Genomic DNA, 56,893 nt, shown 5'->3' with positions numbered 1-56,893 from the left:
CCTGATGATCAACGGTCTCGTGCCTGTGCTGCTGCCGCGTCAACTCCCGCTGGACACGGACGATCTACGCGATCCAGGAACTTGCAACCGCCCTGGCCGACCTGCCCGCGAACGTGCCGGGCCCCCTGAAGAGTGAACCCCCATATGGGTGAGATTACTTGCCCCCGCGGCGCGAAGAACCGAAGCATAAAGGTGCACGGAACACTCCGCCCGCCTCAACACCACCGCATCCGAGTGGCACCGCCGCAGGGAGCGAACAAGACTGTCCATGGTTTCGTGATCAGGCGAAAACGCACGGTCCCCGGAGACCGGGCACCGCCGGCCGATGGTTTTCGACCTTTTCTTCAGGGAGCTCGCATGGTGGAGAAGTCTGCCGACATCTTGATGCCCGGTCCGGACGAACCCGTGATCGCGGGGCATGCAGGCATCATCCCGGCGGCCACGGAGACCGAGCGGGAACTCGCCGGAATCCTGGCGGACGTCGTCCAGGCCGAGCACGTCCCGCCCGACAGTCACTTCTTCGACGACCTGGGCGCCAACTCCCTGGTCATGGCACAGTTCTGCGCACGGGTCCGGAAAAGGCCGGATCTGCCGACGGTGTCCATGAAGGACATCTACCGCAACCCCACACTCCGCGGCCTGGCCGAAGCCCTCGCGGTCAACACGCCACCGCCCGTGGACACCCCCGTACCGGCGGCCCCGACGACGCCCGCGGACACCACGCCGGCGCCGGCCCGGACGGCACCGAGCACGGTGCGCTACGTGCTGTGCGGAACGGCCCAACTGCTCATTTTCCTCGGGTATTCCTTCGTCGTCGGATTGACCACCGCCCGGGCCTACGAGTGGATCGGCTCGGCATCGGGCTTCGTCGACATCTATCTCCGGTCGCTGGCGTTCGGGACCGGCGGTTTCATCCTCGTCTGCCTCTTCCCGGTCGCGGCGAAGTGGATTCTCGTCGGCCGCTGGAAGCCCGGCGAGTTCCCGGTGTGGAGTGCGGCCTATCTCCGCTTCTGGATCGTCAAGGTGCTCCTGCACGCGAATCCGATGATTCTCTTCACCGGTAATCCGGTGTACGTCATGTATCTGCGGGCCCTGGGCGCGCGGATCGGCAAGAACGTCACGATCCTCTCCCACTCCGTGCCGGTCTGCACCGACCTGCTCACCATCGGCGCGGACACGGTGATCCGCAAGGACACGTTCTTCCAGTGCTACCGCGCGCACGCCGGACACATCCAGACCGGCCGGGTCGACATCGGCCGGGACGTCTTCGTCGGCGAGAAGTCCGTGATCGACATCGACACCTCGATGGGCGACGGCTCCCAGCTCGGCCACGCCTCCGCCCTGTACCGGGGCCAGCACGTGCCGGCCGGAGAGCACCGGCACGGCTCCCCGGCACAGCCCACGCCGGTCGAGCACATCAGGGTCGAACCGACCCGGTGCGGCACACTGCGGCGGGCCGTCTTCGGGGTGACCTCCCTGCTCCAGCTGTTCCTGCTGTACCTGCCGTTCACCGTCGGCGGCATCTACATCCTGTTCGCGGAGGTGCCGGCCCTGCAGGGCCGGCTGGACGCGGGCACGACCCTGTCCACGGTTCCCGAGTTCCTCACCGACACCCTGGCCCTGTCCGCCGTGGTGTTCTTCGGCGGGGTCGTGGTGGGCCCGGCCCTGCTGTTCACGGTGCCGCGGCTGCTGAGCCTGGCCGTCAAGCCCGACCGGGTCTACCCGCTCTACGGCTTCCACTACGCGATGCACCGGGCGGTGGCGGGCCTGACGAACCTCAAGTTCTTCCCCTGGCTCTTCGGGGACAGCTCCTACATCGTGTTCTACCTGCGCCGACTCGGATACGACCTGTCCCGGGTGGAACAGACCGGCTCGAACTTCGGCACCGAGGTGCAGCACGAGACACCGTTCCTGGTGTCCGTCGGCAGCGGGACGATGGTGGCCGACGGGCTCTCCCTGCTCAACGCCGAGTACTCCAGCACGTCCTTCAAGGTGAGCCGGACGTCGATCGGCGCGCACAACTTCCTCGGCAACAACATCGCCTTTCCGGCGGGGGCCAGGACGGGCGACAACTGCCTGCTCGCGACGAAGGTGATGATCCCCCTCGACGGCGAGCTGCGCGAAGGGGTCGGGCTGCTCGGTTCACCGTGCTTCGAGATCCCCCGTTCGGTGGAGCGGGACACCCGCTTCGACCACCTCAGGACGGGCGACTCCCTGCGCCGAAGCCTCACCGCGAAGAACCGCTACAACCTCCGCTCCATGGCACTGTTCCTGCTGCTGCGCTGGGTGCTGGCCGCCGTGCTCACCGGGCTCGGCCTGGCCTGCGTCGACCTGTACGGCACGCTGGGCCACGTGGTGATCGCCGGCTACCTGGCCCTCACCCTCGCCGTCACGGCCGGCTACTACATCCTGGTGGAGCGGGTCATCACCTCCTTCCGGCCCCTGAGCCCCCGCCTGTGCTCCATCTACGACCCGTACTTCTGGTGGCACGAGCGGCTGTGGAAGGTGCCGGACAAGTGGCTCGAGCTGTTCAACGGGACGCCGTTCAAGAGCCTGGTCTGGCGCCTGATGGGCGTCCGCATCGGCCGCAGGGTCTACGACGACGGCTGCTACATCACGGAGCGGACGCTCGCCGTCATCGGGGACGACTCAACGCTGAACGCGGGCAGCAAGATCCAGTGCCACTCGCAGGAGGACGGCACCTTCAAGTCGGACCACATCACGCTCGGCTCCGGCTGCACGCTCGGGGTCGGCGCGCACGTGCACTACGGCGTGACGCTCGGCGACGGGGCCGTACTGGCGCCCGATTCCTTCCTCATGAAAGGCGAGGAAGTCCCCGCGAAGGCGGAGTGGGGCGGAAACCCCGCCGCGCCGACGGCGAAGTGAGGAGGGGCCATTCCATGGAAGCGCTCGTAGCAGCGGACAGGGAGTTCTGGGGCGAGGTGCTGACCGCCGGCGGCTTCACCGCCGTTCCGCGGTGGACATGCGAGCCGGTGGCCGGCGAGGCCGAGCACGAGCAGACCGTGCCGGCCGCCACGGCGCGGGCGGTGCGCGCCCTGGCGGCGGAGCTGGGAGTGCCGTCCAGCGCGGTGCTGCTGGCCGCGCACGCCAAGGTGCTGGCCGCGCTGTCCGGTGAGCCGGACGTGGTGACGGGCTGGGTCACGGGCCCCGGCGCCGTACCGCTGCCCTGCCGGCTGGCCGTCGCGCCCGCGTCCTGGCGCCGGCTGGTGCTCGACGCCCACCGCGCCGCGGCGGACCTGCTCGCACACCGGGACTTCCCCGTCGACGAGCTGCGCCGGGAACTCGGGCTCCCGGGACCGTCGTTCGAGACGGTCTTCGACCCGGCGGACACCGGGGGCGGCGCCCTGCCCGCCGAGGCGGTGCTGCGGGTGGCCTTCGGCGAGCGGGACGGGCTGCCGACGGCACGGCTGCGGTACCGCAGCGACGCGCTGGACGCCGGGGCCGCGGCCCGGGTCTGCGGCTACCACCTGACCGCGCTGCGGCGCATGACCGCCGACGTGGACGCCGAGCACTCCCGGCAGAGCCTGCTGTCACCGGAGGAGACACGCGACCAGTTGGAGGGCCTGGCCGGGCCCCACCGGGAACTGCCGGCCGCACGGGCGCACGAGCTGTTCGAGGAGCGCGTACGCGCCCACCCCGAGGCGGTGGCGGCGGTGCACGGCGACCGCTCGTGGACGTACGGGGAGCTGAACGCGCGGGCCAACCGGCTGGCCCGGGCGCTGCTGGCGCGTGGGCTGAGCCGTGAGGACGTGGTGGCCGTGGTCACCGAGCGCACGCTCGACTGGCTGGCGGCGGTGCTGGCGGTGTTCAAGGCCGGCGGCGCCTACCTGCCGATCGAGCCGCACTTCCCGGCCGGGCGCATCGAGGCGACGCTCGCGCGGGCCGGCTGCCGGCTGGTGCTGACCGAACCGGGCAGCACCGCCACTTTGGACGCCGCGCTGGCCGCGCTGCCGCCGGGAACCGAGAAGGTGCTGATCGAAACGGCGTACGCGGAGCGGCACGCGGACGACGACCTCGGCGTGGAGGTCGCCCCCGGCCAGTTGGCGTACATCTACTTCACCTCCGGCTCCACCGGCGAGCCCAAGGGTGCGATGTGCGAGCACGCGGGCATGCTCAACCACCTGTACGCCAAGATCGACGATCTGGGGATCGGACCTGGGCGGGTGGTGGCGCAGACGGCTCCGCAGTGCTTCGACATCTCGCTGTGGCAGTTGCTGGCCGCGCTGCTGGTGGGCGGGCGGACCCTGCTGGTCGAGCAGGACGCCGTCGTGGACGTGGAGCGGTTCGTCGACACGCTGGTGCGGGGCCGGGTCGCCGTGGCGCAGGTCGTGCCCTCCTATCTGGAGGTGGTGGCCTCGTACCTGGAGCGGCACCGCCGCGAACTGCCCGACCTCGCCTGCGTGTCGGTGACCGGCGAGGCGCTGAAGCGGGAGCTCGTCCAGCGCTGGTTCGCCCTCCAGCCGGGCATCAAGCTGGTCAACGCCTACGGCCTGACCGAGACGTCGGACGACACCAACCACGAGGTCATGGACGTGGTCCCGGACCGGGTGCTGCTGGGACGGCCGGTCAACAACGTGCGCGTCCACGTCGTCGACGAGAACCTCTCGCCGGTGCCGCTCGGCGCCCCCGGGCTGATCGCGTTCTCCGGCGTGTGCGTGGGACGCGGATACGTCAACGATCCCGAGCGGACCCGCGAGGCCTACCGTGAGGACCCGCACCGGCCGGGCGAGCGGCTGTACCTGGCGGGCGACTGGGGGCGCTGGCACCCCGGCGGGAAGCTGGAGTTCCTCGGCCGCCGGGACAGCCAGGTCAAGATCCGCGGGTTCCGCATCGAGATCGGGGAGATCGAGAACACCCTGCTGCGCGTTCCGGGGGTCCGGGACGGCGCGGTGGTCGTCGCCGAACTCGCGGGCGGCAGCACGCATCTGATCGCCTTCCACACCGGACGGCGGCTCAGACCGGAGGAGTTGCGCGAGGCGCTCGGTGCCGCGCTCCCCGCGTACATGGTCCCGTCGGCCTTCCACTGGCAGGACGGGCTGCCGCTGACCGCCAACGGGAAGATCGACCGCAAGGCGCTGACCGCGCTGGCCGAACGGAGCGCGCCGGCGCCGGAGCAGGCGGGTTCAGGGGAGCCCGACGACGCCCCGCGCACCCCGGCCGAGCAGCGGCTGGCGGATGCCTGGGCGGAACTGCTGGGGGTGTCCCGGCAGGCGATCGGCCGGCGGGACCACTTCTTCGACCTCGGCGGCACCTCCCTGTCGGCCGTGAAGCTCACCATCGCGCTGAACCGCGAGGTGTCCCTCAAGGACATCACCCGGCACCCGGTGCTCGCCGAACTCGCCGCGTGCCTCGACGGTTCGGCCCGGCGGCGGACGGAGTTGCTCCAGCCACTGTCGGAGGCCGGGGCAGAGGCCTCCGCGGAGTACGTGCTGGTGTGCTTCCCCCACGCGGGCGGCAACGCGGTCAACTTCCAGCCGCTGGCGAGCGCCCTGGCCACCAGCGGTGTCGCCGTCCACGCGGTGGACCTGCCCGGCCACGACCTGGCCGCAGGCGAGGAGCCGTTCGCCGCGCTGGAGCAGGTGGTGGAGCGGGTCGCCGCCGAGGTCGCCGGGCGCGGTCCGCGGCGGGTCATGCTGTGGGGCCACTCCTCCGGCACCGCGCCCGCCCTGCTGACCGCCCGCAGGCTCGCCGCGCTCGAGGTGGACGTGACACGGGTGTTCCTCGGCGCGCAACTGCTCGGCACGGCCGCCGAACGACGCGCAGCCATCGCCGAGTTGACGATGCGCAGCGACGCCGAGATCGCCGCCCGGCTCGGTGCGGACGGCGGCTACCTGGAGCTCGGCGAGCTGAACGCGGAGCACGCACGGCGCGTCGGGGCCGCCTACCGGCACGACTGCGTGTCGGCGCACCGCTGCTTCGCCGATGCCCTGGACGGCACCGCTGCGGTGAGAGTGGCCGCTCCGGTCACCGTGGTCGTCGCCGCCGACGACCCGAGCACCGCGGGCTTCCGGGACCACTGGCGAGACTGGGAGTTCCTGGCCGAGCAGGTGGAGCTGTGTGAACTCACCGACGGCGGCCACTACTTCCCCCGCACCCGCCCGGCCGCCGCGGCGGCGGCCGTCCTGGACGCCGCCGAACTGCTGGCCTCCTCCTGAACACCGCTGAGGTCCGCCCTGGCCTCGTTGGTGACGAACGAAAGGAAACCGAGATGTCGTTCCCGTCCCCGGCTTCGGTACTGGAGGTGGAGCTGCGACCGGGCAGACCGCCCGTCCTGAGCGTCGAGCCCTTTGCGGACGCGACCGGATGGGCGGCCGAGCACCGCGAGGCACTGCGGGCGCGGGTCGCGGAGCACGGAGCGCTGCTCGTGCGCGGCCTGAAACTGCGGGAGCCGGAGCAGATCTCCTCCGTCTTCACGGTCCTGGCCGGCCCCCTGATGCCGGAACGGGAGGCCTTCGCCCCTCGCGAGTCCTACGGGGCCGGCCTGTACTCCTCGACCGCCTGGCCCGCCAACCAGCCCATGTGCATGCACCACGAGCTGAGTTATGCGCTGAAGGTGCCCGGGTTGATGCTCTTCGCGTGCCCGACCGCTCCGGCCGAGGGCGGGGCGACCGCGGTGGCCGACGCGGAGGCCGTGCTCGGCGCGCTGCCCGCGGAGCTGACCGAGCGCTTCGAGCGCGAGGGCTGGCTGCTCACCCGCAGCTACAACGACGAGATCGGGGCGTCCCTGGCGGAGTCGTTCGGGACCGAAGACCGCGAGACCGTCGAGAACTACTGCCGCGCCCACGCCATCGACTTCGCCTGGCAGCCCGACGGCGGCCTGCGCACCCGGCAGCGGCGCTGCGCCGTGGTCCGGCACCCGGTCACCGGCCGGCGCTGCTGGTTCAACCAGATCGCCTTCCTCAACGAGTGGACGCTGGCCCCGGAGGTGCGCGAGTACCTGGTGGACGAGTACGGCCCGGACGGGCTCCCGTTCAACACCCGCTTCGGCGACGGGGCACCGATCGGCGAGGACGTCGTCCAGCTGCTCAACGAGACCTACGAGGCGCAGACCCTGCGCGAGCCCTGGCAGTCCGGCGACCTGATGCTGGTCGACAACATCCGCACCGCGCACAGCAGGGAGGCCTTCAGCGGTGACCGGCAGGTGCTGGTCGCCATGGCCGAGCCCCAGCGCCTGGCCGAGTACGGCCCGACTCCGAAGGGAAGCAGGCGATGACCTCCGTCACCTCCCCCGCCACCGACCCGACCGCCTCCCGATCGGCCCCGGTGCCGACCTTCGCCGTGATCTCCGGCGCCCAGGTACGGCAAGCGCTCGAGGGGCGCGAGAAGGAGCTCACGGAGCTGGTCGAGGCGACCTACCGGCTGCACGGCTCCGGCAGCACGGTGAACCCGCCCTCGTACTTCCTGCGCTTCCCCGACAGTCCCACGGCGCGGATCATCGCGCTGCCGGCCTCCGTCGGCGGGCCGGTGGGCGTGGACGGACTGAAGTGGATCTCCAGCTTCCCGGCCAACGTCGGTTCCGGTCTGCCCCGGGCCTCGGCGGTCCTGGTCCTCAACGACCACGACACCGGCTACCCCTTCGCCTGTCTGGAGAGCTCCATCATCAGCGCCACCAGGACCGCCGCGTCCGCGGCGCTGGCCGCCGACTGGCTGACCCGCAACCGGCCCCGCCCCACCCGGGTCGGCTTCTTCGGCACCGGTCTGATCGCGCGTTACATCCACGCCTTCCTGACCGGCACCGGATTCGGCTTCGGCAGCGTCGGCGTGTACGACGTGTCCGCCGACAGCGCCGCCGGGTTCTGCGGCTACCTGCGCCGGACCGGCGCGGCCGGGCATGCCCCGGAGATCACCGTCCACGAGAGCCCCGAGGACCTGATCCGCTCCAGCGACCTGGTGGTCTTCGCGACGATCGCCGGCGAGCCGCACGTCACGGACCCGTCCTGGTTCACCCACCATCCGGTCGTCCTGCACGTGTCGTTGCGCGATCTCGCCCCCCAGGTGCTCCTCTCGGCGGCCAACTTCGTCGACGACGTCGAGCACTGCCTCAAGGCCGGCACTTCGCCGCACCTGACCGAGCAACTCACCGGCGGCCGGGAGTTCCTGAACGGGACCCTCGACGACGTCATGACCGGGCGGGTGGATCCGCCCACCGACCGGCCGGTGATCTTCTCGCCGTTCGGCCTGGGGGTCCTCGACCTCGCCGTCGGCAAGTACGTCTACGAGGAGGTGGCCCGCGCCGGAAACCTGCACGTCATCGACGACTTCTTCCATGAGCTGCACCGGTACGGCTGAAATTTCCTTCCCTCGGCCCAGGCATCAGGAGGCCAGCGTGCCCGTCATCTCAGCCCCCCACGCCTTCAACGAAGGCCAACTCTATGTTGATCTCCGGTCGATCTTCGGGCGCTCGCTCTACCTGAAGTGCGAGGGTTTCAACTTCGCCGGCTCGATCAAGATGAAGGCCGCGACAGAGATGGTGGAGGCCGCGGAACGGGACGGCCTCCTGACGCCCCGCTCGATCCTCATCGAGTCCTCGTCGGGAAACCTCGGTGTGGCGCTCAGCATGATCGCCGCCAGCAAGGGTTACCGGTTCCTGTGCGTGACGGACTCGCGCTGCAACCTGTCGGCCCGGCTGCTGATGGAGGCGCTGGGCAGCGAGGTGCACGTCATCGCCGACCAGGACGCCAACGGAGGGTTCCTCGGCGCACGGCTCGACTACGTCCGCGCGCTGTGTGCCTCCGACGACCGGTACGTCTGGCTGAGCCAGTACACCAACCCGAACAACTGGGGGGCCCACTACCGCAAGACCGCGCCGGAGATCGCGCGTCAGTTCCCCCGTCTCGACGTGCTGTTCGTCGGCTCGGGCACCACCGGCACACTGATGGGCTGCGCCCGCTTCTTCCGCGACTGGCACCGGCCGGTGCGGATCGTCGCGGTGGACACCGTCGGCTCGGTGGCCTTCGGCGGCAAGCCGGGCCGGCGGATGATCCCCGGACTGGGCATGAGCATCCGCCCGCCGCTGCTCGACGAGTCCTTCGTCGACGAGGTGGTCCGGGTCGAGGAGGCGGACACCATTCGCGCCTGCCACCGGCTGGCCCGGCGCGGCTTCCTGTTCGGCGGTTCCACCGGGACGGTGGTCAGCGGCGCGATGGAGTGGCTGTCGCGCAACGACGCACGCGAACTGACCGCCGTGGCCATCGCCCCGGACCTCGGAGAGCGCTACCTCGACACGATCTACCAGTCCTCCTGGCTGAAGGACCTGTACGGCGACGCGGTCCTCGGCGACCTGCACGACCAGGAGGAGCCCGACACGGAGGAGGTGACCGCCGGCTCCCTGGCCGTCGACCCGCGCTCCCGCCGGCAGCGCGGGCCCGGCGACCCGTAGGGCCTCTCGTTCGGATCACGCCGGGCTCGCGGACCCCGGCACCGCTCCCCCAGGCTCTTCGAGCAGCCCGCCACGCGGACGGGACCGCGCGGCGCACGGCCGCCCCGCGGTCCCCTCCGGGAGCCCGGCGCCGGTCAGCTCGCCGCGCCGCGCAGTTCGGACAACGTGGCCGCGGTCAGCGGCCGGGGCTCGCTGCCGGCGTCGACCAGGACCACCGTGCAGGTGGCGGCATGGGTCAGGGCCGCGGTGAAACTGCCGTCGGCGAACTGGGCGAGCGCGCCGCGCGGCGAACGGCCCACCGCCACGGCACGTGCGCCCACCTCGGCGGCGTGCCGGGCCAGGGCGCGGCCGGCCGCCGCGTGGTCGCCGACACTGCCGAGGATCTGGCCCCGTGCGACGACGCCCTGGGCGGCGAGGCGGTCGAGGTGGCCGGTGACGGTGGCGCGCGCCTGCGCGAAGTCCTCGGCGTCGGCCGCCTGTTCCTCGACGACGGCGGTCTGCTGGACGTGCACGACCTCCAGGGGGCTGCCGGTGTCCCGGGCGAGTCGTGCCGCGGCGTCGACGATCACGGCGGCCCCTTCGTGGGCACCGACGGCGACGACCACGGGCGGCGTGCCGGTGGACGGCACGGTGCCGACGGGCGTGAACGTCGGCGTGACGGGTTCCCCTTCGGCGGTGTTCGTCTCGGCCTGTCGCAGCAGCCGGTGGCCGCAGGCCAGCACCGGAATGGCGAGGAGGAAGGTGGCGGCGCCGAGGTAGAACGGGACGCTGAGGTCGGTGGCGTCGGCGAGCTTGCCGGCGACGTAGGGGGCCAGGCCGCCGCCGATGAAGCGCAGGAAGCCGTACGCCGAGGAGGCGACGGGCCGCTCGACCGGGGAGACGAGCATGACGGCCTGGGTGGTCAGGGTGTTATTGATGCCGATGAACGCGCCGCTGACGACGACCGCCACGATGACCACGGTCGGGGTGGCGACGCCGGCGGCTATGACGGCCATCACGATGCTCAGGCCGACCAGGTTGGCGTAGAGCACGGGGGCGGTGCCGTAGCGGGCCTGGAGGCGCGGGGCGAAGAAGACGCTGAAGGCGGCGACGAGCAGGCCCCAGCCGGTGAAGACCAGCCCGAGCTGGTGGGCGTCCAGCTCCATCGGGTACGGCGCGTAGCCGAGCATGGTGAAGAAGCCCCAGTTGTAGAGCAGGGCCATGAGGCCCATGGTCAGCAGGCCGCGGTGGCGCAGCGCCTTGAGGGGGGCCAGCGGCGAGGTGCGGCGTGCGGGCTTCGGCAGGTTCGGGACGAAGGCCAGGGTGGCCACGAGCGCGATGGCCATGAGGACGGCGACGCCGAAGAAGGGGCCGCGCCAGCTGATGGAGCCCAGTTCGCCGCCGAGCAGCGGGCCCACGGCGATGCCGAGGCCGAGCGCGGTCTCGTAGAGGATGATCGCGCCGCCGAAGCCGCCGCTGGCGGAGGCGACGATGACGGCCAGCGAGGTGGCGATGAACAGGGCGTTGCCCAGTCCCCAGCCGGCGCGGAAGCCGACGATGCCGTCGATGGAGCCCGATGTGCCGGCCAGGGCGGAGAAGACGACGATGACGGCCAGGCCGGTGACGAGGGTGCGCTTGGCCCCGAAGCGGCTGGAGAACCAGCCGACGATCAGCATCGCGACCGCGGTGACGATCAGGTAGCTGCTGAACAGCAGGGAGACCTGGCTGGGCGTGGCGTGCAGGTTCTTGGCCAGGGCGGGCAGGATCGGGTCGACCAGGCCGATGCCCATGAACGAGATGACGCAGGCGAACGCGACGGCCCAGACGGCCTTGGGTTGTTTGAAAGGACTGGCGGCCTTTCCGTGGCCGGCGGGCTTTGCGTGCGGTGCACTCATGTGCGCCTCTCCTGTGAGATGGGCTGAGGTGGTCGGCGGTGGCGTGGGCGGGTCAGGAGCGCGCCTGGCGGTCCTCGATGACGCGGGCCAGGGCCGGCAGCGCGACACGCACCGCGCGCTGTTCGGCCTCGGGCAGTTCCTCGACGAGTTGCCGAAGGGCGCGGGCGCGTTCGGCGCGGCGCCGGCGGAAGAGCTCCAGCCCCGCGTCGGTGACCTCCACCAGCACGCCCCGCCCGTCGCTGTGGTCCGCGGTGCGTCGCACCAGGCCCGCACGCTCCAGCCGGGTCACGAGCTGGGTCATGTTGGGCTGGGACACGCTTTCCGCCCGCGCCAGCTCGGTCAGCCGGTACGGGCCCTCGCGGCCCAGCCGGGACAGTGCCGAGGAGGCGGCGGTGCTCAGTCCGCCGGCGGTCGCGCTGCGCCGCACGTAGCGGACCAGCTGCTCGACGGCGATCATCAGGTCCTCGGGCGACGCCTCGGGGTCCACTGGGTCCATAACCCGCTTATGCATAAGTGCATTATGCACTTAGCTGTAGGACGAAACAAGATTCCGCGGTTCCGTGACATCCGTCACGCCCAAACCCGCAACTAGGCGTCCGGCATAGTAGGCGCCCCTCAAGTGACATATGGGATATGTCCGCCTTCGTGCAGGCAGCGCGCCGCAGCGACACTCCGACGCATCACTCCCCCGCCGTCGGCGCTCATTCCGTGCCATTCAGGACTCCTGACCGGGCGTCAGGAGTGCGGATACCGCGAGGAGGCGGGAACAGCACGTTCACGTTCGCTTTCGCAAGGACTTCGCGAAACTACGAGGTGAGGTAGTACCGAGGGCCCTTTGCGCCCTTTGCGGAGCCGTCCCAAGAATGACGACCCCCACCCCGAGCGAGGTCACGCATGGGCACGCACCGCAAGAAGCAGCACTACCGGCGCATAGTCGTCGCCGCCGTCGCCGTGGGCGCCGTCGCCGTCCCTTCCACCGCACTGGCCTGCACCGGCAGTACCGCCGCCCCCGGAGGCAGCAGCCCCTCCTTCGGCGCCGGAAACCAGCCGGGCGGATCCAGTGGATTCCAGCCGGGTGGACCCGGCTGGGCCTGGCACGGCCACCCCTTCTCCCCGATCAGCCCCGCTTCGCCGGCCGAGCCGTCCGCTCCCGCCGAACCGAGCGCACCGGACGCCGGAGCACCCGCCCAACCGAGCGCGCCGGACGCCGGAGCGCCCGCCCAACCGAGCCCGTCCAAGGACACCAGCACGTCGTCCGGGGCCACGGACCGCATCGTGGAACTGGTCAACTCCGAGCGCGCCAAGGTCGGTTGCTCGGCCCTGACCGTGAACGACAAGCTGGCCAAGGCCGCCCAGGCACACAGCGAGGACATGGCGACCCAGCAGAACATGTCGCACACCGGGTCCGACGGGTCCAACCCGGGCGACCGGATCACCCAGGCCGGCTACAGCTGGCAGAGCTACGGCGAGAACGTCGCCTACGGCTATGCCACTCCGGAGCAGGTCATGGCGGGCTGGATGTCCAGCGCCGGCCACAAGGCGAACATCCTCAACTGCTCGTTCAAGGAGATCGGCGTCGGTCTCGCCCAGCCCGGCAACTACTGGACCCAGGACTTCGGAGCCGCCCGCTGACCCGCGGCGGGACAGCGGCTTCCGCCCCTCGGCGGCCACGTCGTTCGGCGCGGACCGGCATTCACGCCGGACCGCGCCGAACGTGGGCCACCCGGTCCCCACAGCGGGCGGCCGCCCGCCACCGGGCTGGCGGGTACGTCCCGCACGGGGGCACCATGGACGGTGACGGGCGATGAGGCTCGCCTTGACCGCACGTCCGTGCCGATGGCCTCTGCGAGCACGGCCGCCGCCCGGCGGCCCGGCTGCGGAGGCGACCATGGCCCTGCCCCACCGCCGCGAGCGAACACCGGCACCACGTACCGGGCCCCCCGCCCCCGCCCGGGGCGCGGCGCTGCGCTTCGTGCTGCTCATCGGCGGCGTTGAGCATGTTCTCGGACTTGACATCTCCCCCAGCTGAAGCAGGGGGATTCAACCCTCACGGGTTGAGGTTTCTGCTTCATCGACAGCAGCCGACCCGAACAAGCGGCGAGGACTGGTGTGCCAGTCATCGGTCTTACGCCAGCTCCACAGACCTGACATCCCGCCAGCCCGGCGGTAGGCCCGGCCAACTTGGTTCTCGCCGCCCGGGCATTTCGGAACCTATCACCCGTCTGGCAGCCATGGCTGCCAGACGACGAATTGCCCTGGCGGCGATTCGTCTTTCCCTGCCCTGCTCCGCAGGAGTCCGATTCATCCCGCCCTGAAGGACGGGGTTCCTCGGAGGAGATCCGATGCGCACCCCGGCCCGCGACGCGATGCTCGCGCACGCCACCGCCGAGCTGGGCCGCGGCCGGGTCTACGGCGTACGGGAGGCCCTCGACGCCGCCGGCGCGACGGCCGGTCCCCTCGTCATGGTCGGGGTTCTGGCCCTGCACGGCGGTTGCCGCCTCGGTTTCGCCGTGCTCGCCGTTCCGGCCGTCCTCACGCTCCTCGTCCTGGCCGGCGCGTGGCGGCGGTACCCCGATCCGGCGGGCCTGGACACCGCCGAAGGCGTGCCCGGCCGGTGGGGCACCCCGAGGGCCTTCTGGATCTACCTGGCGGGCATGGGACTGATCGCCGCCGCCTACGCCGACTACCCGCTCATCGCCTACCACTTCGGCCGGGCCCATGTCGTCGCCACCCCCTGGATTCCCGTGCTGTACGCGGGCGCCATGGCCGCCGAGTCGGTGGCCGCCCTGGTGCTCGGCCCCGCGTTCGACCGGTGGGGCGTACGCACGGTGGTGGGGGCGACCCTGCTGACGGCGTGCTTCCCGCCGCTGGTCTTCCTCGGCGGCGCGGTACCCGCGGTGATCGGTGTGGTGCTGTGGGGACTTGGGGCGGCCGTTCAGGAGTCCGTGGCCAGGGCCGCCGTCACCGGCATGATCGGCCCGGACCGGCGGGCCTCCGCCTTCGGCCTGTTCGACACCGGCTTCGGACTGTGCTGGTTCGCCGGCAGTCTCGCCCTGGGCGCCCTCTACGACCGTTCGGTGACCGATCTGGTGGCCTTTCCGGTCGTGCTGCAACTGGCCGCCGTCCCCCTGCTGCTGGCCGCGCGGCGGCCGACGAACGGCGGTGGGGCGGGCCGGCCGGGAGCTGCACCGGCGACCGGCCGCGGGCGTGCCCGGCACGACGCCGGGTCGCGGACCTGGTCACGGTGTCGACGAGGCCCGTTCGGCGTAGGCTGGATGCTGCTACGGCGGTCCGCCGGGCACATGACGAGCGCGCCCAGCGCGCCGGTGACGGGGCTCACCGCGACCGCGGCACGACGCCGCTGACGGTCCCTGGTCCAACGGATGCGACCGGGAGGAACGATGCCCGCGCCGACCGACCCGCGCTCCCCGTCCGTGGCTCCGCCGCCTCTACCCGCCCGGCAGGTACGGCCGGCGAGACGGCCTCCGCCGTCAGGAGGACACCATGGAGTTCGACGTGATCGTGGAGATCCCCCAGGGATCCCGGAACAAGTACGAGATGGACCACGAACTGCACCGCATCCGGCTGGACCGGTTGCTGTTCACCTCCACCCAGTACCCGGCGGACTACGGCTACATCGACGGCACGCTCGGCCGCGACGGCGACCCGCTGGACGCGCTCGTGCTGACCGGCGAGCCGACGTTTCCGGGCTGCACCATCGAGTGCCGGGCGGTGGGCATGTTCGCCATGAGGGACGAACAAGGCCCCGACGAGAAGGTCCTCTGCGTCCCCGCCCACGACCCGCGGTACGCACACGTGCAGGACATCGACGACATCCCCGTGTTCGACCGGCTGGAGATCACCCACTTCTTCGAGGTGTACAAGGACCTGGAACCCGGCAAGTCCGTCGAGGGCTCGCACTGGGAGGGCCGCGAGCAGGCCTACGCGGAGATCGACGCCTCCCGTGCCCGCGCCGCCGCCGCTGAGCGCAGGCCCGTCCACGGCTGAGGGGCGCTCCGGGGGCGGTCCCGAGGGGCGGAGGAAGGCGCGGAGGAAGGCCATGACGGTGCGGACCCGGCTGGGCGCCAACGCCGTTGTCGGTGGCGGCGGGTGGCTGCCGGTCAGGCGCCGGTGGGGGCCAGGACGATGTCGAAGCGCGCCTTCGACCAGGTGCCCTCGATCGGGCGGCCGTCCGGGGTGGCGGTGCCGGGGGCCTGCTGTTCGAAGTCCTTGACCAGCGACTCCTTGACGCCGAAGACGCTGTCGCGGTCGAGCAGTTCGTCGCCGCGCACGAAAATGTGCGTGACGAGTCGCCGGTGGCCGTCCGCCGTGACCATGAAGTGCAGGTGCGAGGCGCGGTACGGTGAGCGGCCGACGGCCTGGAGCATCCTGCCGACCGGCCCGTCGTGCGGGATCGGGTACGGCGTGGGGGTGATGCCCCAGAAGCTGTAGCGGCCCTGCCGGTCGGTGAAGAGGTGGGCCCGGGCGGCGGTGCGGCCGTCGTCGTACTGCACGTCGTAGAGGCCGTCCTCGTCGGCCTCCCACACCTCGACGCGGGCGCCGGCCAGCGGAGCGCCGTCGGAGCCGGTGACCGTGCCCTCCACCCAGCACGGCTCCCCCGTCGCGCCGAACGCCATGTCGCCGCCGATCGCAATCCTCGGGGAGCCTTCGACGAAGAAGGGTCCGAACACGGTCGCCTCGGTGGCGTCGCCGCAGGCCCGGTTGTTGATCGCGATGGTCTGCATCGAGGCGCCGAGGGTGTCGGAGAGCAGGATGAACTCCTGCCGCCTGTCGTCGGTGATGTGGCCGACCTCGGTGAGGAACGCGATCGCCGCGGCCCACTCCTCCCCGGTCGGGCGGACCTCCCGCAGGAACGCGTGCAGATGCTCGACCAGCGAGACCATCACCTGCTGCAGGCGCGGGTCGCCGCACTGGCCGAAGGAGCGGACGACGCGCTGGAGGAGTTCCTCCTCCCGGGCCTCCTGCTCGGCGGACACGGGCGGCCGGGGCGTCTCGTGCTCGGCCCCGTCGGGCCCGGTGCGGACGTCGGTCATGACGGTTCGCTCCCTTCCCAGGCTGCGTGCAGCAGCGCGGTGATGTCGTCCTCCGTGACGGGGGCGGGGTTGCCGGCGGGGATCGCGGCCAGGATCGGTGCGACGGCCTTGGCGATTCCGTCCTCGGGCATGCCGTAGTCCCTGAGCGCCTTCGGCGCGTCCAGCGTGGCGCGCAGCGCGGCCAGGCCCGCCGAGGCGCTCGCGCTGCCGAAGGCCTGCGCGATGCGCCGCTCGGCCTCGGGGGCGTGGGGTGCGTTGAAGGCGAGTACATGGGGCAGGACGACGGCGTGGGTCTGGGCGTGCGGGAGATGGAACATGCCCCCCAGCACATGGCAGATCTTGTGGTGCAGGCCCGAACCGGCGCCGGCGAAGGAGACCGCGGCGAGGTAGGCGCCGTAGAGGGTCTGCTCGATCCCCTCCGTGCTCGCCGGGTCCGCGGCCACCACGGGCAGGCCGGCCGCCAAGGCGCGGACGCCCTCCCCCGCCAGCACCCGGTCGATCGGGTCGGCGCGCGGCCCCCAGAAGGCGTCGACGCAGTGCGCCATCGCGTTCAGGCCCGACGCCACGGACAACTCGCCCGGGAGGCCGGTCAGCAGGTCGGCGTCGTACACGATCGAGCGGGGCAGCACCGCGTCGTCGGCCCCGGTGGTCTTGGTCTCGCCCTCGGTCAGGCCCCACACGTTGGTCGCCTCGGATCCGGCGTAGGTCGTGGGCACGGCGACGATCGGCAGGCCGGTGGTCAGCGCCACCGCCTTGGCCAGACCCGTGGTCGAGCCACCGCCGACGCTGACCAGTACGTCGGCGCCGGACGCGGCGGCCGCCTCACGGGCACGCCGGGCGACCTCGCCGGCACGTGCATCACGACCTCGTCGTGGCGCACGGCGACCGGGATCTCCCGCGCGATCGGGTCGGCCAGGGCCGCCCCCCGGTCGGAGGCGATCAGCATGGCCTTCCGCGCCCCCAGCGCCGCGACCTCGCCGGCCACCGCGCCCGTCGCCTCGCCCGGAGCGAACACCACGCGCTGCGGCAGCGTCTCGTGAAGGAACTTCATGGCAGGTTCTCGCCTTTCGGAGGGGTCTCACACACAGGGGGCCCGGCACGCGTCACCGCCGGGCGGTGGCCATGTCGTCCCGGCTCCCTGTCCGGGTCGTACTCGTACGAGGTTTTACCCCGCGAGGTTCACCGCCCGTGCCGTGGAACGGGCTCGCCGGCCGCGGTGGGTTCCCGGCGGCGGCCGCGTACGGCGACGGCGGTGAGCAGCGCGAGGACGACGGCGGCGAACCACGTCGTCGCGTCGGACAGGCTCATGGACCGGCTGGCGGCGCCGAGGCCGACGGGCAGCAGCGCGACGCCGAGGTAGGAGGCCAGGAACAGGCCGGCGAGGGCTTCGCCGCGCCGGGCCGGCGCCGCCGCGTCGGCCACCTGTCCGACGGCGGACTTGAACAGCACGCCCGCGCCGGCCCCTGCGATGATCCCGGCGAGCAGGAACACGGGCAGGCTGGCGAGGTGGATACCGGCCGCGAGGACGGCCATGCCCAGGGCCTGGGCGAGCAGCCCGACGTACCAGCGCGCCCGGACGCCGAGCCGGCCGGTGCCTGTCTGGGCTGCCGCCGCGGCCGCGAACACGGTGAACACGACCAGTCCGGCGAGCGCCCGGGACGGGTGGTGCAGGGTTCCGCCGACGAAGCCGGGGACCACGGAGGTGAACAGGCCGAACACGGCCATGGAGGTGAAGCCGGCCGCGGCGGCGGTGAGGAATCCGGGTACGCCGAGAGCGATCCGCTGCGGGCGGTAGGCCGGCCGGACCGCGGGCCTGGCGACGGTCTCGGGCATCAGCGCGAGGGCGGCCGCACCGGTCAGCAGCAGCACGACGAAGACCGCGTACGGCAGCCGCAGCGGCGCACCCAGGTACTGGGCGAGGACCCCCGCGGCGACGGGTCCGAGGCCGAGTCCGCCGATGTTGGCCGCGGTCGACACGACCTCGAACCGGCGTGCCGAGGCGCCGGGCCGGTGGGCGCTGTGCAACTCGTGGAGATACGCGGTGGCGGTCGCCGTCAGGATGCCGACGCCGAGACCGGTGACCAGCCGGGCGAGGACCAGTACCGGCAGGGACGGCGCGGACAGGAACAGGGCGGCGGCGAGCAGTTCCAGCGCCAGAGCCGACGTCATGACCTTCTTGCGGCCGAGCCAGTCCGAGACGTGCCCGGCGAGCAGCAGACTGATCAGCACTCCGACCGCGTAGACCGCGAACACGATGGTGACCGTGAACGTGGAGAACCCGTCATGGGCCTGGTACAGGGGATACAGCGGGGTGGGAACGGTGGAGAACGCCATGGCCGTCACGAACACCGCGGCGACCGTCCAGAACCCCGTGCCGTACCGCAGTGCGGTGCCCGGACGCTGGGGCGCCCGGGCGGACCCGCCGCGCTCCGTGCGGAATCCACCGTCCAGGACGGGCGTGCTTCGAACCGGTCCTGCCCCTTGGTTCACCTCGTTCACCGCCTTTTCGTGCTTTTCCTGCCAACAAGCGGGTGGAGTCGCTTTTTCCCTTTGCGCGGAGATAATCCGAGATGATGGTTATCTGTGGGGGAGATGGCCCAGGGAAGGCCGGCCATGGATCTTCGGGAGATGAGGGTCGTCGTCGCGGTCGCCGAGGAAGGCGGGTTCAGCCCTGCGGCCCGGCGCCTGCACGTCGCGCAGTCCGCGGTCTCCAGCACCGTCCGCACGCTGGAGCGCGAGCTCGGCGCGGCGCTGTTCCACCGCACCACCCACCGGGTATCCCTGACCCCCGCGGGGCGCGCCTTCCTGCCGGCCGCCCGCGCCGCCCTGCGCGCCGCCGAGGAGGCCAGGGTCGCGGTGGACGTCGTCCAGGGCGAGTTGCACGGAGAGATCACGATCGGTGTGATGCAGGGCCTGCACGGCGGCCTCGCCGCGGCGCTGGCGGACTTCCACCGGGAGCATCCGGGGGTGGTGGTGCGGCTGTGCCAGGCCCCGGCCGGGAACATCCCGCAGGCGCTGCGCGAGGGTGCCGTCGACCTGGCGGTGACCGCCCTGGACACCCCGGTGCCGCGCGGTCTTACGACCCGGCTGCTGTCGCGGGAGGAGATGGTCCTGGTGACCGCCCCGGCGCCGGACGGCCTGCCGTCCGGGGGTCCGGTGACGCTGGCCGAGGCCGCCGGGCTGCCGCTGGTGGACTTCTCCCCCGGCTGGGCGGTGCGGCACCAGGTCGACAGGGCCTTCCGGGCGGCGTCCCTGGACCGTACCGTCACGTTCGAGGTGAACGACCTGCTCGCGGCCGCCGATCTCGTCCGGCACGGCCTCGGCGTGTGCATCATGCCCCCGTCGCTCGCCGCCCGGTTCCCGGAACTCCCGGTACGCCCCTTCGCCGGGCGCGCACCGGCCTGGACCGTCAGGGTCGTCCACCCGCGCGGAGACCTGTCGCCCGCGGTCGCCGCGTTCCTGCGCCGCGTCAGACAGCTCCGTGTGCCCGATGACTGAGGTGGAGACCGGTGTGCGGCCCGGGTGCGCGCCGGATGGCGAGGAGCGCGGCGTCGTCGCCGAGAGCCCCGTCGGTGTGGGCGAGGAGATCCTCCACCACGTGCTGGACCAGGGTCCCGGGGCCGCACCTGGCCCACTGGGCGACCCGTTCCTCCAGCGGGTAGAAGGCCCGGCTGCGGTCGCGGGCCTCCACCACACCGTCGGTGTAGAGGAGGAGGGTGTCACCGGGCCGGAACGAGAAGGCATGCAGGTCGTAGGCGCCCGGACGCAGGCCCGACATGCCCAGCGGAGGCGCCGGGCGGGGGCTCGTCATGGCGACGACGTGCCCCTGTCTGATCAGGAAGGGCGGCGGGTGCCCGCAGTGGACGACCCGGGCCACGGGGCGGTGTTCGGGGATCTCCAGCAGCAGCGCGGTGATGAAGTGCTCCTGGGCCTCCTCGTCGGCTTCCGGGTATTCGGCGAGGTAGCGGCAGACGCTGCGGTCCAGGGCCTCCGCGAGGGCGGGCAGCGTGGGGTGGTGGTGCGCGGCCTCCTGGAACGAGCCGAGCAGCGTGGCCGCCTCTCCGATCGCGGCCAGTCCCTTGCCTCGCACGTCGCCGACGATCACCCGCGCACGGTCGCCGGTGCGGGTCACCGCGTACAGGTCGCCGCCGATGCACGCCTCCTTCTCGGCTGCCAGGTACGAGGAGGCGATGTGCAGGTCACCGAGGTGGTCGGGCAGCGGGCGCAGCAGGGCTCTCTGGGCGGCCTCGGAGACGGACCGCACCCGGGCCAGTTCCTCCGTCCGCAGGTCCCGGATGTAGCACACGACCACGGAGAAGGCCGAGAGGATCGCGAGCGCGACGAGCTGCGAGATGTGGTTGGCGTCGTCCAGTCCGCCGTTGAGTACGGCGATGACCGCCTGCGCCCCCACCGCCAGGGCTCCGATCAGCCCGGTGAGCAGGTAGCCGCCGAACGAGGCGGTGATGGCGGGTGCCACGACGAGCAGGGGCCCGAGGTGGATGGATTCCGGCGAGTGGAGATCCGCCAGGGTGATCACGACGATCAGCGCCAGCGGGATCGTCACCAACGCGTGCCGCGACGGCCACGGCTGCCGCGGCCGGACGAGGCGCTGCCCGATGTGCATGGTTCCAATGTGCCCCAGTCGCGCGAAACCTGACCCGGTGCTCTCGCGTCCGGCGGGCCGGCCCGGAGCGTGGCGGCGTGTTCACCCGCGCTGCCGGGCCGTGCCGACCATGGCGGACGGGTCGACGACGCGGTCGAACTCCTCGGCGGTGACGTAGCCGGAGGCCAGTGCGGCCTCGCGCAGGGTGGTGCCCTCGTCGTCGGCTCGGTGGGCGATGGCCGAGGCCTTGTCGTAGCCGATGACCGGGGAGAGCGCGGTGACGAGCATCAGTGACCGGTCGACGTACCTGTCGATCCGGTCGCGGTTGAGTTGCGTGCCCTCGATGCAGTACTGGCGCAGCTTGGTGCAGGCGTCGGTGAGGATGGTGGCCGCGTGCAGGAAGTTGTTGATGACGATCGGGCGCATGGCGTTGAGCTCGAAGTTGCCCTGGGAGCCGGCGAAGGCGACGGCGGTGTCCTCGGACAGCACCTGGATGCAGACCATGACCATCGCCTCGCACTGGGTCGGATTGACCTTGCCCGGCATGATCGAGGAGCCCGGCTCGTTCGCCGGGAGGTTCAGTTCGGCCAGGCCGCAGCGGGGTCCGGAGGCCAGCCAGCGGATGTCGTTGGCGATCTTCATCAGTGGCACGGCCAGCGCCCTCAGCCCGGCGGAGGCGCCGACCATGGCGTCCAGACCGCCCTGGGCCGCGAACTTGTTCTCGGCCGTGGTGAACGGGAGGCCGGTCGCGGAGGCGATCTCGGCGGCGACCTGCTCGCCGAATCCGGGCGGGGCGTTGAGCCCGGTCCCGACCGCGGTGCCGCCCATGGCCAGCTCGTAGAGCCCCTGCGCGGATCCGGTGACCCGGTCGGCCGCCTGGTCGAGCTGGTGGGCGTAGCCGGACCACTCCTGTCCGGCGGTGAGCGGCACGGCGTCCTCCAGGTGGGTGCGGCCGGTCTTGACGACGTCGTGCCACTGCTCCGCCTTGGCCTCGATCGCCTGCTGGAGTGCGCGCACGCTGGGCAGCAGGCGCTCGCGGACGGCCTTGAGGGCGGCGATGTGCATGGCGGTGGGGAAGGTGTCGTTGGAGGACTGCCCCAGGTTGACGTGGTCGTTGGGGTGGACGGGTGTCTTGCTGCCCAGTTCGCCGCCGACGAGCTGGATGGCGCGGTTGCTGATGACCTCGTTGATGTTCATGTTGGACTGCGTGCCGGACCCGGTCTGCCACACGTACAGCGGGAAGTGGTCGTCGAGTTCACCGGCGATGACCTCGTCCGCGACCTTCTCGATCAGGCCGGCCTTCCAGGACGGCAGGCGTCCGGCCCGCCCGTTGACGATCGCGGCGGCCTTCTTGACGTGGCCGTAGGCGTGGTAGACGGCCTTGGGCATCCTGTCGTCCCCGATGGAGAAGTGGATCAGCGAGCGCTGGGTCTGCGCGCCCCAGTACCGGTCGGCCGGGACGTCCACGGCGCCCATCGAGTCGGTCTCCCGCCGGGTGCCCGCGGCGTGCAGGCCGACGGGCAGGTCGAGGATCTTCGGGGCGCGGTCTGCCCGCGGGTCGCCGTCCGGGGTCGCGCCAGGGCCGGGCGGCGGTGTCATGAATCCGCCCCGCCCGGGTAGACCGGCTGCCACATGGCTTGGCGGACCGCCTGGTCGGCGTCGGCGGGTTCGCGGGCGGCGACGCCCTCGCCGACCGCCGCGCGGACCACGGCCGCCGCGGTGAGCGCCGACGACTCCCGCAGGTTCTCCACCGGCGGAAGCAACGAGGCTCCCGGCACGGAGACGTCGACCTGGTCGGCCACCGCCTGCGCGGCCGCGAGCAGCATGCCGGCGGTCACGTGCGATGCGCGGGAGACGATCGTGCCCAGCCCCAGGCCGGGGTACAGCAGCGCGTTGTTGGCCTGGGCGATCCGGTAGGTCACTCCCCCGTGGTCGACGGGCGCGGTGGGGATGCCGACGGCGACCAGGGCCTTGCCCCGGGACCAGGCGATGACGTCGGCGGGCATGGCCTCGATGCGCGACGTGGGGTTGGAGAGCGGGAAGACGATCGGCCGCTCGGTGCCGGCGGCCATGGCCTCGACGACCTCGCGGGTGAACGCGCCGTGCACGGTGGAGGTGCCCAGCAGGATGGTCGGCTCGACCCGGCGCACGGTCTCCAGCAGGGTGATCGCGCCGCCGTCGCCCGCCCAGCCGGCGACCTCCCCCGGGTCGCGGGCGTACGGCCGCTGGTAGTCCCGCAGATCGGCCATGTCCCGAGTGAGCAGACCCTGTTTGTCGATCAGCCACACCTGTGCGGTGGCCTGCTCGCGGCCGGCGCCGTCCCGGATCATGGCGTCGCGCAGTTGGTCGGCGATGCCGACCCCGGCGGTGCCGGCGCCGAACACCACGAGCCTTTGGTCGCGCATCGGCACACCGCTGACCTTGACGGCCGACAGGGCCGCGGCCAGGGTGATCGCCCCGGTGCCCTGCATGTCGTCGTTGAAGATCCGGTAGGCGTCGCCGTAGGTCTCCAGGATCCGCCGGGCGTTGCTGGGGCCGAAGTCCTCGAAGTGCAGCAGCGCGCCGGGGAACATCGAGGCGGCGATGCGCAGGAACCTCCCGATGAACGCGTCGTAGTCGGCGCCGCGCACCCTGTGGTGCCGGTTGCCCAGGTAGAGCGGATCGTCCAGCAGGGACGCGCGGTCCGTGCCCACGTCCAGCGACACGGGGATGACGCGGCGCGGGTCGATGCCGGCGGCGGCCGTGTACACGGCCAGCTTGCCGACCGAGATCTGGATCCCGCCCACACCCCAGTCACCGATGCCCAGGATCTCCTCCGCGTCCGTGCACACGATCAGGTCCACGTCCTCGGGCCCGAGTCCGAGCGTGGCGAAGGCCTTCTCGATGTCCTGCGGGCGGTCGACTGACAGGAAGACGCCCCGGGGGCGGCGGTACTCGTGGGAGTACTTCTCGATCGCCTCGCCGACCGTGGGGTCGTACACGATGGGCAGCAGATCCACGAGGTGGTCGGTGAGCACCCGGTAGTAGAGGGTTTCGTTGCGGTCGTGGAGCTGCTCAAGGAACACGTTCTTGGCCAGGTCCCCGTCCTGGGCCTGCAGCTGCTCGTAGGCGCGCCGCGCTTGCTGCTCGAGCGTCAGCACCCCCGACGGCAGGCGCCCGGTCAGGCCCAGCTCGTCCCGTTCCGCCTCGGTGAACGCCACGCCGTGGTTCAGCAGTGGATCCGCCAGGGCGCTCGGAGGGGCGGAAGTCCGCACGATGCTCTTGGTCATGATGGTTTCCCCATGTGCGTAGCGATGCGCGCGCCGTTCGGCGGCCCCGCACCAGGACAGTCGTCCGCCGGTATCTCCACCGTGCGCACACAGCTCCCACCGGCGCTCGTCGATCTTGGGTGGGTCGCGCGGCAGGAGCAGAAGGCGGGGCGCCGCCGGAGGGGACGAGCCGCCGGACGCAGATCCGGGCTGGGTCCGACTGACCAGGCGGCAGTGGGGAGTTGGCTCAGGAGGCGGGCTCCCCGCGGTCTGCGGACGAGGCGGCCGTCGCCGACGGGACGGCGAAGTGGACCAGCGCCGCGAGGGCCGCCACGGTAGCCGCGAGCGCCAGGGCGCCGGGGAGGGACCAGGTCGCGACCGGTCCGGCAACCGCCGCGCCGACGGCGAAGCCGGTGATCTTCAGGCTGGCGCCGGTGGTGAAGATCTGGCCGCGCAGGTGCTCCGGGGCCTCCCGGTGGCGGACCGCGAACAGGGCGGCCAGCTGCGGTCCTTCACCGGCCCCGAGGACGATCGCGGCCACGATGAGCACGGTCGGTCGGCCCGATGCGGCACAGGCCAACGCGGCAGCCTGGACCAGGGCACCGGCCCAGACGACGGTGTCGGGGGCGAGCGGGCGCTGGGACCGGGCGAGTACCGCGTTGGCCACCAGGGCGGAGACCGCCGCGCAGGTGAGCAGTACCGCGCCACGGGCGGCTCCGCCCAGGGTGCGTTCGCCCAGGAGCGGGACGCAGGCCGTCAGCATGCCCTGGGCGGCACAGGTGACGGTCGAGGTGAGGGTCGCCCTGGCCAGCGACGGCCTTCCGGCGACGACCCTCAGTCCGGCGGCGAGATCGCCGATCATCGAGACGGCCCCGGCGTCCCGCGCCCGACCGGGGCGGGCGGGCAGCAGCCACGCGGCGGGCAGTGCCGAGACGATGAGCGCCGCGGAGACCGCCACCGCCGACGGGGCTCCCAGCCCCTCCGCCACGACACCGGCGAGTGCCGGACCGGCCAGGCTCGCCAGGCTGAACGTCATGGCGTCGAGCGCGTTCGCCCGGGGCAGCCGGTCGCCCGTCACCACCCGGGGAAGCTGGGCTGTCCAACCACCCGACAGGGCAGGTCCGAGCAACCCCGTCACCACGGCGATCAGGACGGTGGCGGCGAACGGCAACCGGCCGAGCCCGACCAGGATCAGGCCCAGGCCCGCCGCGTACAGGACGAGGGCCGCGGCCACCAGGCGGCCCGGCCGTCGCGCTCTGTCGAGGAGCACCCCGAGCACCGGCCCTCCCGCCGCCGCGGAGACGGTGACACCCGCGAGCAGCGACGACGCGTCCGCGGTCGACCCGGTCAGGGCGAACCCCGCCAGCATCAGCGCCGGTCCCGACATCTCGTCCCCGGCACGGGCTGCCACCGCTCCGGCGAGATAGGAGCCCACCGAGTAACGCTTCTTCATCGACGAGACGTTACGGAGGTAACTCAAATATCGGCAATATGCGTTACATTGCGCGGGTGTCCCCCACCCCCGGCACCCCCGGCACCCCCGGCACCCCCGACGACTGGTCCACCCGGCACTCCGTGCTGACCACAGCTCGACGAACCGCCGCCCTGCTCAACGTTCTCGCCGACGACCGCCCCGACCCGGCCGCCGTCGCCGACGTGCTCCGCGCATACGGTGAGGCGGAGCCCCTTGACCTCACCCCCCTGGATGTCAGCGGGATGCGTGCCGCCGCCGCCCTGCTGCGCGAGGTCTTCGCCGCCGAGCACGCCGACGGCGCCGCCGCCGTTCTCAACCGTCTTCTGCGGGAGCACACCGGGCCGCTCCGCCTGACCTCGCACGGCGGCGACAGCCCCTGGCACCCCCACCTCGACGGCGACGACGACGCCCCCTGGGACGAGTGGCTCCTCGCCTCGTCGTGCATGGCCCTGACCATCCTCGTCTGGGACAGTCAGCGTCCGCCCGGCGGAGTCTGCGCCTCCCCCAGTTGCCGGAACGTCTTCATCACCCGGGGCAGCGGTCCCGAACGCCGTTACTGCTCCCGGCGGTGCGCGACCCGCGAACGGGTCGCGGCCCATCGACGCGGCCACTCCGTCGGGCGGCGGGGTACACAACGTCAATGAAAGAGACGCGATGAGAAAATAATGGTCAGAGAGTCTGCCGGGTGGCCGGACTGCTCGGTGACAGCCGTCGGGCGCGTTAGGATCCCGGCATGGCGAACCTTCGTGAGGCGCAGAAGCAGATGACGCGCCGACTGCTCCTGGAGTCGGGACTCGAGCTGTTCAAGACGAAGGGGTACGCCGCCACCACGGTCGACGACATCGCGACCGCCGCGGGCACCACACGGGTGACCTTCTACGCGTACTTCCCCTCCCGCAGCGAACTGATGAGGGCCCTCATCGACGAGCAGCTCAACGAGGCGCTGGAGCGGGTGCGCTCCCCCGAGCACGGCTCCACCGCGCGGGGCCTCGTCGCGACCGTCGCCGACGGTTCACCGGAGGCGATCACGGCGTGGCTGCGGCGAACGGCCGACAGCTGGCCGGCGATCCGGCCGATCATCCGCGTCGCCCGTGACGCCGCGGCGGTCGATCCGGAACTCACCGATCTGGTCGAGCGCTGGCTGGAGGAGGCCATCAGCGACATTGAGGACGGGTTGGCGAGGGCCGGCCGCCTCGAACCCCACCAGCGCCACTTCCGGGGTGTCCTCGCGATGGCCGAGCTCGACTTCGTCGCGCAGAACTGGCATCGCGCCGACTGGGGGCTCAGTCGTGACCAGATGCTCGACGAGCTCAGCGCCAGCTGGGTGCGGCTCCTGACCTGACCGGAGGCGCGACCGGACACACGGCCGGCGTCGACGGTGCGGGGCGACGCCGAAGAGCAGCGCCCGAAGCCCAATCCGATCGCGGTCGAGGCGTTCATGTCCGCGCAGGAGCACGGAAGCCGGCCCGGATGTCCGGGCCGGCTGTCCTGTCGTACGGGGGTGCGGGTCGCCGCTCAGCGGCGGGTGTCCCTCACGGAGCGCCGCTCCCCGTCGCCGTGACCGCTTCCCGCAACGGCTCGTCCCCCGCGTCCTGGAGGGAGTCCTCGAGGGCCGCCGAGGACAGCGGGATCGGCGTGAACATGGGAGGTTCCTCGTCCGGTTGCAGCGCGGTCGGGCCGTACACCCAGTCGGTGAAGGCGTAGTCATAAGGGTCCCGCGCCCGCATGATCGCGTTGCGCTGGAGCCGGGACTCTCCGTCGAGGTGCCACAGCTCGCCCCACGCGCGGGCGGTGGTCTGCACCCGGCGGCAGTGCTCCACCCGCACTGCCTCGTAGGCCGCCAGCGCGGCGTCCCAGTCCGGTCGGGCGCCCGCCGGAGCTGTCTCGGCCTGCCGGGCGTAGTGCCGGGCGAGCACCCAGCCGTCCTCGATCGCCATGATCGCGCCCTGGGCCATGTACTGCAGCGGCGGGTGCGCGGCGTCGCCGAGCAGGGCGATGCGCCCGTGCACCCAGGTCTCGACGGGGTCGCGGTCGAGCATCTGCCACCAGCGGTCCCGCCACATCAGCGGAATGCCCTTGCGCACGGTGTCGCAGGTGGCCTCGAAGGCGGCGTCCAGCTCGTCGGGAGTTCCCCAGTCGGCCCGGCCGGCCAGGGCCTTGGGCGACCGGAACACGGCGACCTGGTTGAACATGTCGCCGCCGCGCAGGGCGTACTGCACGAAGTGGCAGCGGGGGCCGACGTACACGGTGACGTCCTTCTCCGCGATGTCGTTGTCCCGGACCTGCTCGATCGGGACGGCCGCGCGGTAGGCGACGTAGTCGGAGCTGACCACGTCGTCGCCGACGAGCTTGCGGCGGGCCACCGAGTGCAGCCCGTCGGCGGCGACGACCAGCGGCGCCTCCTCGGTGCTGCCGTCCTCCAGACGGATCAGGGCGCCGTCCGCGGTGTGCTCGTAGTCGACGACCGTCCGGTCGGTCAGCAGCTCGACACCGGCGCGCTCGCAGGCACGCAGGAAGATGCCGTGCAGGTCGCTGCGGTGGATCACCATGTACGGGAAGCCGTAGCGTTGTTCGAGGTCGCGCAGGTCCAGCCGGGTCAGCTCCCGGGAGTCGAGCGCGTCCCGCATCACCATGTTCTCCGGGACGACGCCGAGCGTCCTGGCCTCGTCCAGCAGTCCGTACTCGGCGAGGATGCGGGTGCAGTTGGGCGCGATCTGCAGGCCGGCGCCCACCTCGCCGAACTCCGGGGCCCGTTCGAGGACCCGCACCCGCAGTCCCTGGCGGGCCAGGGCGTAGGCGGTGCTGAGGCCGCCGATGCCGCCGCCGACCACAAGGACGTCGGGCCGCCCGGCGGGGCTGGTTTCAGGGTTCATGATCTGTTCCTTCGGTCGCGGGGCGGGCCCCGGTCAGAGCCAGGCGCCCAGCGTGGGGGCGGGCGTTCCGTCCGCCGCGAGCAGGCTGGCGTCCCGTCCGGTGAGGTAGGCCGCGAGGTCGTGCAGTGCGCCGTCGACCAGGGCGGCTTCGCCCTGGCCCGGCAGCTCCCAGGCGCCGCCCCCGGGTTCCCGCAGGATCACGGCCGGGCCGGGAGCCGCGGCGCGCTTGGTGGCGACGTCGTCGCCCAGGGCGGCGAGGAAGTCGGGCGGCAGATCGACGAAGGACACGCCGTTCGCCATGTCGACGGCGTGCACGCACACTTCGCGGGAGCGCAGCCAGGGCACCTCGGTGGCCGGCACGGTCCTGCCCTGTGCCGTGACGACCGGCGTGTGCCACTGCTTCTCGCCGAGCGCGGCCATCCCCGTCTCCAGCACCTCCGCCGAGTCGCGCAGCCACGCGGCCAGTTCGGCGGCCGGCAGGGCGCGGCCCCGTTCGATGCCGGCGGCGCGTTCCTCGGGTGAGGCGTACATCGGGGTGGGTTCGCCGGTGGCGGCCCAGTGCACCAGGTTGGACAGCGCCTCGGCGTTGGCGGCGACGTGTGCCGCCACGTGCGCGCGGCTCCAGCCGGGCAGGGCGCTGGGCGCGGCGAAGGCGCCGTCGTCGATGCCGTCGGCGGCCTTGAGGATCAGCTCGGTGCCGAGTCGGGCCCAGCGGCGGGCGTCGTCGAACGTGCGGGACATCAGGCGGACTTCTCCTCGACGACCCGGTTCTCCAGCCGGCCGATGCCCTCGATCTCGGTGACGACCGTCTCGCCGCCCAGCAGGTAGCGGGCCGGCTTGCGGGCGTGGCCGACACCGCCGGGGGTACCGGTGGCGATGATGTCGCCGGGGTTCAGGCGGACGATCGTGGAGACGTACTCGACCAGGTCGACCGGGTCGAAGAGCAGGTCGCCGGTGGTGTCGGACTGCATGACCTCGCCGTCGACGGTGAGCTTGACGTCCAGGGCGGGGCGGACGCCGCCCGGCAGTTCGTCGGGGGTGACCAGGTAGGGGCCGACCGGGGTGGTGGAGTCCCACATCTTGCCCTGGAGCCACTCGCGGGTGCGGAACTGCCAGTCCCGGCAGGTGATGTCGTTCAGCACGGTGAAGCCCGCGATCGCCCGCTCGGCCTCCTCGCCCCGGGCGCGGCGCACCCGCTCGCCGACGACCACCGCCAGCTCGACCTCCCAGTCGAACGCGTCGGTCTCGTCCGGCCGGACGATGTCGTCGCCGGCGCCGATGAGCGAGTCGGCGAACTTGGCGAAGAGGGTCGGGTGTTCGGGCAGGTCCCGGCCCATCTCCTGAATGTGATTGCGGTAGTTGAGGCCGACGCACACCACCTTCGACGGGGCGGGCACCACGGGGGCGAAGTCCGCTCCGTCCACGGGGTACGTCGTCGCGCCGTCGGCGGTGACCGCGGCGGCGCGCGCGGCCCAGTCGTCCTGCTCCAGCAGGGTGCCCAGGTCGGGGACGCCGAGGTCGACCAGGACGTCGCCGTCGAGCCGGACGGCCCGGGTGGTGCCGCCGGTGCGGAGGGTGGCGAGCTTCATCGGGTGGTTCCTTCCACGTGCGTACGGTCCAGCCGGAGGGCCTCGAAGATCGGCGCGTCGCTGAACCGGAACAGGTCCAGGGCTCCGGAGTCGGAGTCGGTGGAGCCCGCCTCGGAACGGACCGAGAGCGGCTGCCAGGAGGGGACGGCGAACAGGTCGCCGCGGGTGACCGACCAGGTGCGGTCGCCGACGGTGACGGTGCCGGAACCGTCGAAGACCTGGTAGACCGACGAGCCGGTCTCGCGCACCGGCGCGGTCTCGGCGCCGCGCGCGATCCGGTGCATCTCGGCCCGGATGGTGGGCAGTACGTCGGCGCCGGTGGCCGGGTTCGTGAACCGGACGGCGGCGTGGCCGGCTTCGACGGTTCCGCCGAAGCCCTCGGCGTCCAGCGCGAGCTGGTCGTTCAGGGCGCGGTCGGTGTGCTCCCAGCGGTACGCCAACAGGGGCGATCCGGGGGCGGGTTCACCGGCCGAGACCGGGCGCAGGCCGGGGTGGCCCCACAGGCGCTCGGCGCGCGAGCGGTCGGGGGTGATCCGCTCGGCGTCGCTGATCTCGTCGCGGCCGAACTCGAAGAACTGGGTCTCGGTGGCGTACTGGAACGGGATGTCCAGCCCGTCGATCCAAGCCATGGGCTCGGCGGTGGCGTTGTGGTGGGCGTGCCAGTTCCAGCCCGCCTGCGGGAGGAAGTCGCCGCGCCGCATGGCCACCGGGTCGCGTCCGACGACCGTCCACACGCCCTCACCCTCGACCACGAAACGGAAGGCGTGCTGCGTGTGCCGGTGCTCCGGAGCGTCCTCGCCCGGCATGAGGTACTGGATGGCCGCCCACAGCGTAGGCGTGGCGAACGGCCTGCCGCCGAGGGAGGGGTTGGCCAGCGCGATGGCCCGGCGCTCACCGCCGCGGCCGACGGGGACCAGGTCGCCGGCCCGGGCCGCCAGTTCCCGCAGCCGGTCCCAGCGCCACAGGTGCGGCACGGCACGCGAGCGCGGGTGGGTCGGCATCAGGTCGCCGATCTCGGTCCAGAGGGGGACGAGCAGTTCCTGCTCGAAGCCCCGGTACAGCTCTTCGAGCGCCGGGGTGACCTCGGGTTGCCCCTCCGCGGCGACGGCCTGGAGCCGGACCGGGGAACCCGTGTCGATGTCTTGGGCTAGGGAGGACTGAGTCACAGACCACAGCGTGCGCCGTGTCTTCCTGGAGAACATGCGAATTCTGGTCAGCAGAATCTCAGCGGAATCCGCCGCCCGTCGACCTCGACCTTACGACTACGACGCTCGCCTTAGATCACGAACGAAGTATTGACGGCGCGTAAAGCGAATGTCATCCTCCACGGCATCACAGCGGACTCGCGTCGTGCCCCCTCTCCCCCACCGCGTACGCAGAGCCGAGCCCTTCCACGCTTCACGCTTCACGCTGCCGAGGCTCCCGCTTCCGGGACCCCTCTCTTTCCCAGCCAGGGAGAACAACCATGACGCTCGACAACGGGACGACGACGTCCCAGGGCCCGACCGCGGGGGCCGCCCGGACACCGGGCTACGCGGGGACACTGGCTGCCGCCTGCTGCGCGGTCTTCGTGGCCCAGGTCGCGAACGCGCTGCCGGCCTCGCTCAACGGGCTCTTCCAGGAGGACCTGCACACGCACGGATCCCAACTCACATGGATCACCGCCGCGTTCATGATCGCCGTGGTCTGCTTCGAGTTCACCTTCGGTGTTCTCGGCGACCTCTTCGGACGGCGCAGGCTGGTCGCGGCCGGGACGGCCCTGGTCGCCGCGGGCAGCGCCGTGGCCGCGGTCGCGCCCACCGTCCAGGTGCTGTGGATCGGCGCCGCCCTGAACGGACTGGGCGCCGGCGCCATGTTCCCCGGCTCGCTCACCGCGATCAGCGCCGTCACGCGCACCATGCGGCAACGGGCACACGCGGTGGCGGTGTGGAGCGGCTTCCTGTCCGCGGGCGCCGCCGTCTCGCCCCTGCTCGGGGGCATGTTCGCCAAGATCGGGTCGTGGCGGGGTTCCTTCTGGGTGCTCGTCGGACTCGCGCTGGTCAGCATGGTGCTCACCCTGGTGCTGGCCACGGAGTCGAAGGCGCCCGAGGGCCGCAGGCTCGACGTGCCCGGTCAGATCACGTTCGCCGTCGGTCTCATCCTGGTGCTCTACGGCGCCGTCGAGGGGCCCGAGTCGGGCTGGACCACCCTTCCCGTCATCCTCGCCTTCCTGCTCGGCACCTGTGTCCTCGCCGGGTTCGTCGTCGTGGAGCTGGGAGCCGAGTCCCCGATCTTCGACCTGACCCTGTTCCGCAACCGGGCCTTCACCGTGTCGTCCGTCGTCGCGGTCATCGGCATGATGGCCTTCCTCGGCGCCTGCTTCGCGACGAGCATGTGGCTGGGTCCCGTGCAGCACCAGGACCCGATCCGCGTCGCGGTCCCCTTCCTGCTCCTCCAGGGACCCGCCTTCGTGCTGATCCCGATCGTCTCGCGCCTCCTTCACCGGGTCGCCGCGACCTGGCTGCTGACCTCAGGATTCGCCCTGATGGCGATCGGCTGCCTGCTGTGCGCGCGACTGGACGTCACCGACCCGGGGCTCGGCGCGTTCGTCGCCCCCGCCCTGCTGATCGGCGTCGGTTTCGCCCTGACCGTCAGCTCGGTGACGGCCGTGGCGCTGAACAGCGTGCCCCCGAAGCTGGCGGGCATGGCGAGCGCCACCACCAACATGCTGCGCGACCTCGGTTTCGTGCTCGGCCCCGTCGTCGTCGGCGCGGTCGCCCTCAGCAACGCGGGCTCGGCGTTCACGAAGAACCTCCCCGGCGCGGGCCTGCCGGCCGGTCAGGCGGCAGCGGCACGTGAGATCGCCCAGGCCGCAGGGCCCATCGCGGTGAACAGCCTGCCGCCCGGCGCCCCCGGATCCGCTGCCCACGCCCTCGCCCTGGACGCCCTGGGCAGCGGCTTCGGCACCGCCTACCTGGTGTGCGGCGCGGCGGCAGCGGTCGCCGCGGCGCTGACCGCCTTCGGCATGATCGGGGTCCACGCCCCCCGTTCCGCCGGCAACGACGAGCACGAGGGGGCCGCGCCCCTGCCGCCCGGACGCGACGGCATGCCCGAAACGGCTCCCACGCGGTAGGCGACCCCGCCACCGGGTGGCGCGTCGGGGCACCGGTCGTGGTGAGCGGGGACGGGTCAGCTCGCGGTCAGCAGCGGACGGACGACGTAGCCGGCGGAGTCGACGCCGGAGCGGCCGCCTTCGACCAGCGCGGCCACGGCGATACGGGAGTTGTACGCGGTCAGCCAGCCGTTGGTGCCGTCGCCTTCCTCGGCGGTGCCCGTCTTGGCGCCGACGCCCGCCAGCCCGCCCAAGCGCGGCGCCGCGGTACCGCTGGTGGCCACGCTGCGCATCATGGATTGCAGGTATCCGGCCGTACGGGCCGAGATGGGCCGCGGCGCGGTGTCCTGCTGCTGGTCCGGCAGGATGATCGGCTGCTTGAAGCCGACGTTGCGCACGGTGGCCGCCACGGACGCCATGAAGAGCGGCGTGGCCGCGACCTTGCCCTGGCCGATGAACTGGGCGGCCTGGTCGCCGCCCTGAACGTCCGCCGGAATGCTCGGATCGCTGGTGGCGACCCCGCCGCCGATCGACCAGCTGCCCATGCCGAACACGTTCACCGCCTCGTCGTGCAGGGCGGAGGCGTCCCCGTCGTGCACCAGGTGGCGGAAGCCGTCCTTGATGAAGGAGGTGTTGCACGACACGGTGAACGCCTGGGCGATCGTGGCGGCGGCGTTGGCCCTCACCCCCGAGTCGTTGTGGAAGGACTGGCTGTTGGCGACCAGCGAGTCCGTGCACGGGGCAGGACTGCTCGGGGTGAGGCCCACCTGGTCGAACAGGGCGGCAGAGGTGATGATCTTCATGGTGGAGCCCGGTGACTTGATGCCGTTGATGGCGATGTCACCGTCCGCGCCCGTGTGGGCGATCGCGAGGATGTGGCCGCTCCTCCAGTCGAGCGCCACCGCGCCCGCCGCCTTCTCGCCCAGGTGGCCGTCCTTCACGGCGCCCTCGGCCACGGCCTGGAGGTGCGCGTCGATGGTCGTCCTGATCACCGGGGCCTTCCCCTTGGTGAAGACCTGCACCGTCTCGACGAGCGCACCACGGGCGTCGACCACGGCCACACCGGTGCCGGGGCTGCCGCCGGTGGGCGTGGCGTTCTCGCGGATGGTCGCCGTGATGTCCTCGAGCGAGGGGAACGTGGCCAGGTCCGTCTTCCCGTCGCGGGCGACGACCCTGGCGGTGCCGGCGCCGGCGGGAAGCGCACCCGCGGTCAGCGACTGCTCCTCACCCAGTCCGGGGTAGAGCACCGAGTTGTTCCAGTGCACGGCCGACTGGCCGCCCGTACTCCGCACCACCGCCACAGCGCTCGGGTAGGTCCAGGTTCCGCCCGCCACCCGGGCCGTGACGAGGAAGGTGACCTTGATCGCGCCCGGCGTCACCGTCGACCGGCCCACCGCGACGACCTGACTGAAGGTCACCTTCTTCAGGTCCAGTTCGTCGGTGTACCGCTGCAATGCCCGCCCGGCCGTGTCCGGCGCGTCGGTGTCGCTCGCCGCGCCGTCGAGGTGCTGTTTGGACCAGCTGTCCAGGAACGCCCGGGTCAGCTGCACGGCGTTGGCCTCCGACGGCGGTGAGCTCGACACGGCTGCCTCGTCGACGGAGTGCCCGGCCTCGGCCCGACCGCCGCCCGCAACTCCGGAGGTCAGCCCCTGCACGATGTTGTACGCGCCGATTCCCCCGGTCACGAGCAGCGCCGTGCAGGTACCGGCGATGCCGATCTTCACAGCTCTGTTCATGCGACGGATCGTATGTTTGCCGCACGCGGTGCAGGCAGCGTCTTTCGATGGATCGTTATCGGACCGTCAAGTTGCCCCTTGCCGACGTCAGCGGCCGGAGCTCCGCCTGTGCGAGGACCCACACGGCGGAGCGCTCACTGGTACAGGCGAGTGACACGGCACAAGGACGCGTGACGCCCTCCTGCGCGGTCTCCCACCGCGTCGCTCGCACCCCATACAGTCGAGGCGTCCTTGCTGGGGAGTTCCGGCAGGCCCGCACGGCTCTCAGGCGCCCGGATTGGCCACCCCAAAGGCGACGGCGGCGGTCCACATCTTCTGCCCCCACGGATGAAGGAAGGCGCACTTGTGTCCGAGCGACCGATGGTGGTTTTCGACGTCAACGAGACCCTGCTCGATCTGGACGTGCTCCACCCCACCTTCCACAGGATCTTCAACGACCCCGCCGCGATGCGCCTGTGGTTCGCCAATCTGATCACCTACTCCGAGGCGCTCACGCTCAGCGGAGTGTACGTTCCGTTCACCGACATCGGTGGCGCCGTGCTCCGGATGCTCGCCGCCACTCGCGGCATCACGATCAGCGGCGCCGACAGTGCCGAGCTGACAGACCGGTTCGCCACCATGCCGGCCCATCCCGAAGTCCCAGCGGCCCTGCGCCGACTCCACGACCACGGCTTCCGGCTGTTCACGCTCACCGACAACACGCTGGAGATCTCCGAGCGGCAACTGGAAGGGGCAGGCCTGATCGACCTGTTCGAACGCCGCTTCAGCGTCGACGCGACCGTGCGACGCCACAAGCCGGCCCCGGAGGCCTACCATTCGGTAGCCGGCGCGCTCGAAGTCGAGCCCGGCGACATCTGCCTGATCGCGTGCCACGTCTGGGACACGATCGGCGCCGCGGCGGCCGGCTGGCAGGCCGCGCTCGTCCTGCGGGAGGGCAACGCGCCCCTCGACGTCGGCCCGCAGCCCCACTACGTCGGGCTGGACCTTGACGCGATCGCCGACCAGCTGATCGACCGGTACGGCGCGCGCGGCCCGGACCGAGGGTGACCGCCCTGGGCGTTGACTTCCGCCGTTCGAGGACGGCCGGCCGCCTCACGCTGCGGCGTGCGCCGGGGTTCCACCACGCAGCGCGCCGGGCAGGGCGGGCACGCATCGGGAAGTGCTCGGACGGTGAGGACCGTTGAGGATCCGGCTGCTGGTGGGGGGACGGCTGTTCGTGCTGGCCGCCGGGCTGCTCACCGCGACCGGCCTCATCGGTCATCTGATCGGGCTGATGATGCTCACCACGACGGTCGGTCCCACCGCGTACCTTCTGCTGGCCCACCCGGACACCGAGGCCGCCCAGGTGCGCAGCGCCGTGCTGGGCCACGCCGCGGCGACCGCCGGCGGACTGGCCTGCCTCGCAGCCTTCGGACTGTGGAGGCGCCCCTCGATCATCGAGCGGCACATCGACACACCGGCGCAGATCGGCGCCCAGGCTCTGGGGGTTGGCCTGACGCTGCTCGCCCTGGTCGTGCTGGACGCCCACCACCCACCGGCCGCCGCGACCGCGCTGATGATCACGTCCGGCATCGCCCGACCCGGCCTGCCGCTGTTCGGCATGCTCACCGGCCTCGCCGTCGTGATCACGACGGCGGTCGCACTGGCCAAGATCCCGTGGCTCCGCGTGCCCACCCGCCGGACCTTCCACGACTGAGGCCGTGGTGGATGTGGCGTCGCCGGCGGCGCGGGAGCAGGCCCTCAGACTGCTGTGCGGCGATCCTCCGGCCAGACTTCCGGGGGCCTGCGCCGCATGGGCGGGTACAGCATCACCGCCGCGCACACCACGGGTATGGCGGAAGGCACCCACCACCACGGGATGCCCAGCCACATGGCCGGCATCCCCACCGCGAAGGAGGCGACGAAGATCGTCACCAGGATCCGCCAGCCGTACCACTCCCAGGTGAAGGGCCCGCAGGAACGAGGCCTGACAAGGCGTACCGCGCCGAACACCAGCATCTGAGCCGCGAGGAGCCCGACGAGCGTGCCCAGGGCGGCGTACATCTGGAGCTCGTCCCGGGGCACATCCACGGTGTTCTGCTCGACGCCGTCCTTGCCGAGCCCCACGATGGTGCGGCGCCAGAGGGTGGCGGTGACCTGGTCGCCCGGCTTCAGCCGCTCGAAAAGCGGCCGCTCGTGGTTGAAGTCCACGGCCCCCTGCCAGGAGCCCTCGTCCTTCAGCGTCACCTTGTACCAGTGGGATCTCGTGCCGGTCACCTCCGTCTTCACGACGGTGATCTGCCAGGTACTCAGGCAGTTCTTCCGCACCTGTGCCGTCGCTCGAGCGGGGCAGGGCTCGGCTGCGCGGTAGCCACGGAGTTGCTCCCCGCTGGAGGGCAGCCATGCGGTGAACGCGAGACAGCTGAGCACCGCCGGTATCGCAGCCAGCAGGATCAGCAGCACGCCGGTGAACCGCGTCCGGCCCGGCGACTTCCGGCTCGCACTGTCCCTGTTCGGCTGTCTGCCCGCGCTGTGAGCCATCGTCCGCGCTGTCATCGACTCCCCCGTGCTCGATCGGCCGGAGTCAGCGTACGACGACCCCACAACCGGCCATCCGGCTCCGATCGTGATCGAGAAGACAGGAGCTACGAGTGATGCCGTACGTCATCCCGGTACTCTTGGGCCTGTTGCTGTACAGAGGGAGGCAGTTCGCCGACCGCGAGGTCGGCCAGCGTCACGCGTTCCAGAACCTGGCGCAGGCTCACGCGCACCGCGCGCCACACGTCCGGCAGAGCGGCGGCCGCGCCTGGATAACTGAGGTCGCTGAGTTTGAGATCCCGGAAGCTGGCAAGTGAACCGTCAATGGCGCGGATGACGTCGGCGATGGAGATCTCCGCCGGCGGCCTGGCAAGCCGGTATCCCCCGTCGGGGCCGCGGTTGCTGAGTACCAGCCGATGCTGTCGCAGCTCGCGCAGGATCGACAACAGGAAACGCGCCGGTATGTCCTGGGAAGCGGACAGTTGCTCAGCCTTCTGCGGTGACTGTGGACTGCGCGCGAGTTCGGCCATCGCACGTATCGCATAGTCCGTCCGAGCCGTGATCCGCATACGCACCAGCTTCCCTGGGGTGGTCGGAGCCCTGACAGGTGGCTTTAGGCCAACCTCTCTTTGGCTGTGGTCAATTGACGATGTGTTGAGGATCATCGTGTCTGGCCCCGCCACATAACCAATCGATTTGGTGGAGAATCCTTGTGAAGGCGCAGATGCTCGGCACACGCGCTCGTGATCCTCACCAGCTGGTGGTGGTGGGCGCCGGAGCCTCCGGGACCATGGTCGTCGTACAGGTCGCCGACGAGGCCCTCCGGCGGCGCGAGCCGGTGGAGCTCACGGTGGTCGATCCAAGCCCGCGGACCGGAGCCGGCGTGGCCTTTGCGACGGACGACGCGCGGCATCTTCTGAACGTGCCCGCAGGCGGCATGAGCTGCCTGCCACATCAGCCGGACCACTTCGTCGACTGGCTCGTCCGGCACCGCGACCCCACCGCGACCGCCCGCTCCTTCGTCCCTCGAGGCCACTACCACGACTATCTCGCCGCCACTTCGGCCGCCTTCGTGGAGCGGGCGGCCGGCCTGATGACCTACCGGCGGTTACACGCACGTGCGACAGCATGCGCCTGGCATGGCGACCGCGCCGAGGTGACCCTGGCCGACACCTCCCGCCTCGCCGCCGACAGTGTGGTGCTCGCGACCGGCCCACTGGCCGGCTCGGCCCGGTGGGCACCGCCAGAACTCCGTGAATCGAGCCGGTTCCTGAGCGATCCCTGGAGTCCCGGGGCACTGGCGGGGCCCCTCGCGGACCGCGAGGACGTGCTGTTGGTCGGCAGCGGCCTTACCGCCGTGGACGTCGCTCTGACCCTCGACCGTCCCGGTCGCACCATCCATGTCCTGTCCCGCCACGGTCTCCTGCCCCACGCCCATGCCATCGCGTCGCTGCCACCGGTGCAACCGGCCGAGCCCCTGGACGGGTTGCCGTTGCCTCGACTGCGAGCGGCCGTCGCGCGGCACATCCGGCGGGTGGCCCGCGCACAGGGCGACTGGCGGCCGGCCGTCGACGGCCTGCGGCCGCTGACCGCCCGCTTGTGGGGCTCCCTGGCAGAGGAGGAACGAGCGGAGTTCCTGCAGACCGACCGGCATCGGTGGAACGTGCTCCGGCACCGGATGGCACCAGAGACGGCAGAGACGGTCACCCGGCTCCGAACTGCCCGGCGACTGCGTCTGCACAGGGGCGAGGCCACCGCAACCCGGGTGGAGCCGGACGCACTGACCGTCACGGTGACGGGTTCGGCACCCCTACGAGTCGGCTGGGTGGTGGACTGTTCCGGTCCTGCTCTGCGTCCGGTCGACTCCCGTGATCCCTTCTTGGCCTGCCTGTTGTCCTCGGGGCTGGCCGTTCCGGGGCCGCTGGGCATCGGGCTCGCCGGCACCGCCGGGGGACGGCTCCGGTCCCGCGACGGGCAGATCCGCTCCTTGTGGACTCTCGGAGCCCATCGGCGTGGCGAGATGTGGGAGACGACCGCTGTCCCCGAGATCCGGGAGCAGGCTGCGGGCCTCGCCCGGTCGATCCTCGGCGTCCCGGTGTTTCACACCACCGGGGATCCCGCACGGGCGGCCGGGCGGACCGAGGACGGCCCACCCGGCCCCGAGGAGGTGCCGACCGCCGTCTCGTCCCCTCCCTCGGTCCAAGCCCGCCACCTCTCGGGCTTCACGGTGTGGCTGACCGGACTGCCCAGCGCGGGAAAGAGCAGCGTCGCCCAGGAGCTGGCCGCCCGGTTGCAGGCAGAGGGACGCCGGGTGGAGGTTCTCGACGGAGACGAGATGCGCTCCTTTCTCTCGGCAGGGCTCGGTTTCTCACGCGAGGACCGCGACACCAACGTGCGGCGGATCGGCATGGTCGCCGAGGTACTCGCTCGTAACGGTGTCATCGTGCTGGTGCCGGTCATCGCGCCCTACCGGGCCGGCCGGGAGACGGTCCGGGGGCGCCATGAGCTCGCGCGCATTCCGTACCTGGAGATCCATGTCGCGGCGCCTGTGGAGGTGTGCGCCACGCGGGACGTCAAGGGGCTGTATGCCAGGCAGGCGGCCGGCGTGATCCGGAACCTGACCGGCGTGGACGACCCGTACGAGGCACCCGAGCGACCAGATCTGCGCCTGTACACGCATCGCGAGTCGGTTCCGGAGTCGGCGGATGCCGTTCACGCGATGCTCGCGGAACGGGAGCTGATATGACCGCACGCGTGCCGACCAGCCCGCCGCTGCTGCCCGACGGCGCATACCTGCTGTCGCACCTGGACGCGCTGGAGTCCGAGGCGGTGCACATCTTTCGTGAGGTGGCGGGTGAGTTCGAGAGCCCGGTGATTCTGTTCTCCGGTGGCAAGGATTCGATCGTCATGCTGCACCTGGCGCTGAAGGCGTTCGCCCCGGCGGCGATGCCGTTCTCGCTGCTGCATGTGGACACCGGGCACAACTTCCCCGAGGTGCTGGCGTACCGCGACCGTACGGTGGCCAGGCACGGACTGCGCCTGCACGTGGCGTCCGTGCAGGACTACATCGACCGCGGCGCGCTCAGGGAGCGTCCCGACGGCACCCGTAATCCGCTGCAGACCCTGCCGCTGACGGAGAAGATCCAGAACGAGAAGTTCGACGCCGTCTTCGGCGGCGGACGCAGGGACGAGGAAAAGGCGCGCGCCAAGGAGCGGGTGTTCTCGCTGCGCGACGAGTTCTCCCAGTGGGACCCGCGCCGGCAGCGGCCCGAGCTGTGGAACCTGTACAACGGCCGGCACGTCCCCGGTGAGCACGTACGGGTGTTCCCGCTGGCGAACTGGACCGAGCTCGACGTGTGGCAGTACATCGATCGTGAGGGCGTCGAGCTGCCGGAGATCTACTTCGCGCACGAACGCGAGGTGTTCGAGCGCAACGGCATGTGGCTGACGGCCGGTGAGTGGGGCGGCCCGAAGGACGGCGAGCGCGTCGAGAAGCGGATCGTGCGCTACCGGACGGTCGGTGACATGTCCTGCACCGGCGCCGTGGACTCCGACGCGACCACGCAGGACGCCGTGATCGCCGAGATCACCGCGTCCCGGCTCACCGAGCGGGGCGCGACCCGTGCCGACGACAGGCTGTCCGAGGCCGCGATGGAAGACCGCAAGCGCGAGGGGTACTTCTGAGGATGAGCACGACCACGACCGATACGCTCGCGGCCACCACGCTGCTACGGTTCGCCACCGCCGGGTCCGTCGACGACGGCAAGTCCACGCTCGTGGGGCGGCTGCTGCACGACTCCAAGTCGGTCCTCGCCGACCAGTTGGAGGCCGTGGAGCGGGCGTCCGCACGCCGTGGCCAGGACGGACCCGACCTGGCGCTGCTGACGGACGGTCTGCGCGCGGAGCGGGAGCAGGGCATCACCATCGACGTGGCCTACCGCTACTTCGCCACGCCCAGGCGCCGGTTCATCCTGGCCGACACGCCGGGCCACGTGCAGTACACGCGGAACATGGTCACCGGTGCCTCCACGGCCGAGCTGGCCGTGATCCTGGTCGACGCCCGCAACGGCGTGGTCGAGCAAACCCGGCGGCACGCGGCGATAGCGGCCCTGCTACGCGTCCCGCACGTCGTCCTGGCGGTCAACAAGATGGACCTTGTCGGGTACGAGGAGTCCGTGTTCGCCTCGATCGCCGAGGAGTTCACGGCGTACGCGAGCGAACTGGGAGTCCCCGAGGTCACCGCGATCCCGATCTCGGCACTGGCCGGTGACAACGTGGTGGAACCGTCCGTGACCATGGACTGGTACGGCGGCCCGACCGTCCTGGAGCATCTGGAGACCGTGCCGGTCAGCCACGATCTGGCGCACTCCCACGCCCGGCTGCCCGTGCAGCACGTGATCCGCCCACAGACCGCCGAGCATCCGGACTACCGGGGGTATGCGGGCCAGATCGCGTCCGGTGTGTTCCGGGTCGGGGAGCAGGTCACGGTCCTGCCGTCCGGCCGCACGACGAGGATCTGCGGCATCGACCTGCTGGGCCGACCCGTCGACGTGGCTTGGACCCCGCAGTCGGTGACCCTTCTGCTGGAGGACGATGTCGACGTCTCCCGCGGCGACCTGATCGCGCCGACGAAGGCCGCGCCTGCTCTCAGTAAGGACATCGAGGCGACCGTGTGCCATGTGCACGAGCGGCCGCTGCGCGTCGGCGACCGGGTGCTGCTGAAGCACACGACCCGCACGGTCCGCGCCCTGGTCAGGCACATACCGCAGCGGATGAACGTCGACACACTCGAACGGCACGGTGGCACGGAGGAGTTGAGCACGAACGACATCGGCCGGGTTGTGTTGCGCACCGCCGAACCGCTGGCGCTCGACTCCTACGCGGACAACCGGCGCACCGGCTCCTTCATCCTGATCGACCCCAGCGACGGCAGCACGCTCACCGCGGGCATGGCCGTTCGCGTTGCGGCGTCCGACTGACCTGTGCGTCCAGCGCCGGGGCGCTACCCCGACCCTCAGGAGGGCCTCAGGTCCCGTCCGGGCGGCACAGCCAGCCGTTGACCGCGAAGCGGCTGTCCGCGTGGTCCCCGCCGGGGCAGCTGACGGGCATCACCTCGTGCAGCGACGACGGGAGGAAGAAGACGATGCTGTTGTGGTCCGGCCCGTAGTCGCGATACGTGCAGTCCTCTCGGCGTAGACCCGAGTGGTGGGCGTCGAGCGGCACGGTCGCGTCGTACACCCGCAGCGCCCCGCCGGTGAACGGGACCGGCGTCCGGTGCAGGTAGTACACGAAGGTCAGTACGCGCCGGGCGGCCAGGACACCCGTCGCGGCGTCCTGGGAGCTGACGTCCTGGTGGGCGCGGTAGAAGTCGCCGTCGTTGTGCACGTTCAGCGTGTAGGACGGCTCCGTGCCGGCGCAGGAGACCCCGAGAACCCTCTCCACCTGGCCGCGCACCGCCTCGATGGCTGCCAGCAACTCCGGTGCCGGAAAGCCGCGGTGGGTCAGGGAGCGGCGAGTGCGGGTGTCCAGCTGGTTTCCGCGTACACGTGCGGGCAGCAGGTCGTCCCGGGTGGTCGAGGTGGCCCGTTCCAGGAGCTGTCCGGCCATCGCCGCGGGCAGGAAGTCGGTGATGCGGCAGACCTTCGTCGAGGCCTGCCATATCGCGTGCACGCTCAACGGCGCGTCCGGCGCCGTTTTCGTGTCCACCGCCTCGGTCATCGCATTCCTCCGCACTTTTCGCGTCCGGTCGCTCCGCACCGGAAGTACGCAATCGAGACACCGACGCTATTCACCGCCGAGGCGGCACGTCAATTGCCTTTGCCAAGGGAGTGCGCGGTCCGTATGCGGTTCGTATCCGGCGGCGAATGGCGAGCCCTGCCGGTGTTTCGGGGCAGGCATCGGGCATGTGCGTGCGGGGTTCGTATGTGCCGCGTACGAACGGCGGCAAGACTCGACACTATGCTTCCGTCGAACGGTGCGCGAATCCCGGACTTCACCTTGGTCAACCCATTCCTCGAACGTCTTGGTCTCGGCGAACTGTCGCCGGACCGGGTGGCCGGCCATCCAGGCCGGCACAAGAAGTGCTCGGGCTTCACGACGCTGGGACGTGGGATCTTCGTCAAGCAGCTGAACTCCTCACTGGGCTGCCCGGCTCCAGGCATCAGGCGGGTCAGGTCCTTCGAGGCGCTGGAGGTGCCCGGACTGTCCACGCCCGCTCTGCTGGGCGCCGACGACGACCGCAACCTCCTTGTGTTCGAGTTGGTCGAGGGAGCCGAACCGGCCGACGAACTGGCGCGTGAAGGCCGGCTCGACCCCGCGCTGGCCCGGGTACTGGGTGAGACGATCGGCGCGCTGCACGCGCTGCCGCCGTCCTGCCACGACTCCATCGACGCCTCCGCCTCCCCGTACCCGCCGCTGGAACCGCTGGAGGGCCTGTCGCTCAGGCAGTACCAGGCGGCGAGCGCGGCCGTGCTCCAGGGGTGGCGGCTGCTTCAGCAGGACGAGGAGGTCAAGGGCGCCCTGCGGACGCTGCGCCGCGCGGAGGACGAGGCGCGGAAGGTGCCGACGCACGGTGACTTCAGGCTCGACCAGGTCCTCGTCACCGGCGGGCGGGCGCAGATCATCGACTGGGAGGAGTTCCGGCTCGCCGACCCGGCCCGCGACGTGGGCATGTTCGTCGGGGAGTGGCTCTACCTGGCGGCCGACCGGGCGGCCCGGGTGCTGTACACGGGACACGCGGCCCAGTCGAAGGCGGTGATCGACGCCAGCCGCGAGGAGGTCATGGCGCAGGCGGCCGTGGAACTGCGGGCGATCCAGCCCATGGTGACGCAGTTCTGGGACGGCTACCGATCGGTGCGCGCGGCCGACGACCCCGGTTTCCCGCTGCGGGTCGCGGCATTCGCGGGATGGCACCTTTACGACCGGATGTTCAGTGTGGTGGCCAAACTGGCGGTGCTGAGCATGACGCAGTACGTGGCGAATGGAATCGGGCGCCAGGCATTGCTGATGCCGGCCCAGATCACCGGACTTCTGGGAATGGGTGAGTTCGATGTCGCAAGCAGGTGACGTGCTGCTGCCGGAGCTGGAAAGCGCCTTGGAAAAGGTCGAGTTGGAGCCTGACGGAATGGCCGCGCACATCGACGGCCACACTCTTGAGGGGAACAGCACGCGGCATCTCTCCGTGGTGCTGAGGTGGGGTCTTTACGAGTTCCTGCACGCCGGACGGGCCCCCGACACGTACAAGACGAAAGGCGTCGCCCGCGACGGCGACCTGGAGGCCGAACTGACCCGGGTGATGCCGCACCGGGACACGGTGACGAGCGCACGGGTGGACGGGCGCCGGGACGGTGAACTGCTGGCCTCCATCGACGGCACGCGGGTGTGGGTGCCGCAGGAGAGGCTTGTGGCCGAGGCACCGGAGCACGGCGAAGGCGTGGTGCACCTGTCGATGCCCGCCGCGCGCCCCGCCCTGTCGCCGGGCTTCTTCCTCGCCGACGGCAGCCGCGGGCGCTCCGTGCGCAAGCCGATCCTGCGGGTGTACGTGCATCTGCGTGACATCGAGGCGGTGCCGGCGGCCTGGGCGGCGGTGCTGCACCGCCTGGAGGACAGGGGCGTCACCTACCGCGCCAAGGTGTCCTCCTCCCCGCTGCTGCTGCCGCGCCGTGACGCTCTGGTGGTCTTCCTGGGACCCGACGGCTGGGACGCGGCCCTGGACGTCGCGGACGCGGTGGACGGCCTGCCCGGCATCGGCGACGAGGTGTCGGTCTTCGCCCGGCGACTGGCGCCGGGGGTCTCGACGGCCTGGCATCCCTTCGCCCGCCGGACCCGCGGCCCCTCTGGTCTCAGCTTCGGACAGCACCGGGCCACCGCCGTGGCGCAGGGGCTCGTGGACCACGTCCTCGGAACCCGCACGGGCACCCGCAGCGAGGCGGTCGCACAGGCGCTGCGGGAAGCCGGAATCGATCCGCTGGCGCCGTTTCGCAGCGAGGACTCCCCGCAACTCGACTTCGCCCCGACCGGGCCCGAACCCGCACGGCGATGACGGCACAGGCACTGACGGAGAGGAGGGGCGTGGACGGGTTCTCGGCGGAGCTGGCAGCAGACCTGCGTGCGCTCGTGTCCCCGTACGGTGTCGTCTCGGAGGTGCTGCCGGGGGCGCCCGTCACGGGACTCGGCGCACTGGCCCTGGCCTCCGCGAAGGTCGGCGCCGCACCCGGAGTGGACCGGCCCGCGGAGTTCCGCGGCAGCGGACGCAGCATGGCGGACCCGGCCACGGCGGAGCTGATCGCCGTCGCGGAGGCGGCCGAGCGCTACGCGGGCGCCGACTTCCGCGTCACCGCGGAGATCTGGGCGACGCAGGCCGAACTCGACGGCCCGGTACTGGACACGACGGCCCTGCCGCGCTGCTCGGAACGCGAGTACGCGAGCGGCCGCTGCCCGGTCGTCCCGTACCGGGACGACGAACGCGTCCGGTGGGTGCGGGGCGTCGACATGGCCACGCACGACACGGTGTGGGTCCCGGCCGTCATGGCGCGCCACGGCATGCGAAAGCTCGCCCCGGCGGAGCGCTTCTGGAACCGCATCTCCACCGGCTACGCGGTGCACTCCGACCCGGCCGAGGCCATGCTGCGCGGTCTGTGCGAGGTGTGCGAGCGGGACGCGGCAGCGCTCACCTGGCTGCAGATGCTGCCACTGCCGCGTATCGAGTTCGGCCCGCCCACACCGGTGCTCGACGCACTGCTCGGCCACTGCGAACGGCACTTCGTCGACACGTACTTCTACGATGCGACCACCGACACGGGGGTGCCCACCGTCTACTGCGTACAGGTCGCCGAACACGACGACGCCTGCCGCAGATCGGTGAGCTGCGCCGCCGGCCGTGACCTGACCGAGGCGGCGGAGAAGGCCCTGCTCGAATCCGTACCGGCGCGTGCCCTGTTCCACCGCGCCGACCCGGACAGCTACGCCCTGGTCATGGCCGGTGCGCAGTTCATGGGCGGGCCGGAGCGGCAGCACGCCTTCGACTTCCTGCTCGGGCAGCACCGTACGTGCCGGGCCGAGGACCGCCCGGCACTGCCGCACGACGCGGCCGACGCCCTGGCCGAGGTGCTCACCCGGCTCTCGGAACAGGGCATGCAGGTGGTCGCCGTCGACCGGACCACACGCGAGCTGGCCGCGGCCGGACTGACGGCCGTGTGCGTCGTCGTCCCGGCGCTGCAACCACTGACCTTCCACCGGTCCGGGCAGTACCGGGCCCATCCGCGCCTGTACGCCGCGCCCACCGCGATGGGCTGTCCCAGCCGACCGGAGGAGGAGCTGAACCCATGGCCCCAACCCTTCCTGTGATCGCCACCGGTGGCTTCGGTGAGCAGGTCGGCCGGGTCCTGTCCGGGCTGCGCCCCGGAACGGAACTGCTCGAGGTCACCCAACTGCGGTGCGCCATCGAGAAGTTCAGCGGCCCTGTGGTACTGGCCGCGTGGCGCCCCGAGCCCGCCCTCTTCCGCAGACTGGACTCGATGGCTCACGAGGCCGGACGCAGCTGGCTGCCGGTCGTACTGGAGACGGCGGTCGTCCGGGTCGGCCCCCTGGTCCGTCCCGCCCAGGCGCCCTGTTTCCGCTGCTACGAGCGTCGTCGTAGCCAGCACGACCTCCAGGCCCCCATCACCGCGCTGCTGAAGCACCGCTACGACCGGGACCCGTCCTTGGGCCCCGGCGGCTTTCTGCCCCACCACGCCAGGGCGGCCGCGGCCGTCGCGGCGGCCTACGCGGACGGCGCTCCCGGAACCGGCCCCGGGCTGGTGAGCACGGTCCGGCTGCGGGAATGGGGCGTGGACGCCGACCGGGTCGTGCCCTGGCACGGCTGCGAGCGCTGTGACGTGGGCGCGGCGGACAGGGGCGCGCTTCAGCGGCTCACCTCGGCCCTGCCGGCGCCGTGTCCGCGTCGCCAGGTGGCGGAGGTGCGGCGATGACACGCACCGCGCTGCCGCGCATCGGTCCCGCGCTCTGCCGCGGGCTCGTGCTCGCCGAGGCTCCCGACGGGCTGGTCGTCGAGGGCGGTCCGCACCGGATGCTGCTCGGCGGCGAGGCGGTCACCGGTTTCCTGGGCGAACTGCTGCCCCTGCTGGACGGACGGCACGGCCCGGAGGAGTTGTGCGCACGGCTCGCCGTCGAGCCCACCGCCCTCGCCGACGCTCTGGAACTGCTGGACGACTGGGGCGTCCTGGAGTCCGGTGGCGCCGAGCAGGAGTGGGCCGTCCCTGCGGAGACCGTCACGTATTACTCCCGGGTGGCCGCCCTCACCGGCGGCCACCGGTCGGCCGACTCGGTGCTGGAGGAGCTGTCACATGCGCATGTGCTGCTGATCGCCGACGAGTTGTCGGCAACGGACCTGGAAGAGGACCTGATCGCCAGCGGCGTCGGGCGGGTCTCCCGGGACGGGGACGCGGGCCGGCCCGAGGACTACGACCTCGTCGTGGTGGCCGAACAGCCATACGGCGAAGGATCGTTGGAGCAGTGGGTGTCGGCAGTACGACACCGCGGGACCCCCGTACTGCGGCTCGCCAGGGGGGACGGAACGGTCGAGGTCGGTCCGCTGTTCTGGCCGGGGGAGTCGGCCTGCGTCGGTTGCTTCCGGTGCGCCGGCGGGACCACGGACGCAGACGGCGCCCCGGATGCCGGACAAGGACTGCTGGTCGCGGCCGCCACCATGGAGGTGCTCGCCGTTCTGGCCCGGACGACGCCAGTGGCCACCCTCAACACCGTGGTGCGGACCGCCGTTGCGGGCGGTCGCACGGAGTCCGTGGTCTTCGCGCCGGAGGCCTCGTGCACCGAGTGCGGGGACGGCGACGACCGGGCCGTGGACGATGCCGTGCGGCTGGCCGACGGCTACGAGTGGCACTACGCCCAGCCGCCCCGACGGCTGACCCCCACCCCGCGCACACTCGCGCCCCGACGGCAACGCCTGCGGAGGGTGGCGGAGCGCCGCGTGCTGCTCCCCACCTCACCCTGGGTGGAACTTCCCGATGCGCGGGCCGCGGCCGCCTTGGACGACACTCCTGAGGATGGGCCGCACGGCGCGGACACGCTGGGGACGCTGGCGGCACTCCTGCCGTCCGCGGTGGGCACCAATGGCCCTTCGCAGCAAGGCGGTCCGGCACCGGCGGCCGTCGCCGCCTACGTACTCGGCGAGTTCGGCTCCTCCGCCCCGCCCGGCCAGGTCTTCCGCTACGACGACATCCGCCACCGGCTGCTGTCCGTGCGGGCCGACACCCCGGTGTGGCGGACCGCGCTGCTGCCTGGCGGCCCGGGCCCCGAGGCCGCCGCCCCGGCGGCGGCGATCGTCCTCGTCGCGGACGCCGGTGCCCTTGCCGCCGAGGCGGGGGACGAGGCCTGGCGCGCGGCGCACGTGGCGGCGGGGATCGCGGCCATGAACCTGGCAGCCGCAGCGCAGGAGCAGGAGGTCCAGCTCTCCTTCCGGCTGGGATGGAGCGGTGGCCTGTCCGGGATTCTCGAACTCGATCCGACACGGCAGAGCGTGGCCACGGTGGCCGCGCTGACGGGCGGCCGGGAAACAGGGGAGGTACGCCGATGACCTTCGTGTCCCCGGCCGACCTGGTCGCCGCGGTGGAACGCGGATGCCGGGGCATGCGCGCTCCCCTGGCGTCCACGGAGCCGGACCACCGGCCGGAACTTGCCCTGGCGCCCGGCAGCGACCCGCCCGGCGAGCCGTCCACGGCTGTTCTGGAAGCCGCCTTCCGTGCGCACCGGCTGGTGGTGGCGCAGCCGGCCCCGTACGGCGTCCTCGTGACGGGCCGCGCCGGAGGCTGGGCGGCACGGTTCGCTCCGGCCACGGGCGGCGGTGCGGTGCCGTTCCGGGCGGACCCTTCGTGCGGGGACGCCCTCGCCGGGGCGTTCCCGGACGACGGGCTGCTCTTCCTCGTCTGCGTGGACTTCGGCCGCATGTCCGTCGGGAGGACGCCGACGGCGTACCCCGACCTGCTGGTGGGGGCCGGGGCGCTCGCCCGCGCACTGGACCGGGCCGCGGCCGACCAGGGTCTGGGCAGCCGCATCCACACCCGCGGCCTGCGCCCGGTGACCTCGGCCGTCCGGCAGGTGCGTCCGGGGCTGCGCCACGTGCTGACCGTCACCGCCCGCCCTACTGATGGGAGCCTCACATGACCACAGTCGTCCCTGGCGGCGCGGCACCCCGCGACGCCCGGCCCACCGGCCATCCGGAACCCGTCTTCATCCTCTCGCCGCCGCGTTCGTTCTCGACGATCGCCCTGGCCCTGCTGGCTGGGCACCCGCGGATCTACGGCTTCCCCGAACTGCTCGTCTTCGCCAACGAGAGGGTGGCCGACCTGGCGGGAGAGGAGGGCACCGAGGCGGAGCGGTTTCCGCCGGAGTACCGCAAGTCCCGCTTGAGCGGGGTCTGCCGCGCCATCGCCCAGGTCCACGAAGGGGAGCAGAGCGAGGAGGCGGTGGCTCGGGCGGAGAACTGGCTGAAGGAGCGCCCCGACTGGCCGACGTCCGCCGTGCTGGACCACCTGCTGGACAGGGTCTCTCCGCTGATCGGAGCGGAGAAGTCGCCCGACACGGTGGCCACGGACGACTCCCTCGCCCGGTGTCTGAGCAGTTATCCCCGTGCCCGCTTCATCCACCTCACCCGGCATCCGGTGACGACGCAGCGCTCGATGCACGAGCAGAACCAGCGGTACCTCACCCACCGCAAGGTCCGCGTCGTGGGAGCCGCGTCCTCCTGGTACCTGTCCCACCGTCGGATCATGCGGATGCTTGGCGAACTGCCGCAGGAGCAATGGATGCGGGTACGCGGCGAGGACCTGGTCAACGAGCCGCGGGTGTGGCTGCGCCGGATCCTCGACTGGCTCGGGCTGGAGAGCGGGGACGCGGTCGTCGACCGCATGGTGCACCCGGAGTCGTGGACGTTCGCCAACAACGGTCCGGCGGGTGGGCTGTACGGGGGCGATCACAAGTTCTTCAGCGCACCTGATCTCAGGCGGGCACCGGACCCGGGTCCGGTGGAGTTCGACCCGGAATGGGATCTGCCGGACGAGATGTGCCGGCGAATGTCGGTGCTGGCAAGTGAATTGGGCTACTGACCCGACCGAATAGGAGCGGTGGCTGCTGTGCGGAAATGGCTGTTCGCCGGTTCGGTCCGTTCTCCGCCGAGCGGTGGAGAACAGGCCGAACCGAGAAGAAACCGACGAGAAAGGAAGTACCATGTCGCCGACGCAGGAAATGACGGTTCGTGACGTGTCCGAGTCCGGCTGGGAGTCGCTCGTGGCGAGCGCCCTGATGGGCATCGAGGAGAGCCCCGGCTGGACCGACTGCTGGCCGACGGGCAGCACCGGAGCCTGCTGCACCACGTCGCCGGCTGCGCCTGAGCCGACCATCTGAGTGCGCACCCGATGAACGGAGCGCGGCGGTCACGAATCTCTCTGCTTTCCGGACCGCCGCGCTCCTCGTCCTGTGCGTTCGAGGAGCGGTGCGTCCTGCGTAGTCCCTGAAAGGGGATGAACCGCCTGCGCCGAGTCTTTTCGCCGCGATGGGCGACCCTTGGCAAGTGAGTGGCAAGCCGATGGCTAATCAGTAATGCCAGGGTGAGGACTGCCGGGTCGGCTTTGACGAATGCGTAATCCGCAGTCGTTCGGAGTGGGACACGGGCATGTCGCGAAAATGGGGAGAATAACTACGTTGTCAAACTCCTTGAAATTTCGGATACTTGGTGTGGTCGAGGCCCGGACAGACACCGGGATCGTGCGGCTCAGCGGAAAGCAGCGCTCACTGCTGGCCGTGCTGCTGCTCCAGGCCAACTGCGCCGTCACCAACACCCTGCTCATGGACGCGCTGTGGGGAAGACCGCTGCCCATGGCGCCGGAGACACGGGTGCGCACCCTGGTCTCCGAACTGCGGCGGTCCCTGGCTCACCACGGGTTCAACGGCATCGAGACAAAGCCTTCGGGTTACGCGATACGCCTCGAGGGCGACCAGCTCGACTTCGGCCAGTTCCTCGCCCGGGTCCGCAGCGCCAGGCAGGCGGTGATCAACGGGACCCCCGGTGCGGCCCTCGACGACTACGACGAGGCGCTGGCGCTGTGGCAGGGCACGGCCCTCACCGGAGCGAGCGGCCCGTACGCCGACGCCGAGGCGGCCCACCTGGAGGAGCTCCGGCTGACCGTCATGGAGGAGCGCATCGGCACCCTGCTCCAGATCGGCCGCCCCGCCGAGGTGGTGACCGACCTGAACCGGCTGGTCCTGCTCCACCCGCTGCGCGAGGGACTGCACGCCCAGCTGATGACCGCCCTGTACCGCTGCGGGCGGCGCAACGAGGCACTGGACCTGTTCCGCTCACTCCGCAGCCGGCTGGTGCAGGAACTGGGCATGGAGCCGCTCACCGAGCTGCGCGACCTCCAGCAGCAGATGCTGAGCAGCGTGCCGGCCTCCGAACTCCCCCACCGGGAACGGCTCACCGGCTTGTCGCCGTCACGCCGAGGCTGAAGGACGGATCCCGATCGTGCTCACCGGCCTGCTCCGCAAGCATGTCCGCGCGCGCCTGCCCTCGCTCGCCCTGCTGCTGGTGCTCCAGCTGACGCAGACCATGGCGGCACTGTGGCTGCCGGCGCTCAACGCCCGCCTGGTCGACGACGGGGTGCTGACAGGGGACTCCGGCCGGATCCTGCGCACGGGGGCCTGGATGGCGCTGGCCACCGTGGTGCAGTTGGCGGGATCCGCCGGTGCCGTGTGGCTCGGCGCCCGTACGGCCATGGCGATCGGCCGGGATCTGCGAACGGAGCTCTTCGGCGGCGTGCTGTCGTGCTCCGAGGCCGAGGTGGGCCGCATCGGGGTCTCCTCCCTCCTCACCCGGACCACCAACGATGTGCAGCAGGTGCAGCAGTTCTGCCTCACCGCCTGCACCATGCTGGTCGCGGCACCTCTGATGTGCCTGGGCGGTATCGTGATGGCGCTGCGGCAGGACGTCGCGCTGTCCGGGCTCCTGGTGGTCCTGGCACCCCTGCTGGCACTGATCGTCGGTGGGGTGGTCCGCCGTGCCCGCCCGCTGTTCCGGGCCCTGCAACAGGACCTGGACGCCAGCAGCCTCGTCCTGCGTGAGCAGGTCAGCGGTGTGCGCGTGATCCGGTCCTTCGTCCGGGAAGCGTACGAGCGAGAGCGGTTCGACACGGTGAACGCCCGGCTGCTCGGTTCGGCACTGCACTCGGGACGCGTGATGGCCGTGTTGCTGCCCGCGGTGATGCTGGTGATCAACGTGTCCGGCGTCGTCGTGGTGTGGATCGGCGGGCACCGCATCGACGACGGCACGCTCGGGGTCGGCGCGCTGACCGCGTTCCTGACCTACCTGACCCAGATCCTGACCTCCGTCATGACGGTGGGTTCGCTCTTCGTGATGCTGCCCCGGGCCGAAGTGAGCGCGGAGCGGATCCGCGAGGTGCTCGACTCGGGGGCCCGCCGGGCGCGGTCCGCCGAACGTCCCGGCGCACCCAAGCCGCACTCCGGCGGAGTCGAGTTGCACGACGTGGGGTTCCGCTACCCGGGCGCCGAGGAGCCGGTGCTGTGGGGCATCACCCTGACCGTCCGTCCCGGCGAGGTGGTCGCCGTCACCGGGTCGGCGGGCTCCGGCAAGTCCACGCTCCTGAAGCTGATGGTGCGACAGTTCGACCCGACCGACGGCGTGGTCCGGCTGGGCGACGCGGACGCGGGCACCCTCAGCCGCGCGGACCTTGCCGAAGCGATCGGATTCGCACCGCAGCGGCCCCACCTGTTCTCCGGGACGGTCGCATCGAACCTCCGGTACGCGAAACCGGACGCCACGGACGAGGAACTGTGGCGGGCTCTGCGCATCGCATGTGCCGACGCGTTCGTGGCGGACACGGCGGAAGGCCTGGAAGCCCCGGTCCTCCAGGGCGGGGGCAACTTCTCCGGCGGGCAGCGCCGGCGCCTGGCCCTCGCCAGGGCGCTCGTGCACCGGCCCGGACTCTGTCTGCTCGACGACCCCTTCTCGGGGCTGGACCACACCACGGAGGCACGGTTGCGGGAGGCACTTGCCGGTGAGCCGATGACCACTGTGCTCGTCACCCAGCGGGTCCCGGCCATGCGCGCCGCCGACCGGGTGGTCGTCCTGGAGGGCGGAAGACTCGTCGGCGTCGGAGGGCACACGGAGCTGATGGATTCCTGCCGGACCTACCGGGAGATCGTCTTGACCGAGGCGTCGCGGGAGGCGGCCTGATGTCCGCGGACGGCAAGGCCACCCCCTCTACTCAGGCGCGGAACCAGGCCACCGACTTCCGCCGCACGACAGTCCGCATGCTCAGGCTGTTCGCCGCGCAGCGCCGACCGATCGTCCTCGCGCTCTTCGTCGGCGCGGGGGCGGCCGGCCTCACCGCGACCGGGCCCAGACTCCTGGGACACGCCACCGACCTGGTCGTCGCCGGCCGCTTCGGCGGGGGGCCGGCCACCGGCGGCGTCCCGTTCGGGGCCGTGGGACGTACGCTGCTCCTGGCGTTGCTGGTCCACGCGGGTGCCGCCCTCTGTACCCTGCTGCAGTCCCGGGTCACCCTGCGCGTCATCGGCAGGTTGGTGCACGACCTTCGGGCCGACGTCGAGCGGAAGATCGGGCGGCTCCCGCTGAACCATCTCGACGGTCGGCCACGCGGGGAGATCCTGAGCCGGGCCACCCAGGACGTCGACATCATCGCCCAGTCGCTCCAGCAGACTCTGGGCCAGCTCGTCGGTTCCGTGCTGACGGCGGTGGGTGTCCTCGCCGTCATGTGCTGGACCTCGCCGCTCCTCACCCTGACCGTCCTCGTCACCCTGCCGGTCTCCGCGTCGGTGGCGAAGCGGCTCGCCAGACGCGCGCAGCGGCAGTTCAAGGCCCAGCGCCGGGCCATGGGCGCCCTGGCCGGGTACGTCGAGGAGACCTACAGCGGGCACGCAGTGGTCACCGTCTTCGGCCGCGAGGAGGAGGCCGCGAAGCGGTTCGCCGGATACAACAAGGAGTTCCATCTGGCGAGCTTCCGGGCCCAGTCCGTGTCGGGGCTGATCCCGGCGGCCATGTCCGCGGTGGGCAGCCTCACCTATGTCCTCGTCGCCGTGGTGGGCGGACTGGCGGTGGTCGCCGGGACGCTGACCCTCGGCACCGTGCAGGCGTTCGTCCAGTACGCGCGCCTGTTCAGCCAGCCGCTCGGGCAGTTCGCGGGCACGGCCAACCTGGTGCAGTCCGCGGTCGCCTCGGCCGAGCGCGTCTTCGAACTGCTCGACACCGAGGAGGAGACCCCCGATCCTCGGGCCGCGATCCGTCCGGGGCCGGCGCGTGGCCACGTCGTCCTCGACCGGGTCTCCTTCTCGTACACCGCGGACCGGCCGCTCGTCGAGGAGGTCTCGCTGAGCGCGGAACCCGGCGACACGATCGCGGTCGTCGGAGCTTCCGGAGCGGGCAAGACGACCCTGGTCAATCTGCTGCTGCGGTTCTACGAGGTGGACGGCGGCCGCATACTCCTCGACGGGTGCGACATCTCCCGGATGCGGCGTGACGAACTGCGCACCCGGATCTGCGCGGTGCTGCAGGACACCTGGCTGTTCACCGGCACCATCGCCGACAACATCGCCTACGGAGCCCGGCGGGAGGTCTCCCGGCAGGAGATCGTCGAGGCGGCCGCGGCCGCGCGCCTGGACCACCTCGTACGCGCCATGCCCGACGGGTACGACACGGTGATCAGCGAGAACGCGGCACAGCTCAGCGCGGGCGAGAAGCAGCTCATCACTCTCGCGCGCGCCTTCCTCGCCGATGCGCCGGTGCTCGTGCTGGACGAGGCGACCAGCTCGCTGGACACCCGCACCGAGCTGCTGGTCCAGCAGGCGATGCAGGTGCTGCGTGCGGGTCGGACCTGCCTGGTGATCGCACACCGCCTCGCCACGGTCCGGGACGCCGACACCATCCTCGTCATGGAGGACGGCCGCATCGTGGAACAGGGGCGGCACGCCGACCTGTTGGTGGCCGACGGCGCCTACGCCCGCTTGTACGAGGCGCAGTTCAGTCCCGCAGGACGCACCGCACCGGAAACCGCTTGAGCCCGCCGGAGAAGGTCGTCGTCAACTGGACGGGAGCGCCCGCGCTCTCGACCGAGACGAGCCGTGGCAGGAGCTCGGCGAAGAACGACTCGATCTCCAGCCGGGCGAGAGAGGCGCCGAGGCAGTGGTGGACGCCGAATCCGAAGGCGAGCTGGCGGTTCGGGGTGCGGCGCACGTCGAAGCGGTACGGATCCTCGAAGACGGCCTCGTCGCGGTTGGCCGAAGGGTAGGACAGCAGGACGGCCTCGCCGGCCCGGATCCGCACGCCACCGACCTCATGGTCCCGGCGCGCGGTGCGCATGAAGGCCTTCACCGGAGTGACCCAGCGGATCATCTCCTCGGCCGCGGTGGGCAGCAGGCCCGGATCCTCGCGCAGCGCCCGGAGCTGCCCGGGATGGTCCATCAGGGCCCGCAGGCCGCCCGCGAGGGTGACGCTGGCCGTGTCGTGCCCGGCCGCGATGAGGATGACGAACTGGGACAGCAGCTCGTGATCGTTCAGTGGGCGCCCGTCCACCTGCGCGTGGGCGATGACCGAGGTCAGGTCGTCCGTGGGGTTCTGGCGCCGGTCCGCGGCCAGTTCCAGGAAGAAGTGGTAGAACCGGCGCATGGCCGGCATCCGCTGTTCCGGCGGCATGGCACGGCGCGCCGCGGGAGTGAAGGGGCGGACCTCTTCGGCGTCGGACTCGTCCAGTCCGAGCAGGGCGAGCAGTACGTCGAGCGCGTAGAGGTCGGTGACTTCGCCGACGAACTCGCAGACGTCCGTGCGCCGCGCCAACCGGTCCACGGACCGCCGCGCGAGGTCCCTGATCCGCGGCCCCAGCACGGACACGGACTGCGGGGTGAGCCGGGACGCCGTCACCGCACGCATCTGCCGGTGCTCCGGGTCGTCCAGGTGGACCAGTGGACGCAGCAGTTCCCGTTTTCCCCCTCCGGCGCCGAGCGCGTCCTGGCGCGCCGGAATGAGCATCGGCCGGGGCTCACTGAGGAAGACGTCGTTACGCCGCTCAATCTCCCGGATGTCGGCGTGCCGAGTGATGGCCCAGAACGGGTGGTAACCCGGTGGTGCCACCCAGGAGACCGGGGCCGAACGCCTCAGCAGATCGAGGGCCCGGTACAGGCGTTCCTCATCGGCGTAGGCACGCGGATCGGCGAGCGTCAGGCCGGCCTCGGCAACGGATGTCGACACGTGGGCCTCCCATGTGGTGTGCGGCGGATGCCGTCCTGAATTCCCGCCGGTCGAATTCCCGGGCCGCGGGACGGGGTTGATGCTCTCATTGCGGTCCCGCCGCTGAAAGGACCGCGTTCACCGTCCGTACCTCCTTCGTATGAGGT

45 protein-coding genes, 2 pseudogenes and 1 riboswitch are annotated in these 56,893 nt (G+C 71.6%); of the genes and pseudogenes, 29 read left to right on the top strand and 18 right to left on the bottom strand.

The window, feature by feature from the left end; genetic code table 11:
* Positions 1-357 precede the first annotated feature (357 nt).
* From ACIHCX_RS36030 to sbnA, 5 genes are read left to right on the top strand one after another with little or no spacing between them, the layout of a single operon-like run.
* Entirely contained in the window at positions 358-2,886 is a 2,529-nt protein-coding gene (locus ACIHCX_RS36030) for a Pls/PosA family non-ribosomal peptide synthetase (RefSeq protein ID WP_400037208.1), read from the top strand.
* A 14-nt stretch (positions 2,887-2,900) separates the two neighbouring features.
* Positions 2,901-6,176 carry an amino acid adenylation domain-containing protein gene (locus ACIHCX_RS36025; RefSeq protein WP_400037206.1) on the top strand — a complete coding sequence of 1,092 codons (3,276 nt, stop codon included), beginning with the start codon at positions 2,901-2,903 and terminating at the stop codon, positions 6,174-6,176.
* A 53-nt stretch (positions 6,177-6,229) separates the two neighbouring features.
* Complete coding sequence (locus ACIHCX_RS36020; protein WP_400037204.1) at positions 6,230-7,234, top strand: TauD/TfdA family dioxygenase; 1,005 nt, start codon at positions 6,230-6,232, stop codon at positions 7,232-7,234.
* On the top strand, positions 7,231-8,310 hold the full coding sequence (gene sbnB, locus ACIHCX_RS36015; protein ID WP_400037202.1) for a 2,3-diaminopropionate biosynthesis protein SbnB: 1,080 nt from the start codon (positions 7,231-7,233) through the stop codon (positions 8,308-8,310). Before ACIHCX_RS36020 ends, sbnB begins: the two co-directional genes overlap by 4 nt.
* Before the next feature lie 37 nt (positions 8,311-8,347).
* Complete coding sequence (sbnA, locus tag ACIHCX_RS36010; protein WP_400037200.1) at positions 8,348-9,400, top strand: 2,3-diaminopropionate biosynthesis protein SbnA; 1,053 nt, start codon at positions 8,348-8,350, stop codon at positions 9,398-9,400.
* 134 nt (positions 9,401-9,534) lie between these two features.
* Here sbnA and ACIHCX_RS36005 read toward each other — a convergent pair whose 3' ends face one another.
* Positions 9,535-11,274, bottom strand: a complete 1,740-nt coding sequence (locus tag ACIHCX_RS36005; RefSeq protein WP_400037198.1) for an MFS transporter — start codon at positions 11,272-11,274, stop codon at positions 9,535-9,537.
* Between the two features lie 52 nt (positions 11,275-11,326).
* Positions 11,327-11,785 (bottom strand): MarR family winged helix-turn-helix transcriptional regulator, encoded by a 459-nt coding sequence (locus tag ACIHCX_RS36000; protein ID WP_400037196.1) that lies wholly within the window; start codon positions 11,783-11,785, stop codon positions 11,327-11,329.
* A gap of 383 nt (positions 11,786-12,168) precedes the next feature.
* Between ACIHCX_RS36000 and ACIHCX_RS35995 the strand changes: the two genes are divergently transcribed.
* From ACIHCX_RS35995 to ACIHCX_RS35985, 3 genes are all read left to right on the top strand, one after another.
* Positions 12,169-12,906 (top strand): CAP domain-containing protein, encoded by a 738-nt coding sequence (locus ACIHCX_RS35995; RefSeq protein ID WP_400037194.1) that lies wholly within the window; start codon positions 12,169-12,171, stop codon positions 12,904-12,906.
* 159 nt (positions 12,907-13,065) lie between these two features.
* Positions 13,066-13,127, top strand: a riboswitch (Fluoride riboswitch).
* A gap of 489 nt (positions 13,128-13,616) precedes the next feature.
* Positions 13,617-14,639: an MFS transporter gene (locus ACIHCX_RS35990; RefSeq protein WP_400037192.1), complete on the top strand. Its 1,023-nt coding sequence runs from the start codon at positions 13,617-13,619 to the stop codon at positions 14,637-14,639.
* Between the two features lie 139 nt (positions 14,640-14,778).
* Positions 14,779-15,282, top strand: coding sequence for an inorganic diphosphatase (locus ACIHCX_RS35985; RefSeq protein WP_400037190.1), 504 nt, complete (start codon positions 14,779-14,781; stop codon positions 15,280-15,282).
* Between the two features lie 113 nt (positions 15,283-15,395).
* Here ACIHCX_RS35985 and ACIHCX_RS35980 read toward each other — a convergent pair whose 3' ends face one another.
* The 3 genes and pseudogenes from ACIHCX_RS35980 to ACIHCX_RS35970 all read right to left on the bottom strand — a co-directional run bounded on the left by ACIHCX_RS35980 (position 15,396) and on the right by ACIHCX_RS35970 (position 18,827).
* A complete protein-coding gene (locus ACIHCX_RS35980; RefSeq protein WP_400037188.1) occupies positions 15,396-16,328 on the bottom strand; it encodes a dioxygenase in 933 nt (310 codons plus the stop codon).
* A pseudogene (locus ACIHCX_RS35975) lies at positions 16,325-17,379 on the bottom strand (maleylacetate reductase). Before ACIHCX_RS35975 ends, ACIHCX_RS35980 begins: the two are co-directional and overlap by 4 nt.
* Before the next feature lie 128 nt (positions 17,380-17,507).
* Positions 17,508-18,827: an MFS transporter gene (locus tag ACIHCX_RS35970; RefSeq protein WP_400037186.1), complete on the bottom strand. Its 1,320-nt coding sequence runs from the start codon at positions 18,825-18,827 to the stop codon at positions 17,508-17,510.
* Positions 18,828-18,941: 114 nt separating this feature from the next.
* Here ACIHCX_RS35970 and ACIHCX_RS35965 point away from each other — a divergent pair, with 114 nt between their 5' ends.
* Positions 18,942-19,826, top strand: a complete 885-nt coding sequence (locus tag ACIHCX_RS35965; protein ID WP_400037184.1) for a LysR family transcriptional regulator — start codon at positions 18,942-18,944, stop codon at positions 19,824-19,826.
* Here ACIHCX_RS35965 and ACIHCX_RS35960 read toward each other — a convergent pair.
* The 4 genes from ACIHCX_RS35960 to ACIHCX_RS35945 form a co-directional block, all read right to left on the bottom strand.
* Positions 19,798-20,952 carry a PP2C family protein-serine/threonine phosphatase gene (locus tag ACIHCX_RS35960; RefSeq protein ID WP_400037182.1) on the bottom strand — a complete coding sequence of 385 codons (1,155 nt, stop codon included), beginning with the start codon at positions 20,950-20,952 and terminating at the stop codon, positions 19,798-19,800. The two genes, ACIHCX_RS35965 and ACIHCX_RS35960, sit on opposite strands and share 29 nt — an antisense overlap.
* Positions 20,953-21,033: 81 nt before the next feature.
* Positions 21,034-22,530: a class II fumarate hydratase gene (gene fumC / locus ACIHCX_RS35955; protein ID WP_400037180.1), complete on the bottom strand. Its 1,497-nt coding sequence runs from the start codon at positions 22,528-22,530 to the stop codon at positions 21,034-21,036.
* A complete protein-coding gene (locus ACIHCX_RS35950; RefSeq protein ID WP_400037178.1) occupies positions 22,527-24,200 on the bottom strand; it encodes an NAD-dependent malic enzyme in 1,674 nt (557 codons plus the stop codon). Before ACIHCX_RS35950 ends, fumC begins: the two co-directional genes overlap by 4 nt.
* A gap of 226 nt (positions 24,201-24,426) precedes the next feature.
* Positions 24,427-25,632 carry an MFS transporter gene (locus tag ACIHCX_RS35945; RefSeq protein ID WP_400037176.1) on the bottom strand — a complete coding sequence of 402 codons (1,206 nt, stop codon included), beginning with the start codon at positions 25,630-25,632 and terminating at the stop codon, positions 24,427-24,429.
* Between the two features lie 38 nt (positions 25,633-25,670).
* Here ACIHCX_RS35945 and ACIHCX_RS35940 point away from each other — a divergent pair, with 38 nt between their 5' ends.
* Both ACIHCX_RS35940 and ACIHCX_RS35935 read left to right on the top strand, forming a co-directional pair.
* The gene (locus ACIHCX_RS35940; RefSeq protein ID WP_400037174.1) at positions 25,671-26,297 is read left to right on the top strand and encodes a CGNR zinc finger domain-containing protein; all 627 of its coding nucleotides are present in this window, start codon (positions 25,671-25,673) and stop codon (positions 26,295-26,297) included.
* An 89-nt stretch (positions 26,298-26,386) separates the two neighbouring features.
* Positions 26,387-26,995, top strand: a complete 609-nt coding sequence (locus ACIHCX_RS35935) for a TetR/AcrR family transcriptional regulator (protein WP_400037172.1) — start codon at positions 26,387-26,389, stop codon at positions 26,993-26,995.
* A gap of 190 nt (positions 26,996-27,185) precedes the next feature.
* On the opposite strand, the gene ACIHCX_RS35930 is transcribed toward ACIHCX_RS35935, so the two are convergent.
* Genes ACIHCX_RS35930 through ACIHCX_RS35915 form a run of 4 tightly spaced genes read right to left on the bottom strand, consistent with a single transcriptional unit; the run spans position 27,186 to position 31,281 of the window.
* Positions 27,186-28,526, bottom strand: a complete 1,341-nt coding sequence (locus ACIHCX_RS35930; RefSeq protein WP_400037170.1) for an FAD-dependent oxidoreductase — start codon at positions 28,524-28,526, stop codon at positions 27,186-27,188.
* Positions 28,527-28,559: 33 nt separating this feature from the next.
* Positions 28,560-29,267 carry a maleylpyruvate isomerase family mycothiol-dependent enzyme gene (locus ACIHCX_RS35925; protein ID WP_400037168.1) on the bottom strand — a complete coding sequence of 236 codons (708 nt, stop codon included), beginning with the start codon at positions 29,265-29,267 and terminating at the stop codon, positions 28,560-28,562.
* Entirely contained in the window at positions 29,267-30,115 is an 849-nt protein-coding gene (locus tag ACIHCX_RS35920) for a fumarylacetoacetate hydrolase family protein (RefSeq protein WP_400037166.1), read from the bottom strand. The genes ACIHCX_RS35925 and ACIHCX_RS35920 overlap by 1 nt, the downstream gene beginning before the upstream one ends.
* Positions 30,112-31,281, bottom strand: a complete 1,170-nt coding sequence (locus ACIHCX_RS35915) for a cupin domain-containing protein (RefSeq protein ID WP_400037164.1) — start codon at positions 31,279-31,281, stop codon at positions 30,112-30,114. Before ACIHCX_RS35915 ends, ACIHCX_RS35920 begins: the two co-directional genes overlap by 4 nt.
* A 299-nt stretch (positions 31,282-31,580) precedes the next feature.
* Between ACIHCX_RS35915 and ACIHCX_RS35910 the strand changes: the two genes are divergently transcribed.
* A complete protein-coding gene (locus tag ACIHCX_RS35910) occupies positions 31,581-33,227 on the top strand; it encodes an MFS transporter (protein ID WP_400037162.1) in 1,647 nt (548 codons plus the stop codon).
* Between the two features lie 56 nt (positions 33,228-33,283).
* Here ACIHCX_RS35910 and ACIHCX_RS35905 read toward each other — a convergent pair whose 3' ends face one another.
* Positions 33,284-34,942: a penicillin-binding transpeptidase domain-containing protein gene (locus tag ACIHCX_RS35905; protein ID WP_400037160.1), complete on the bottom strand. Its 1,659-nt coding sequence runs from the start codon at positions 34,940-34,942 to the stop codon at positions 33,284-33,286.
* 345 nt (positions 34,943-35,287) lie between these two features.
* Here ACIHCX_RS35905 and ACIHCX_RS35900 point away from each other — a divergent pair, with 345 nt between their 5' ends.
* Both ACIHCX_RS35900 and ACIHCX_RS35895 read left to right on the top strand, forming a co-directional pair.
* Complete coding sequence (locus ACIHCX_RS35900; RefSeq protein ID WP_400037158.1) at positions 35,288-35,989, top strand: haloacid dehalogenase type II; 702 nt, start codon at positions 35,288-35,290, stop codon at positions 35,987-35,989.
* 133 nt (positions 35,990-36,122) lie between these two features.
* On the top strand, positions 36,123-36,638 hold the full coding sequence (locus ACIHCX_RS35895; RefSeq protein ID WP_400037156.1) for an HPP family protein: 516 nt from the start codon (positions 36,123-36,125) through the stop codon (positions 36,636-36,638).
* A gap of 44 nt (positions 36,639-36,682) precedes the next feature.
* On the opposite strand, the gene ACIHCX_RS35890 is transcribed toward ACIHCX_RS35895, so the two are convergent.
* Positions 36,683-37,462, bottom strand: a complete 780-nt coding sequence (locus tag ACIHCX_RS35890; RefSeq protein WP_400037154.1) for a hypothetical protein — start codon at positions 37,460-37,462, stop codon at positions 36,683-36,685.
* A gap of 104 nt (positions 37,463-37,566) precedes the next feature.
* On the bottom strand, positions 37,567-38,028 hold the full coding sequence (locus tag ACIHCX_RS35885) for an RrF2 family transcriptional regulator (RefSeq protein ID WP_400037152.1): 462 nt from the start codon (positions 38,026-38,028) through the stop codon (positions 37,567-37,569).
* 155 nt (positions 38,029-38,183) lie between these two features.
* Here ACIHCX_RS35885 and ACIHCX_RS35880 point away from each other — a divergent pair.
* The 4 genes and pseudogenes from ACIHCX_RS35880 to ACIHCX_RS35865 form a co-directional block, all read left to right on the top strand.
* Positions 38,184-38,660: pseudogene (locus ACIHCX_RS35880) on the top strand (FAD/NAD(P)-binding protein); the annotation flags it as partial.
* Between the two features lie 966 nt (positions 38,661-39,626).
* On the top strand, positions 39,627-40,205 hold the full coding sequence (gene cysC, locus ACIHCX_RS35875) for an adenylyl-sulfate kinase (RefSeq protein WP_400037212.1): 579 nt from the start codon (positions 39,627-39,629) through the stop codon (positions 40,203-40,205).
* Positions 40,202-41,143, top strand: coding sequence for a sulfate adenylyltransferase subunit CysD (cysD, locus tag ACIHCX_RS35870; protein ID WP_400037150.1), 942 nt, complete (start codon positions 40,202-40,204; stop codon positions 41,141-41,143). The genes cysC and cysD overlap by 4 nt, the downstream gene beginning before the upstream one ends.
* 2 nt (positions 41,144-41,145) lie before the next feature.
* The gene (locus tag ACIHCX_RS35865) at positions 41,146-42,438 is read left to right on the top strand and encodes a sulfate adenylyltransferase subunit 1 (RefSeq protein ID WP_400037148.1); all 1,293 of its coding nucleotides are present in this window, start codon (positions 41,146-41,148) and stop codon (positions 42,436-42,438) included.
* 46 nt (positions 42,439-42,484) lie between these two features.
* Here ACIHCX_RS35865 and ACIHCX_RS35860 read toward each other — a convergent pair whose 3' ends face one another.
* On the bottom strand, positions 42,485-43,177 hold the full coding sequence (locus ACIHCX_RS35860; RefSeq protein WP_400037146.1) for a 2OG-Fe(II) oxygenase: 693 nt from the start codon (positions 43,175-43,177) through the stop codon (positions 42,485-42,487).
* A gap of 240 nt (positions 43,178-43,417) precedes the next feature.
* On the opposite strand from ACIHCX_RS35860, the gene lxmK reads away from it, so the two are divergent.
* The 11 genes from lxmK (at position 43,418) to ACIHCX_RS35805 (ending at position 55,561) form a co-directional block, all read left to right on the top strand.
* A complete protein-coding gene (lxmK, locus tag ACIHCX_RS35855) occupies positions 43,418-44,524 on the top strand; it encodes a class V lanthionine synthetase subunit LxmK (protein ID WP_400037144.1) in 1,107 nt (368 codons plus the stop codon).
* Positions 44,508-45,500, top strand: coding sequence for a T3SS effector HopA1 family protein (locus ACIHCX_RS35850; protein WP_400037142.1), 993 nt, complete (start codon positions 44,508-44,510; stop codon positions 45,498-45,500). Before lxmK ends, ACIHCX_RS35850 begins: the two co-directional genes overlap by 17 nt.
* A 29-nt stretch (positions 45,501-45,529) precedes the next feature.
* Positions 45,530-46,804, top strand: coding sequence for a YcaO-like family protein (locus ACIHCX_RS35845; RefSeq protein WP_400037140.1), 1,275 nt, complete (start codon positions 45,530-45,532; stop codon positions 46,802-46,804).
* Complete coding sequence (locus ACIHCX_RS35840) at positions 46,783-47,427, top strand: TOMM precursor leader peptide-binding protein (protein ID WP_400037138.1); 645 nt, start codon at positions 46,783-46,785, stop codon at positions 47,425-47,427. Before ACIHCX_RS35845 ends, ACIHCX_RS35840 begins: the two co-directional genes overlap by 22 nt.
* Complete coding sequence (locus tag ACIHCX_RS35835; protein ID WP_400037135.1) at positions 47,424-49,049, top strand: hypothetical protein; 1,626 nt, start codon at positions 47,424-47,426, stop codon at positions 49,047-49,049. The genes ACIHCX_RS35840 and ACIHCX_RS35835 overlap by 4 nt, the downstream gene beginning before the upstream one ends.
* Complete coding sequence (locus ACIHCX_RS35830) at positions 49,046-49,636, top strand: hypothetical protein (protein ID WP_400037133.1); 591 nt, start codon at positions 49,046-49,048, stop codon at positions 49,634-49,636. Before ACIHCX_RS35835 ends, ACIHCX_RS35830 begins: the two co-directional genes overlap by 4 nt.
* A complete protein-coding gene (locus ACIHCX_RS35825; protein WP_400037131.1) occupies positions 49,633-50,577 on the top strand; it encodes a sulfotransferase family protein in 945 nt (314 codons plus the stop codon). The genes ACIHCX_RS35830 and ACIHCX_RS35825 overlap by 4 nt, the downstream gene beginning before the upstream one ends.
* A gap of 121 nt (positions 50,578-50,698) precedes the next feature.
* The gene (locus tag ACIHCX_RS35820) at positions 50,699-50,875 is read left to right on the top strand and encodes a hypothetical protein (RefSeq protein WP_400037129.1); all 177 of its coding nucleotides are present in this window, start codon (positions 50,699-50,701) and stop codon (positions 50,873-50,875) included.
* 360 nt (positions 50,876-51,235) lie between these two features.
* The gene (locus tag ACIHCX_RS35815) at positions 51,236-51,976 is read left to right on the top strand and encodes a BTAD domain-containing putative transcriptional regulator (protein ID WP_400037127.1); all 741 of its coding nucleotides are present in this window, start codon (positions 51,236-51,238) and stop codon (positions 51,974-51,976) included.
* A 16-nt stretch (positions 51,977-51,992) separates the two neighbouring features.
* Positions 51,993-53,720, top strand: coding sequence for an ABC transporter ATP-binding protein (locus ACIHCX_RS35810; RefSeq protein ID WP_400037125.1), 1,728 nt, complete (start codon positions 51,993-51,995; stop codon positions 53,718-53,720).
* Entirely contained in the window at positions 53,720-55,561 is a 1,842-nt protein-coding gene (locus tag ACIHCX_RS35805; RefSeq protein ID WP_400037122.1) for an ABC transporter ATP-binding protein, read from the top strand. Before ACIHCX_RS35810 ends, ACIHCX_RS35805 begins: the two co-directional genes overlap by 1 nt.
* On the opposite strand, the gene ACIHCX_RS35800 is transcribed toward ACIHCX_RS35805, so the two are convergent.
* Positions 55,524-56,747 (bottom strand): cytochrome P450, encoded by a 1,224-nt coding sequence (locus ACIHCX_RS35800; protein WP_400037120.1) that lies wholly within the window; start codon positions 56,745-56,747, stop codon positions 55,524-55,526. The two genes, ACIHCX_RS35805 and ACIHCX_RS35800, sit on opposite strands and share 38 nt — an antisense overlap.
* Positions 56,748-56,893 lie beyond the last annotated feature (146 nt).

This window comes from Streptomyces sp. NPDC052043 (assembly GCF_044548235.1).
GTDB lineage: Bacteria > Actinomycetota > Actinomycetes > Streptomycetales > Streptomycetaceae > Streptomyces.
This window is presented reverse-complemented; position numbering and strand designations above follow the sequence as displayed.

Bases quoted from the DNA above. Each gene is read 5' to 3' on its own strand.
- ACIHCX_RS36030 (WP_400037208.1), top strand. From the start codon at position 358: ATGGTGGAGAAGTCTGCCGACATCTTGATGCCCGGTCCGGACGAACCC.
- ACIHCX_RS36025 (WP_400037206.1), top strand. From the start codon at position 2,901: ATGGAAGCGCTCGTAGCAGCGGACAGGGAGTTCTGGGGCGAGGTGCTG.
- ACIHCX_RS36020 (WP_400037204.1), top strand. From the start codon at position 6,230: ATGTCGTTCCCGTCCCCGGCTTCGGTACTGGAGGTGGAGCTGCGACCG.
- sbnB (WP_400037202.1), top strand. From the start codon at position 7,231: ATGACCTCCGTCACCTCCCCCGCCACCGACCCGACCGCCTCCCGATCG.
- ACIHCX_RS36005 (WP_400037198.1), bottom strand. From the start codon at position 11,274: ATGAGTGCACCGCACGCAAAGCCCGCCGGCCACGGAAAGGCCGCCAGT.
- ACIHCX_RS36000 (WP_400037196.1), bottom strand. From the start codon at position 11,785: ATGCATAAGCGGGTTATGGACCCAGTGGACCCCGAGGCGTCGCCCGAG.
- ACIHCX_RS35995 (WP_400037194.1), top strand. From the start codon at position 12,169: ATGGGCACGCACCGCAAGAAGCAGCACTACCGGCGCATAGTCGTCGCC.
- ACIHCX_RS35990 (WP_400037192.1), top strand. From the start codon at position 13,617: ATGCGCACCCCGGCCCGCGACGCGATGCTCGCGCACGCCACCGCCGAG.
- ACIHCX_RS35985 (WP_400037190.1), top strand. From the start codon at position 14,779: ATGGAGTTCGACGTGATCGTGGAGATCCCCCAGGGATCCCGGAACAAG.
- ACIHCX_RS35980 (WP_400037188.1), bottom strand. From the start codon at position 16,328: ATGACCGACGTCCGCACCGGGCCCGACGGGGCCGAGCACGAGACGCCC.
- ACIHCX_RS35965 (WP_400037184.1), top strand. From the start codon at position 18,942: ATGGATCTTCGGGAGATGAGGGTCGTCGTCGCGGTCGCCGAGGAAGGC.
- ACIHCX_RS35960 (WP_400037182.1), bottom strand. From the start codon at position 20,952: ATGCACATCGGGCAGCGCCTCGTCCGGCCGCGGCAGCCGTGGCCGTCG.
- fumC (WP_400037180.1), bottom strand. From the start codon at position 22,530: ATGACACCGCCGCCCGGCCCTGGCGCGACCCCGGACGGCGACCCGCGG.
- ACIHCX_RS35950 (WP_400037178.1), bottom strand. From the start codon at position 24,200: ATGACCAAGAGCATCGTGCGGACTTCCGCCCCTCCGAGCGCCCTGGCG.
- ACIHCX_RS35945 (WP_400037176.1), bottom strand. From the start codon at position 25,632: ATGAAGAAGCGTTACTCGGTGGGCTCCTATCTCGCCGGAGCGGTGGCA.
- ACIHCX_RS35940 (WP_400037174.1), top strand. From the start codon at position 25,671: ATGCGTTACATTGCGCGGGTGTCCCCCACCCCCGGCACCCCCGGCACC.
- ACIHCX_RS35935 (WP_400037172.1), top strand. From the start codon at position 26,387: ATGGCGAACCTTCGTGAGGCGCAGAAGCAGATGACGCGCCGACTGCTC.
- ACIHCX_RS35930 (WP_400037170.1), bottom strand. From the start codon at position 28,526: ATGAACCCTGAAACCAGCCCCGCCGGGCGGCCCGACGTCCTTGTGGTC.
- ACIHCX_RS35925 (WP_400037168.1), bottom strand. From the start codon at position 29,267: ATGTCCCGCACGTTCGACGACGCCCGCCGCTGGGCCCGACTCGGCACC.
- ACIHCX_RS35920 (WP_400037166.1), bottom strand. From the start codon at position 30,115: ATGAAGCTCGCCACCCTCCGCACCGGCGGCACCACCCGGGCCGTCCGG.
- ACIHCX_RS35910 (WP_400037162.1), top strand. From the start codon at position 31,581: ATGACGCTCGACAACGGGACGACGACGTCCCAGGGCCCGACCGCGGGG.
- ACIHCX_RS35905 (WP_400037160.1), bottom strand. From the start codon at position 34,942: ATGAACAGAGCTGTGAAGATCGGCATCGCCGGTACCTGCACGGCGCTG.
- ACIHCX_RS35890 (WP_400037154.1), bottom strand. From the start codon at position 37,462: ATGGCTCACAGCGCGGGCAGACAGCCGAACAGGGACAGTGCGAGCCGG.
- ACIHCX_RS35885 (WP_400037152.1), bottom strand. From the start codon at position 38,028: ATGCGGATCACGGCTCGGACGGACTATGCGATACGTGCGATGGCCGAA.
- cysD (WP_400037150.1), top strand. From the start codon at position 40,202: ATGACCGCACGCGTGCCGACCAGCCCGCCGCTGCTGCCCGACGGCGCA.
- ACIHCX_RS35865 (WP_400037148.1), top strand. From the start codon at position 41,146: ATGAGCACGACCACGACCGATACGCTCGCGGCCACCACGCTGCTACGG.
- ACIHCX_RS35860 (WP_400037146.1), bottom strand. From the start codon at position 43,177: ATGACCGAGGCGGTGGACACGAAAACGGCGCCGGACGCGCCGTTGAGC.
- lxmK (WP_400037144.1), top strand. From the start codon at position 43,418: ATGCTTCCGTCGAACGGTGCGCGAATCCCGGACTTCACCTTGGTCAAC.
- ACIHCX_RS35850 (WP_400037142.1), top strand. From the start codon at position 44,508: ATGTCGCAAGCAGGTGACGTGCTGCTGCCGGAGCTGGAAAGCGCCTTG.
- ACIHCX_RS35840 (WP_400037138.1), top strand. From the start codon at position 46,783: ATGGCCCCAACCCTTCCTGTGATCGCCACCGGTGGCTTCGGTGAGCAG.
- ACIHCX_RS35835 (WP_400037135.1), top strand. From the start codon at position 47,424: ATGACACGCACCGCGCTGCCGCGCATCGGTCCCGCGCTCTGCCGCGGG.
- ACIHCX_RS35830 (WP_400037133.1), top strand. From the start codon at position 49,046: ATGACCTTCGTGTCCCCGGCCGACCTGGTCGCCGCGGTGGAACGCGGA.
- ACIHCX_RS35825 (WP_400037131.1), top strand. From the start codon at position 49,633: ATGACCACAGTCGTCCCTGGCGGCGCGGCACCCCGCGACGCCCGGCCC.
- ACIHCX_RS35820 (WP_400037129.1), top strand. From the start codon at position 50,699: ATGTCGCCGACGCAGGAAATGACGGTTCGTGACGTGTCCGAGTCCGGC.
- ACIHCX_RS35805 (WP_400037122.1), top strand. From the start codon at position 53,720: ATGTCCGCGGACGGCAAGGCCACCCCCTCTACTCAGGCGCGGAACCAG.